52 protein-coding genes (1 of these 52 running past the window's edge) are annotated in these 52,541 nt (G+C 72.0%); 25 read left to right on the plus strand and 27 right to left on the minus strand.

Annotation, left to right across the window (positions count from 1 at the left end):
• The 3 genes in view from hsaD to hsaB are tightly spaced (at most 1 nt apart) and all read left to right on the plus strand, a layout consistent with a single transcriptional unit that may run on beyond the window.
• Positions 1-74, plus strand: the final stretch of a protein-coding gene (gene hsaD, locus L2C96_RS25975) for a 4,5:9,10-diseco-3-hydroxy-5,9,17-trioxoandrosta-1(10),2-diene-4-oate hydrolase (protein WP_237338119.1). 772 nt of this gene lie to the left of the window's left edge; 74 of the gene's 846 nt are visible here — the last part of the coding sequence; its start codon lies beyond the left edge, outside the window; it ends in the stop codon at positions 72-74.
• A 1-nt stretch (position 75) separates the two neighbouring features.
• Complete coding sequence (gene hsaC, locus L2C96_RS25980; protein ID WP_017983763.1) at positions 76-978, plus strand: iron-dependent extradiol dioxygenase HsaC; 903 nt, start codon at positions 76-78, stop codon at positions 976-978.
• On the plus strand, positions 975-1,505 hold the full coding sequence (gene hsaB / locus L2C96_RS25985; protein ID WP_020418775.1) for a 3-hydroxy-9,10-secoandrosta-1,3,5(10)-triene-9,17-dione monooxygenase reductase subunit: 531 nt from the start codon (positions 975-977) through the stop codon (positions 1,503-1,505). The genes hsaC and hsaB overlap by 4 nt, the downstream gene beginning before the upstream one ends.
• Here the strand turns inward: hsaB and L2C96_RS25990 are convergent.
• Positions 1,474-2,847, minus strand: a complete 1,374-nt coding sequence (locus L2C96_RS25990; protein ID WP_237338120.1) for an MFS transporter — start codon at positions 2,845-2,847, stop codon at positions 1,474-1,476. The two genes, hsaB and L2C96_RS25990, sit on opposite strands and share 32 nt — an antisense overlap.
• Before the next feature lie 396 nt (positions 2,848-3,243).
• Here L2C96_RS25990 and L2C96_RS25995 point away from each other — a divergent pair, with 396 nt between their 5' ends.
• Both L2C96_RS25995 and L2C96_RS26000 read left to right on the plus strand, forming a co-directional pair.
• Positions 3,244-4,443: a M20 metallopeptidase family protein gene (locus L2C96_RS25995; protein ID WP_237338121.1), complete on the plus strand. Its 1,200-nt coding sequence runs from the start codon at positions 3,244-3,246 to the stop codon at positions 4,441-4,443.
• The gene (locus tag L2C96_RS26000; RefSeq protein ID WP_237338122.1) at positions 4,440-5,660 is read left to right on the plus strand and encodes a metal-dependent hydrolase family protein; all 1,221 of its coding nucleotides are present in this window, start codon (positions 4,440-4,442) and stop codon (positions 5,658-5,660) included. The genes L2C96_RS25995 and L2C96_RS26000 overlap by 4 nt, the downstream gene beginning before the upstream one ends.
• A 203-nt stretch (positions 5,661-5,863) precedes the next feature.
• Here the strand turns inward: L2C96_RS26000 and L2C96_RS26005 are convergent, their stop codons facing one another.
• Positions 5,864-6,667: an alpha/beta fold hydrolase gene (locus tag L2C96_RS26005; protein ID WP_020418771.1), complete on the minus strand. Its 804-nt coding sequence runs from the start codon at positions 6,665-6,667 to the stop codon at positions 5,864-5,866.
• A gap of 73 nt (positions 6,668-6,740) precedes the next feature.
• Between L2C96_RS26005 and L2C96_RS26010 the strand changes: the two genes are divergently transcribed.
• Positions 6,741-7,391: a hypothetical protein gene (locus L2C96_RS26010; protein WP_237338123.1), complete on the plus strand. Its 651-nt coding sequence runs from the start codon at positions 6,741-6,743 to the stop codon at positions 7,389-7,391.
• 49 nt (positions 7,392-7,440) lie between these two features.
• Here L2C96_RS26010 and L2C96_RS26015 read toward each other — a convergent pair whose 3' ends face one another.
• Positions 7,441-8,292 (minus strand): SDR family oxidoreductase, encoded by an 852-nt coding sequence (locus tag L2C96_RS26015; protein ID WP_237338124.1) that lies wholly within the window; start codon positions 8,290-8,292, stop codon positions 7,441-7,443.
• A gap of 121 nt (positions 8,293-8,413) precedes the next feature.
• On the opposite strand from L2C96_RS26015, the gene L2C96_RS26020 reads away from it, so the two are divergent.
• On the plus strand, positions 8,414-8,812 hold the full coding sequence (locus tag L2C96_RS26020) for a winged helix-turn-helix transcriptional regulator (RefSeq protein WP_020418768.1): 399 nt from the start codon (positions 8,414-8,416) through the stop codon (positions 8,810-8,812).
• Positions 8,813-8,823: 11 nt separating this feature from the next.
• Here L2C96_RS26020 and L2C96_RS26025 read toward each other — a convergent pair whose 3' ends face one another.
• Positions 8,824-9,684, minus strand: a complete 861-nt coding sequence (locus L2C96_RS26025; RefSeq protein WP_237338125.1) for a LysR family transcriptional regulator — start codon at positions 9,682-9,684, stop codon at positions 8,824-8,826.
• A 90-nt stretch (positions 9,685-9,774) separates the two neighbouring features.
• Here L2C96_RS26025 and L2C96_RS26030 point away from each other — a divergent pair, with 90 nt between their 5' ends.
• Positions 9,775-10,632, plus strand: a complete 858-nt coding sequence (locus L2C96_RS26030; RefSeq protein WP_237338126.1) for a TIGR03620 family F420-dependent LLM class oxidoreductase — start codon at positions 9,775-9,777, stop codon at positions 10,630-10,632.
• On the opposite strand, the gene L2C96_RS26035 is transcribed toward L2C96_RS26030, so the two are convergent.
• A complete protein-coding gene (locus L2C96_RS26035; RefSeq protein ID WP_237338127.1) occupies positions 10,629-11,354 on the minus strand; it encodes a class I SAM-dependent methyltransferase in 726 nt (241 codons plus the stop codon). The two genes, L2C96_RS26030 and L2C96_RS26035, sit on opposite strands and share 4 nt — an antisense overlap.
• A gap of 72 nt (positions 11,355-11,426) precedes the next feature.
• On the opposite strand from L2C96_RS26035, the gene L2C96_RS26040 reads away from it, so the two are divergent.
• Positions 11,427-11,870 carry a pyridoxamine 5'-phosphate oxidase family protein gene (locus L2C96_RS26040; RefSeq protein ID WP_237338128.1) on the plus strand — a complete coding sequence of 148 codons (444 nt, stop codon included), beginning with the start codon at positions 11,427-11,429 and terminating at the stop codon, positions 11,868-11,870.
• Positions 11,871-12,214: 344 nt separating this feature from the next.
• Here the strand turns inward: L2C96_RS26040 and L2C96_RS26045 are convergent, their stop codons facing one another.
• The gene (locus L2C96_RS26045; protein WP_237338129.1) at positions 12,215-13,378 is read right to left on the minus strand and encodes a steroid 3-ketoacyl-CoA thiolase; all 1,164 of its coding nucleotides are present in this window, start codon (positions 13,376-13,378) and stop codon (positions 12,215-12,217) included.
• A 221-nt stretch (positions 13,379-13,599) separates the two neighbouring features.
• On the opposite strand from L2C96_RS26045, the gene L2C96_RS26050 reads away from it, so the two are divergent.
• Positions 13,600-14,826 carry a cytochrome P450 gene (locus tag L2C96_RS26050; protein WP_237338130.1) on the plus strand — a complete coding sequence of 409 codons (1,227 nt, stop codon included), beginning with the start codon at positions 13,600-13,602 and terminating at the stop codon, positions 14,824-14,826.
• A 43-nt stretch (positions 14,827-14,869) separates the two neighbouring features.
• Positions 14,870-16,390, plus strand: a complete 1,521-nt coding sequence (locus L2C96_RS26055; protein ID WP_237338131.1) for an amidase — start codon at positions 14,870-14,872, stop codon at positions 16,388-16,390.
• Here the strand turns inward: L2C96_RS26055 and L2C96_RS26060 are convergent.
• Positions 16,348-16,920 carry a dihydrofolate reductase family protein gene (locus L2C96_RS26060; protein WP_237338132.1) on the minus strand — a complete coding sequence of 191 codons (573 nt, stop codon included), beginning with the start codon at positions 16,918-16,920 and terminating at the stop codon, positions 16,348-16,350. The two genes, L2C96_RS26055 and L2C96_RS26060, sit on opposite strands and share 43 nt — an antisense overlap.
• Before the next feature lie 81 nt (positions 16,921-17,001).
• On the opposite strand from L2C96_RS26060, the gene L2C96_RS26065 reads away from it, so the two are divergent.
• Positions 17,002-17,946, plus strand: a complete 945-nt coding sequence (locus L2C96_RS26065; RefSeq protein ID WP_237338133.1) for a sigma-70 family RNA polymerase sigma factor — start codon at positions 17,002-17,004, stop codon at positions 17,944-17,946.
• Here the strand turns inward: L2C96_RS26065 and L2C96_RS26070 are convergent.
• The 3 genes from L2C96_RS26070 to L2C96_RS26080 are packed head-to-tail and all read right to left on the minus strand — an operon-like array spanning position 17,943 to position 21,124.
• Positions 17,943-19,100, minus strand: a complete 1,158-nt coding sequence (locus L2C96_RS26070; RefSeq protein ID WP_237338134.1) for a thiolase family protein — start codon at positions 19,098-19,100, stop codon at positions 17,943-17,945. The genes L2C96_RS26065 and L2C96_RS26070 overlap by 4 nt on opposite strands.
• Before the next feature lie 2 nt (positions 19,101-19,102).
• Positions 19,103-20,152 (minus strand): thiolase family protein, encoded by a 1,050-nt coding sequence (locus L2C96_RS26075; RefSeq protein ID WP_237338135.1) that lies wholly within the window; start codon positions 20,150-20,152, stop codon positions 19,103-19,105.
• 12 nt (positions 20,153-20,164) lie between these two features.
• The gene (locus tag L2C96_RS26080; RefSeq protein ID WP_237338154.1) at positions 20,165-21,124 is read right to left on the minus strand and encodes a Zn-ribbon domain-containing OB-fold protein; all 960 of its coding nucleotides are present in this window, start codon (positions 21,122-21,124) and stop codon (positions 20,165-20,167) included.
• An 87-nt stretch (positions 21,125-21,211) separates the two neighbouring features.
• Between L2C96_RS26080 and L2C96_RS26085 the strand changes: the two genes are divergently transcribed.
• Entirely contained in the window at positions 21,212-22,765 is a 1,554-nt protein-coding gene (locus tag L2C96_RS26085) for an acyl-CoA synthetase (RefSeq protein WP_237338136.1), read from the plus strand.
• Positions 22,766-23,204: 439 nt separating this feature from the next.
• Here L2C96_RS26085 and L2C96_RS26090 read toward each other — a convergent pair whose 3' ends face one another.
• The gene (locus L2C96_RS26090) at positions 23,205-23,399 is read right to left on the minus strand and encodes a hypothetical protein (RefSeq protein ID WP_157358578.1); all 195 of its coding nucleotides are present in this window, start codon (positions 23,397-23,399) and stop codon (positions 23,205-23,207) included.
• Between the two features lie 276 nt (positions 23,400-23,675).
• Positions 23,676-24,464, minus strand: a complete 789-nt coding sequence (locus tag L2C96_RS26095) for a crotonase/enoyl-CoA hydratase family protein (protein ID WP_020418752.1) — start codon at positions 24,462-24,464, stop codon at positions 23,676-23,678.
• Positions 24,465-24,522: 58 nt separating this feature from the next.
• On the opposite strand from L2C96_RS26095, the gene L2C96_RS26100 reads away from it, so the two are divergent.
• Both L2C96_RS26100 and L2C96_RS26105 read left to right on the plus strand, forming a co-directional pair.
• Complete coding sequence (locus L2C96_RS26100; RefSeq protein ID WP_237338137.1) at positions 24,523-26,139, plus strand: acyl-CoA synthetase; 1,617 nt, start codon at positions 24,523-24,525, stop codon at positions 26,137-26,139.
• Positions 26,140-26,150: 11 nt separating this feature from the next.
• A complete protein-coding gene (locus tag L2C96_RS26105) occupies positions 26,151-27,257 on the plus strand; it encodes an NAD(P)H-dependent flavin oxidoreductase (RefSeq protein WP_237338138.1) in 1,107 nt (368 codons plus the stop codon).
• Here L2C96_RS26105 and L2C96_RS26110 read toward each other — a convergent pair.
• The 3 genes from L2C96_RS26110 to L2C96_RS26120 form a co-directional block, all read right to left on the minus strand.
• Entirely contained in the window at positions 27,218-28,399 is a 1,182-nt protein-coding gene (locus L2C96_RS26110; protein ID WP_372491270.1) for an APC family permease, read from the minus strand. The two genes, L2C96_RS26105 and L2C96_RS26110, sit on opposite strands and share 40 nt — an antisense overlap.
• A gap of 363 nt (positions 28,400-28,762) precedes the next feature.
• Positions 28,763-29,998, minus strand: coding sequence for an RNA polymerase sigma factor (locus L2C96_RS26115; RefSeq protein ID WP_237338139.1), 1,236 nt, complete (start codon positions 29,996-29,998; stop codon positions 28,763-28,765).
• A 1-nt stretch (position 29,999) separates the two neighbouring features.
• Positions 30,000-30,419 carry a YciI family protein gene (locus L2C96_RS26120; protein WP_237338140.1) on the minus strand — a complete coding sequence of 140 codons (420 nt, stop codon included), beginning with the start codon at positions 30,417-30,419 and terminating at the stop codon, positions 30,000-30,002.
• Positions 30,420-30,551: 132 nt separating this feature from the next.
• Between L2C96_RS26120 and L2C96_RS26125 the strand changes: the two genes are divergently transcribed.
• On the plus strand, positions 30,552-31,061 hold the full coding sequence (locus tag L2C96_RS26125; protein WP_235716149.1) for a hypothetical protein: 510 nt from the start codon (positions 30,552-30,554) through the stop codon (positions 31,059-31,061).
• Between the two features lie 18 nt (positions 31,062-31,079).
• Positions 31,080-31,517 (plus strand): SRPBCC family protein, encoded by a 438-nt coding sequence (locus tag L2C96_RS26130; RefSeq protein ID WP_237338141.1) that lies wholly within the window; start codon positions 31,080-31,082, stop codon positions 31,515-31,517.
• A gap of 47 nt (positions 31,518-31,564) precedes the next feature.
• On the opposite strand, the gene L2C96_RS26135 is transcribed toward L2C96_RS26130, so the two are convergent.
• From L2C96_RS26135 to L2C96_RS26150, 4 genes are all read right to left on the minus strand, one after another.
• The gene (locus L2C96_RS26135; RefSeq protein ID WP_237338142.1) at positions 31,565-33,226 is read right to left on the minus strand and encodes a fumarate hydratase; all 1,662 of its coding nucleotides are present in this window, start codon (positions 33,224-33,226) and stop codon (positions 31,565-31,567) included.
• A gap of 349 nt (positions 33,227-33,575) precedes the next feature.
• Entirely contained in the window at positions 33,576-34,601 is a 1,026-nt protein-coding gene (locus L2C96_RS26140; protein ID WP_026153319.1) for a sigma-70 family RNA polymerase sigma factor, read from the minus strand.
• A 244-nt stretch (positions 34,602-34,845) separates the two neighbouring features.
• Entirely contained in the window at positions 34,846-35,271 is a 426-nt protein-coding gene (dtd, locus tag L2C96_RS26145) for a D-aminoacyl-tRNA deacylase (protein ID WP_020418743.1), read from the minus strand.
• Positions 35,268-36,749 (minus strand): DUF7782 domain-containing protein, encoded by a 1,482-nt coding sequence (locus L2C96_RS26150; RefSeq protein WP_372491268.1) that lies wholly within the window; start codon positions 36,747-36,749, stop codon positions 35,268-35,270. Before L2C96_RS26150 ends, dtd begins: the two co-directional genes overlap by 4 nt.
• Positions 36,750-36,798: 49 nt before the next feature.
• On the opposite strand from L2C96_RS26150, the gene L2C96_RS26155 reads away from it, so the two are divergent.
• Genes L2C96_RS26155 through L2C96_RS26170 form a run of 4 tightly spaced genes read left to right on the plus strand, consistent with a single transcriptional unit; the run spans position 36,799 to position 40,134 of the window.
• Positions 36,799-38,082: an amidohydrolase gene (locus tag L2C96_RS26155; RefSeq protein WP_237338144.1), complete on the plus strand. Its 1,284-nt coding sequence runs from the start codon at positions 36,799-36,801 to the stop codon at positions 38,080-38,082.
• Complete coding sequence (locus L2C96_RS26160; protein ID WP_237338145.1) at positions 38,079-38,633, plus strand: DinB family protein; 555 nt, start codon at positions 38,079-38,081, stop codon at positions 38,631-38,633. The genes L2C96_RS26155 and L2C96_RS26160 overlap by 4 nt, the downstream gene beginning before the upstream one ends.
• Before the next feature lie 11 nt (positions 38,634-38,644).
• Positions 38,645-39,745, plus strand: coding sequence for a M20 family metallopeptidase (locus L2C96_RS26165; RefSeq protein WP_237338146.1), 1,101 nt, complete (start codon positions 38,645-38,647; stop codon positions 39,743-39,745).
• A gap of 38 nt (positions 39,746-39,783) precedes the next feature.
• On the plus strand, positions 39,784-40,134 hold the full coding sequence (locus L2C96_RS26170) for a DUF3099 domain-containing protein (protein ID WP_020418738.1): 351 nt from the start codon (positions 39,784-39,786) through the stop codon (positions 40,132-40,134).
• Positions 40,135-40,791: 657 nt separating this feature from the next.
• On the opposite strand, the gene L2C96_RS26175 is transcribed toward L2C96_RS26170, so the two are convergent.
• Genes L2C96_RS26175 through L2C96_RS26190 form a run of 4 tightly spaced genes read right to left on the minus strand, consistent with a single transcriptional unit; the run spans position 40,792 to position 43,479 of the window.
• Entirely contained in the window at positions 40,792-41,658 is an 867-nt protein-coding gene (locus L2C96_RS26175; RefSeq protein WP_237338147.1) for a carbohydrate kinase family protein, read from the minus strand.
• Positions 41,655-42,560 (minus strand): pseudouridine-5'-phosphate glycosidase, encoded by a 906-nt coding sequence (locus tag L2C96_RS26180; protein ID WP_237338148.1) that lies wholly within the window; start codon positions 42,558-42,560, stop codon positions 41,655-41,657. The genes L2C96_RS26175 and L2C96_RS26180 overlap by 4 nt, the downstream gene beginning before the upstream one ends.
• A gap of 12 nt (positions 42,561-42,572) precedes the next feature.
• Positions 42,573-43,082 (minus strand): pyridoxamine 5'-phosphate oxidase family protein, encoded by a 510-nt coding sequence (locus tag L2C96_RS26185; protein ID WP_237338149.1) that lies wholly within the window; start codon positions 43,080-43,082, stop codon positions 42,573-42,575.
• Positions 43,083-43,098: 16 nt separating this feature from the next.
• Positions 43,099-43,479 (minus strand): tautomerase family protein, encoded by a 381-nt coding sequence (locus L2C96_RS26190; RefSeq protein ID WP_237338150.1) that lies wholly within the window; start codon positions 43,477-43,479, stop codon positions 43,099-43,101.
• 75 nt (positions 43,480-43,554) lie between these two features.
• On the opposite strand from L2C96_RS26190, the gene L2C96_RS26195 reads away from it, so the two are divergent.
• Complete coding sequence (locus L2C96_RS26195; RefSeq protein WP_017983722.1) at positions 43,555-43,809, plus strand: DUF3039 domain-containing protein; 255 nt, start codon at positions 43,555-43,557, stop codon at positions 43,807-43,809.
• Here L2C96_RS26195 and L2C96_RS26200 read toward each other — a convergent pair.
• Entirely contained in the window at positions 43,770-44,861 is a 1,092-nt protein-coding gene (locus L2C96_RS26200; RefSeq protein WP_020418733.1) for a YihY/virulence factor BrkB family protein, read from the minus strand. The genes L2C96_RS26195 and L2C96_RS26200 overlap by 40 nt on opposite strands.
• A gap of 212 nt (positions 44,862-45,073) precedes the next feature.
• Here L2C96_RS26200 and L2C96_RS26205 point away from each other — a divergent pair, with 212 nt between their 5' ends.
• Positions 45,074-46,837 (plus strand): DEAD/DEAH box helicase, encoded by a 1,764-nt coding sequence (locus tag L2C96_RS26205; RefSeq protein WP_017983720.1) that lies wholly within the window; start codon positions 45,074-45,076, stop codon positions 46,835-46,837.
• Between the two features lie 48 nt (positions 46,838-46,885).
• On the opposite strand, the gene L2C96_RS26210 is transcribed toward L2C96_RS26205, so the two are convergent.
• Together L2C96_RS26210 and L2C96_RS26215 are read right to left on the minus strand one after the other, a co-directional pair.
• A complete protein-coding gene (locus L2C96_RS26210; protein WP_237338151.1) occupies positions 46,886-48,217 on the minus strand; it encodes a PepSY-associated TM helix domain-containing protein in 1,332 nt (443 codons plus the stop codon).
• 140 nt (positions 48,218-48,357) lie between these two features.
• Entirely contained in the window at positions 48,358-48,540 is a 183-nt protein-coding gene (locus tag L2C96_RS26215; RefSeq protein ID WP_017983718.1) for a DUF7455 domain-containing protein, read from the minus strand.
• 413 nt (positions 48,541-48,953) lie between these two features.
• Here L2C96_RS26215 and L2C96_RS26220 point away from each other — a divergent pair, with 413 nt between their 5' ends.
• Positions 48,954-50,300 (plus strand): type I glutamate--ammonia ligase, encoded by a 1,347-nt coding sequence (locus L2C96_RS26220; RefSeq protein ID WP_237338152.1) that lies wholly within the window; start codon positions 48,954-48,956, stop codon positions 50,298-50,300.
• Positions 50,288-50,932, plus strand: a complete 645-nt coding sequence (locus tag L2C96_RS26225) for a DUF6885 family protein (RefSeq protein WP_235716148.1) — start codon at positions 50,288-50,290, stop codon at positions 50,930-50,932. Before L2C96_RS26220 ends, L2C96_RS26225 begins: the two co-directional genes overlap by 13 nt.
• Here L2C96_RS26225 and L2C96_RS26230 read toward each other — a convergent pair.
• A complete protein-coding gene (locus L2C96_RS26230) occupies positions 50,922-52,361 on the minus strand; it encodes an amino acid permease (protein WP_020418730.1) in 1,440 nt (479 codons plus the stop codon). The two genes, L2C96_RS26225 and L2C96_RS26230, sit on opposite strands and share 11 nt — an antisense overlap.
• Positions 52,362-52,541: the final 180 nt, after the last annotated feature.

Here is a 52,541-nt window from a genome sequence, read left to right on the forward strand (position 1 = left end):
GTGGACACTGGGCCCAGGTCGAGAAGTTCGACGAGTTCAACCGCCTGGCCCTCGACTTCCTGCGAGGTGAATGAGATGGGCATCCGCTCACTGGCGTACCTGCGCATCGAGGCGACCGACATGGCCGCCTGGCGCGAGTACGGGCTCAAGGTGCTCGGCATGGTCGAGGGCAAGGGCTCCCACCCGGACGCGCTCTACCTGCGGATGGACGACTTCCCGGCGCGGCTGGTGATCGTGCCGGGGGAGAGCGATCGGCTCGCGGTGGCCGGCTGGGAGGCCGCCAACGCCGCCGAGCTGGACGAGGTGCGGGCGCGGCTGGACGCAGGCGGCGTGCCCTACAAGGAAGGCAGCGCCGAGGTGCTGGCCGAGCGGCGCGTCACCGAGCTGATCAGCTTCGACGACCCGTCCGGCAACACCCTGGAGGTGTTCCACGGCGTCGCGCTGGAGCACCGGCGCGTGGTGAGCCCGTACGGGCACCGGTTCGTCACCGGCGAGCAGGGCCTCGGGCACGTGGTGCTGTCCACCCACGACGACGACGCGGCGCTGCGGTTCTACCGCGACGTGCTCGGCTTCCGGCTGCGCGACTCGATGCGCCTGCCGCCGCAGATGGTCGGCCGCCCGGCCGACGGGCCGCCGGCGTGGCTGCGGTTCTTCGGCTGCAACCCGCGCCACCACAGCCTGGCGTTCCTGCCGATGCCCACGCCGAGCGGGATCGTGCACCTGATGGTCGAGGTGGAGAACACCGACGACGTCGGGCTGGCGCTGGACCGCGCGAAGCGGCGCAACGTGCCGATGTCGGCCACACTGGGGCGGCACGTGAACGACCTGATGCTGTCGTTCTACATGAAGACGCCGGGCGGGTTCGACGTCGAGTTCGGGTGCGAGGGCCGCCAGGTCGACGACGAGTCGTGGATCGCGCGCGAGAGCACGGCGGTGAGCCTGTGGGGCCACGACTTCAGCGTCGGGATGCGGAAGTGATCTCGTCCGCGATCGAGCCGGCGCGCTTCCGCCAGGTGCTCGGGCACTTCGCCACCGGGGTCACCGTGGTGACCACGATGGACGACGGCGAGCCAGCCGGGTTCGCGTGCCAGTCGTTCGCGGCGCTGTCGCTGGACCCGCCGCTGGTGCTGTTCTGCCCCGCCCGCAAATCGCGGACGTGGCCGGCGATCGAGCGCAGCGGGCGGTTCGCGGTCAACGTCCTGGCGGAGGGGCAGCACCGGGTCAGCGCGGTGTTCGGGGCGCGCGGCGCGGACAAGTTCGCCGCCGTCGAGTGGGAGCCGGCGCCGTCCGGCTGCCCGGTGCTGGAGGACGCGCTGACTTGGGTGGACTGCGCGGTGGAGACCGTGTTCGAGGCGGGCGACCACTTCGTCGTGGTCGGGCGCGTGACGGCGCTGGGGGAGGCGTCGAACGGGCGGCCGCTGCTGTTCTACCGCGGCCAGTACACCGGCGCGGCGCCGGTCAAGGCGGACGTGCTCAGCTGGGCCGGCCCGGACGACTGGCTGTGACCGCCTCGCCGGCGATCTCGTCGACCGACCGGCCGGTGGTGCGCGGGCCGAACACCGCGGTGATCAGGATGAGCAGCACCATCGCCAGCGCGACCACCACGAACACCGCGGTCGCGCCCTTGGCTTCCAGCAGCGGCAGCAGCAGGTACGGCATCGCGGCGGTCGCCAGGCGGGACAGCGAGTAGGCCGAGCCGGCGGCGGACGCGCGCAGGCTCGTCGGGAAGATCTCCGCCTGGTAGGCGTGGTAGGCGTTGGAGAACACGTTGCTGACCGCGGTGTAGCAGAAGCCGAGGATCGCGATGGCTGCGCTGCCGGTGGAATAGCCGAAGGCGAGCCCGAAGACCGCCATGCCCGCCGCGGCCGCGACGATGAGCCACTTGCGCTGGAAGCGGTCCATCAGTGGGATCGACAGCGCGGAGCCGATCGGGTAGCCCAGGAACGACAGCGCGCTGAACGTCAGCGAGTGGGCGACGTCGAACCCCTTGGCGGTCAGGATGATCGGCACCAGCGAGCCGAAGCCGTAGTAGCCGAAGACCTGCAGGACCTGGAACGCGGACAGCATCGCGGTCCGCGTGCGCCACGGCTTGCGGAACAGCGCGCGGAACCGTTGCGGCTGGGCTTCTTCGTGGCTCGCCGGTGGCACGTCGAGCGTGGTGCGCGCGGATTTTTCCAGGCGCTGCACGACTTCCTCGGCCTCGGCGTACCGTCCCTGCGCGATCAACCACCGGGGCGATTCGGGCAGACCGGTGCGAAGCACCCACACGATCGCCGCGCCGAGCGCGCCGATCACGAAGAGCCAGCGCCAGCCGTCGACGCCGAACGGCGCCTCGCCGACCAGGCCGCGCGCGAGGAACCCGGCGGCGGGCACGCCGCAGAAGCCGATGGTGTAGGCCCAGGCGGTGGCCTTGCCGCGGGCGTGCGCCGGCAGCAGGTCGGCGAGGTAGGCGTCGGCGAGGGGCAGTTCCGCGCCGATGCCGATGCCCGCGACGAACCGGCAGACCACCAGCATCCACACGTCCGTGGAGAACGCGCCGAGCAGCGTGAACAGCGAGTAGACGCTGAGGGTGAGCAGGAAGGCGCGCCGCCTGCCGATGCGGTCGGCGAGCCTGCCGAGCGTCACGGCGCCGACGAAGGCGCCGAGGAAGGCCGACGCCAGCAGCGGCTTGGTTTCCGCGCCGGACACGCCGAACTCCTTGGACAGCACGGTGCTCACGGTGCTGGCGAGGAAGAGGTCGTAGAGGTCGAAGAAGGTCGCCACCCCGACGACGGCGATGAGCAGGCGGTGGAAGCGCGTGACGGGCAACCGGTCGAGCCGGACGGTCATCGACGACGGGGCGGTCATGGTCGGAAAGTTATCCCCCGTGTGCCGATGTTGACAATGGTTGCCGGATTCGTCCGGAGTGCCGGGATGACCGCGTGGCGGAGTACCTTCTCGCACCGTCTCCGTGTGGCCGGTGGTCCACACTGGCGAAATCACCACGCGCTTCGGCGTACCTGGCTACCGCGATGCGCTGTGCGGTTTCATCGGCCATCGGATGACCGGCACCGTCGAATCCCGGGAATCGGGTCTGGTGGTGCGTTTCGCCCCAGGCGCGCTCGCGATCGGCCCGGCGCCGGCCGACCTGACCGGTCCCGAGATCGCGATGCGGCAGGCGCGCGGGGATGGACGGTGTATCGCCCGGGCGAGGCCGTGTTCGCGTGGCTGGGGCAGACCCCGCGTTCCGGTTACGCTTCCGGAATGGATCTCAGGCAAGACGCGCACGCGATGTCCGACGACCTCGTGGCACTGCGGCGCGCGCTCCACCAGGTGCCCGAACTCGGCCTCGACCTGCCCCGCACCCAGGAGACGGTTCTCCAGGCCCTCGACGGGCTGCCCCTGGAGATCAGCACCGGCACCGGGCTCTCGTCGGTCACCGCCGTGCTGCGCGGGCAGGGCGGCGACGGCGATGTCGTGCTGCTGCGCGGCGACATGGACGCGCTGCCGGTCACCGAGAACACCGGCGCCGCCTTCAGTTCGCGGCACGAGGGGCGTATGCACGCGTGCGGGCACGACCTGCACACCGCCGGCCTCGTCGGCGCCGCGCGGCTGCTGTCGGCCCACCGGGACCGCCTGGCCGGGGACGTGGTGTTCATGTTCCAGCCCGGCGAGGAGGGCCACGACGGCGCCGGGCACATGATCGCCGAGGGCGTCCTGGACGCCGCGGGCCGCCCGGTCGCCGAGGCCTACGGGCTGCACGTGGTGTCGGCGATGATCCCGCGCGGCCGGTTCGTGTCCCGCCCCGGCCCGATCATGGCCGCCGCCGACGGGTTGTTCGTCCGCGTCCTCGGCGCAGGCGGGCACGGGTCCCGGCCGCACGTGGCGCTCGACCCGGTGCCTGCCGCGTGCGAGATGGTGACGGCGCTGCAGACGATGGTCACCCGCCGGTTCAGCGTGTTCGACCCGGTCGTGGTCACCGTCGGCACCTTCCACGCGGGCACCCAGCGCAACATCATCCCGCCGGAAGCCCGCTTCGAGGCCACCATCCGCAGCTTCTCGAAGGAGGCGCGGGAGCGGGTCGCGGAGCTGGCCGTCCCGCTGTGCCGGGACATCGCGGCCGCCCACGGCCTGGAAGCCGAGGTCACCTACTCGCCCGAGTACCCGGTCACCGTCAACGACCCGGCAGGCCACGAGTTCGTCGCCGAGACGGTGCGCGAGGTGTTCGGTGAGGAGCGGTTCACGGAGGCGCCGGATCCGGTCACCGGCTCGGAGGACTTCTCCCGCGTGCTCGACCGGGTCCCCGGCGCGTTCGTGTTCCTCGGGGCGACCTTCGCCGACGACCCGGACTCCGCGCCGTACAACCATTCCCCGGAGGCATCGTTCGACGACAGCGTGGTCGCCGACGGCGCGGCGCTGCTCGCGTCGCTGGCCGCGCGGCGGTTGAGCGGAGCGCACGCATGACCCGGATCCTGTTCGCAGGCGGCCGCGTCTTCGACGGCACCGGCACCGACCCGTTCGACGCGGACGTGGTGGTCGAGGACGGCCGCATCGCCGCGATCGGCACCGGCCTGGACGGCGACGAGGTCGTCGACTGCGCGGGCACCACGCTGCTGCCCGGGCTGTTCGACTGCCACGTGCACGTCACGGTGTCCGACATCAGCCTGATCAAGCTGTTCCAGAAACCGTTTTCCTACCAGTTCTACGAGGCGGCGCGGAACCTGCGCAGCACCCTCGAACTGGGCATCACCACCGTGCGCGACGCGGGCGGCGCCGACCTCGGCATCAAGAAGGCACAGGCGGACGGGCTGATCAGCGGCCCGCGGCTGGAGATCTCGATCGGCATCATCAGCCAGACCGGCGGGCACGGCGACGACTGGATGCCCTCGGGGCACTGCGTTCCGCTGACGCTGCCGCACCCCGGCCGCCCGCACACGGTCGTCGACGGGCCGGACGAGATGCGCAAGGCGGCGCGGGAGCTGCTGCGCGCGGGCGCCGACGTGCTCAAGGTGTGCACGACCGGCGGCGTGCTCTCGCCCGGCGACGACCCGCGGCACACCCAGTTCACCCCGGCCGAGCTGGACGTCCTGGTCGCCGAGGCCGCCATGCAGGGCAAGGCGGTGATGGCGCACGCGCAGGGCACCGAGGGCATCAAGAACGCGGTGCGGGCCGGGATCCGGTCCATCGAGCACGGCATCTACCTCGACGACGAGGCCATCGAACTGATGCTCGCGCACGGCACGTGGCTGGTGCCGACGCTGATCGCGCCGATCGCGGTCATCCGCGCGGCCAGGGCTGGCGCGGCGCTGACCGACGAGATGATCCGCAAGGCCGAGGACGTGGCGGAGGTGCACGCGTCGTCGATGCGCCGCGCGGTCGAAGCCGGGGTGAAGATCGCGATGGGCACCGACAGCGGCGTCGGCCCGCACGGCACGAACCTCGAAGAGCTGCCGTTGATGCAGGCGGCAGGCATGAGCCCCGGCGAGGTGCTCGCCGCGTCCACGTCGTCGGCCGCGGAGCTGCTCGGGTTCGGCGACTCGCTGGGCAGGCTGGAGCCGGGTTTCCGCGCGGACCTGGTGGTCGTGTCCGGCGACGCCTACGACCTGGCCGCGTTGCCGGGGCGGATCCGCGAGGTGTGGCAGGACGGCGTGCGCGTGGTCGCGCCCGGCTCGCAGAAGTGAGAAGACCCCCGGGCCGCGCCGAAACTGGGGGAGGAAGGCGCGGCCCGGGGGCCTCGCTCCAGCGCCCGAGGGGGAGGTAAGCGCCGGAGCACCGGCCGGTGTGAAACTGGGGAGGATGACACCGGCCGTGTGCAGTCAGGATAGCGCGCGTTTCGGCGCGCGGACCGCTTTCACAGGAACTCGACAGGTTTCGGGCGTGGTGGTCAGAGGACCAGGTCGGCGAGAACGGTGTTCAGAGCCTCGGCGAACGCTTTCGCGTTGCGCTGGGGGGCGAGGTGCGCCCCGGGCAGTTCGACGAACGGCAGGCCCAGTTCGAGGGCGAGCGCGCGGGCCGGGCGGTAGTGGTAGTAGCCGCGGCTGCCTTCGCCCGCGGTGAGCACGATCGGCACCGGGCCGCGGCGGAGAGCGTCGATGTCCGGCAGGTAGCGGTAGAAGCCGACGAGTTCGCGGTCGAACAGCAGGCGCCACTCGTGTTCGTGCGGCAGGCGCACGGTTTTCAGCGGGGGCAGCCCGGCGCCCGCGATGGAACCGAGGAACCCCTGGAACGCCGCGAAGACGTCGCCGTCCGCGCTGAGGGCGGCCTGCTCCTCGGCGAACTCCAGCCACTCGTCGGCGTCCGGCAGGAGGTTCACGGCAGGCGGCTCGTGGACGACCAGCCCGCTGACGACGTCCGGGTGCCGGACGGCGAGCTCCAGCCCGATCTGGCCGCCTGCGCTGCTGCCGAACACGAGAGCCTTGCTGTAGCCGAAGTGCTCGACGACGGCGCGCGCGTCGTCAGCGTGCCGCGCGACGGTCAGCGGCCCGTCCGTGGAGTCCGTGCTGCCGAAGTGCCCACGCCGGTCGTACCCGAGAACGGTGTAGTGGCTCGCGAGCTGCTCGGCGAGGGCCCGGTAGGAGGCGGCCGCCCCGGTTCCCCCGGGCACCAGGAGCAGCGCCGGGCCGGCCCCGCTCCGCTCGACGTGCAATTCCCCGTCCGGCACCGGGCAGGCGCCGCTCTCCGAGATCATGGGCGCAGTCAAGCACAACGGGCGCGATGGACGGACAACGGTCGGTGGTCGCCGTCCGTGGAGAGGAACCGAGATGACTTCCCTTCCCGGCTACCGGCGGGCTTTTCTCCGGATCATGGTCCGGGCCGCGTCGTCGACCGGCGAGGTCGGACAGCAGCTCGGCCGAGCGCTGGCCGTGTTCGGCGCCGTGGATGTTTCCAGCCTGGGCCGGTACTACAAGGACGAGACACTGCTGGAGTTCCGCGCGACGCTCGAGCCGGCCGGCCGGGTCGGCGACTGCATCGCGGCGCTCCGAGCGCTCGCGCCCGAGGGATGGCGTGACAGCCCGGTCGGGCCGGCCTGGGTGCGGCCGGGCCACGGCCGGGTTTCCCTCCTGCATCCGGAACTCGAGTGGGTGACCGTCAGCCCCGCCGAAGCGGCCGTGCCGCCCCGCTTCGTACCCGGCGATCTGGTGCGGATCCTCGACTGCCCCGCGGCACGGGATGACGGTCTGGTGGGAGAGGAGGCGGAGGTCCGTGGCAGCAGCACACCGGCGACCGACGCCGCCCCGTGGGGGTACGCGGTCCGCCCGAGCGGCTGGGACACACTCGTCTGCTTCGACGAGCCCGACCTGGAGCCCACCGGGCGCCGCGTTTCGGAGGCAGAACCCGTCGAACGCAGGGTGATCAGCGTCCAGCCGGACGGCACCGTGACCGGTTCACACGTCACGCCTCCCCAGGCCTAGATGCCTCCGACGGGCTCCGCCATCCCGGAGCCTCCACAGTGGACGCTGCTCAGGCTTCCTTCAGCGCGGCGGCAAGACCGTCACCCAGCGGGGTCGTCGGGCGTCCGATCAGCGCCGACAGCTCGCCGGTCACCTCCGCGAGCGTGCCCTCGGCGATGTTCTGGTCCAGCGCCACCACGAACCCGGCCGTCTCCGCGGGCAGCCCGGCCTCGATCAGCGCCGCGCGGTGCTCGTCGGCGGTCAGGTCGCGGTAGCGGATCTCCTTGCCCGTGATGGCGGAGATCTCGGCGGCGAGGTCGTCGAACGTCCACGCGACGTCGCCGCCGAGTTCGTACACCTTGCCCTCGTGCCCCTCGCCGGTGAGGACCGCCACGGCGCCCGCGGCGAAGTCGGCCCGGGTGGCGCTCGCGACGCGGCCCGCGCCGGCGCTGCCGATCAGCACGCCGGTCGCGATGGCCTGCTGGGCGTTCTGCACGTAGTTCTCGGTGTACCAGTTGTTGCGCAGGATCGTGAACGGCACGCCGGACGCGCGGATGATCTCCTCGGTCGCCTTGTGCTCGGGCGCCAGCACCAGCGGCGTGTCGTCCGCGTGCGGCGCGCTCGTGTAGGCCAGGTGCGTGACACCGGCGGCCTTCGCGGCGTCCACCACGGCCTGGTGCTGCGGAACCCGGTGGCCCACGGCGTTGCCCGAGATCAGCAGGACCTTGGTCGCGCCCGCGAACGCCGCCGCGAGCGTCTCCGGCCGGTCGTAGTCGGCCTCCCGAACTTCGACGCCCAGGTCCGCGGCCTTCTCCGGGCTGCGCACCGCGGCGACGATCCGGCCGGCGGGCAGCTGCTCCCGCAACCCGGCGACGACGTGGCGGCCCAGCTGGCCGGTGGCACCGGTGACGACGATGGTCATGTTTTCGCTCCTCCTCGGACGACTGCTCCCCGCTGAAGTTAGTACTAACTTCTGGAAAGTGCCAACCAAGGGTGAGTACCGTCACCAGGCATCGTGGGGGCCACCAGGTATCCTCGGTGTCATGAGTTGCGACGCCGAGCACGACCAGTTGGTCGCCGACGTCTTCGCGCGCGCGTGCACCTCGCGCGGGGTGCTGGAGCACGTGACGGGCCGCTGGGGCACGCTCGCGCTGGCCGCGCTCGCCGAGGGGCCGTTCCGGTTCAACGCGTTGCGCCGCAAGGTGGACGGCGTCAGCGAGAAGATGCTGGCCCAGACGCTGCAGGCGCTCGAACGCGACGGTTTCGTGCACCGCGAGGCCGAGCCGACGATCCCGCCGCGCGTCGAGTACAGCCTGACGCCGCTGGGCGCCGAGGTGGCCGGCCGCCTGCGGGAGCTGATCGAGCTGGTCGAGGGCCGGGTGCCGGAGGTCGAGGCCGCGCGCCGGGCCTACGACGAGGCGAAGTCGGCGGTCGCGCGCTAGACGTCCTGGGATCAGGCGGCCGTGGCGTCGCCGAAGGCCGTCACGTGGGCCGCCGCGCAGGAGCACGGGAGGTCGTCCGGCACGACGACGCTGCCCGTGATCGTCGTTCGCGGCTCGAGCGGGATCGCGCGCACCCGGGTGGAGCGGATCTCGGTCACCTGGTCGGCGGGCAACACGGTCCAGCTGCGTGGATCGGAGCCGACCTCGACGATCGTGTCCTGCACCGTCCCCGCGCGGTGCGCCGGTGGTCCCTGGAGTCCGACGTCCGGCAGCGCGCCGAGCACCGACAGATCGTGGTCTTCGGAGGTCTTCAGGGGACCGGCGGCCAGTTCCGCGACGCCGACGGCCGCGCGCCCGGCGGCGGGGTGCCGGGTGGACACGACCGCGAACAGGGACTCGGTCCAGCTCGGCAACACCCGCAGCCCGGGCGCCGAACGCACTTCCCTCGCCAGGGCCAGGTCGATCTCCCCCTGCCGCAGAGCGTTCAAGCGTGCGGTCAGGGGCAGGTCGACGAGCACGACGTCGAATCCCGGGGCCTTCTCCCGCAACGCGTCGATCCCGCGTTCCAGCCGCGCGGTGAACTGCCCCGCGCCGGTCCCGATGCGCATGACACCCGCCCGCTCGCGCGCCGCGACCCGAACCCGATCGGCGGCCGCGAGCGCCTCCCGCGCGACGGCGAGCACCCGGTGTCCCGCCTCGGTCAGCCGGACCAGGCGCGGTGAGCGGTCGAAGAGGCGGACCCCCAGCTCGCGCTCCAGTGCCGCGATCTGCCTGCTGACCGCCGGCTGGGCGATGTGCAGCCGCTCGGCGGCCCGGCCGAAGTGCAGCTCGTCGGCGACTGTGACGAAGTACCGCAACGCCCGTAGTTCCACCCGGTCTCCTCTGCGACGATGCTTCGAGGTTATCGCTGTGCGGCAGCCTTGGTTCTGGTTCCCGGCGAGCCCTGGTGGTGGAGTCGGGACATGGACATCGATCTCGGTCTGCTCGGCGCGCACCTGCGCGAGCACGAAGTGAACCCGGACCGCGCCATCGAGGTGGAGCGCGCCGGCTACGGCACGCTCTGGCTGGACGCCTCGCCTCCGGCGGACCTCACCCTCGCGGAGGAGCTGCTCGACGCGACCACCCGGCTGACCGTCGGCACGAGCGTGGTGAACGTCTGGACCGCCGACGCGGACACCGTGGCGGCCTCCTACCACCGGATCGAAGCCAGGCACCCAGGGCGCTTCCTGCTCGGCGTCGGAATCGGCCACCGCGAAGTGCACGCCGAATACGCCTCCCCGTACGACACACTGGTGTCCTACCTGGACCGGCTCGCCAGTGCGGGCGTGCCGTCCGGCCGCATCGTGGTGGCCGCGCTCGGGCCGCGGATGCTGCGCATGGCAGGGGAGCGCACCGCCGGAGCCATTCCCGGCATGGTCACCCCGGAGCACACCCGGCGAGCCCGCTCGATCCTCGGCCCCGGGAAGGTGCTGTTGCCCGGGCATTTCGCCCTCGTCGAGCCGGACGTGAACCGGGCCCGCGCGGTCGCCCGGTCCGCGCCGCCCGGAACCGCGCTGGGGGTGCACAACTACGCGAGCAACCTCCGGCGTCTCGGCTTCACCGAGGACGATCTATCCGGCGCGGGCAGCGACCAGCTCATCGACGCACTCGTCGCACACGGCGACCCGGCCACGACGGCGACCCGGCTGCTGGCCCATCGAGCGGCCGGCGCGGACCACGTCGGCGTCTACCCCCTCGGCGACGACCCGATCGCCACGCTCGTCGAAATCGCGGAGGCGGTGCAGGTCAGTGCTGAACCGGGGCTGCGGTGCCCGAGCTAGTCCCGCTGGGCGAGGAACACGAACTCCATGCCGGGCCGGTCCGGGGCGTCCCGCACGTCGGCCACGCGGAACCCGTGTGCGGCGAGGCTTTCCTCGACCTCGTCGCGCTCGCGGAACCGCAGCGTCGAGTCCGATGTGACCACTTCGCCGTCGGCCAGGAACCGGTACGTGAAGCGGAACGACACCAGCGGCAGGCTGACGTCCGTGACCTCCATGCGGCGCTCCACGCGGCCGGTGCCGGGCACGTCGAGCACCAGCGGGGCGGTCGCCGCGGCCCAGTCCTCCCAGGCGCGCCGCTCCGGGCGGCGCGTCTCGAACACGAAGTGGCCGCCGGGGCGCAGCGCGGTCCGGATGCCCGCGAGGGTCCGGCCCCAGTCTTCGTCGGTGAGGAACACCTGCGCGACGTTCCCCGTCATGGCAGCGAGATCACCGGCCGCCGGGGGCAGATCCGTGGCGTCGCCGTGGATCCAGGTGATGTTCCCGTCCGGGTCCTTCGAACGGGCGACCGCCAGCGACGCCTCCGCCGGGTCGACGCCGACGACGGTGCGTCCCTTCGCAGCGAGGAGCACGGCCAGGCTGCCCGTGCCGCAACCGACGTCCAGCACGCGTTCGGCCTTGAGCTCGTCGGCGATCGACAGGTACAGGTCGAGGTCGTCGCGCTCGCCGTCGAAGGTGTCGTAGACCTGGGCGAGGCGCGGGTGGGCGAAGATGGCGTCGGGCACGGCACGCACCTTAGCCGGGCGGCGGTCCCCGCGCGTCCCGTTTTTGTCGGTGCCCCCTGTCACACTGCGGACGTGGCGAACTGGCGGGAATTCGAAGAGCAGGCGCCGGCGCTGGCGGCGGCGGTGCGTGAGCGGTTGACGGCTGCGGAGACGCACGTGCTGGCGACTCTGCGACGGGACGGGTCGCCCCGGGTGAGCGGCTCCGAGGTCGACCTCCGGGAGCCCGAGTTGTACATCGGGTCGATGTGGGGTGCGCGCAAGGCACGCGACCTGCAGCGCGACGGCCGGTTCGCGCTGCACGCCTTCCCGTCCGCCGAGGGCGACGCGAAGCTGTCCGGGGTCGCGATCGAGATCACCGAGAAGGCCGTCCTGGACGCCATCCAGGGCGACATGCAACCAAGCCACCTCTTCCGGCTGGACCTCCAGCAGGCGGTGCTGACGACGGTCGAGGGCGACAAGCTGGTGGCGACCACCTGGTGGCCGGGCCGGGAGGTGGTGCGTTTCGAGCGCACGTGAGACAGGTACGAGGACACCGCGCACGCGGCCGACGTGAGGGTTGGCGTGGTGCCCGTCGGCGGGCCGTGGGGGGCCGTGCCGGTGGTGCGCTGCGTTTCGAGCGCACGTGAGACAGGTATGAGGACACCCCGCACGCGGCCGACGTGAGGGTTGGCGTGGTGCCCGTCGGCGGGCCGTGGGCGGCCGTGCCGGTGGTGCACTGTTGGCCTTTCCCGCGCCGGGGACGTGCGACTGCCGCGGGATGCGGGTCAGGGCGAGCGTTGCCTCTGGAGCCCGTGCCCGCGCTACAGCGGCCCCGGGTTGGTCGTCATGGCGACCACTCCGTCGGTTCGGCTCGAGGCGCCCTACAGCCGTTCCAGGATGGTCGCCGTCGACAGCGCTCCGCCCGCGCACATCGTCACCAGCGCGGTCGCGCCGTCGCGGCGTTCCAGCTCGTGCAGGGCCGTCGTCAACAGGCGCGCGCCGGTGCTGCCCACCGGGTGCCCCAGCGCGATGGCGCCGCCGTTGACGTTCACCCGCTCGGGATCCGGCTCGTGCACCTGCTGCCAGGACAGCACCACCGAGGCGAACGCTTCGTTGACCTCGAACACATCGAGATCACCGACCGCCATCCGGGCGCGCGACAGCACCCGCGTCGTCGCCTGCACCGGGCCGTCCAGGTGGTAGTACGGCTCGGCGCCGACCAGTGCCTGCGCGCGGATCCGCGCCCGGGGACGCAGGCCCAGCGCCGCCGCCCGCGCGGAGTCCATGATCAGCACGGCCGCCGCGCCGTCGGAGATCTGGGACGACGTGCCGGCGGTGTGCACGCCACCGTCGAGCACCGGCTTCAACCGGGCCAGCCCCTCCAGCGTGGTGTCGCGCAGACCCTGGTCGCGGGTGACCAGCCGGGTCTCCCCGGTGGGCCTGCCCTCCGCGTCGAGCACCGGCGCCTTCACCGGCGTCACCTCGCGGTCGAACCGGCCCTGCGCCCACGCCGTCGCCGCCTTGGTCTGCGACGCCACCCCGAACCGGTCGACGTCCTCCCGGGTGATGCCGCGCCGCTCGGCGATCCGCTCGGCCGCGCCGTACTGGTTGGGCATGTCGATCGCCCACGAGGCGGGCTTCGGCGCGCCCGCGTCCACGCCGCGGTTCGCGCCCAGCGGGATGCGGCTCATCGCCTCCACCCCGCACGCGATGCCGGCCTCGATCGCGTCTGCCGCGATCAACCCGGCCACCAGGTGCGCGGCCTGCTGGGCCGAGCCGCACTGCGCGTCGATCGTCGTCGCGCCGGTCGTCTCCGGCAGGCCGGCGTGCAGCCACGCCGTGCGCGTCACGTTGCCCGACTGCTCACCCGCCTGCGTGACGCAACCGCCGATAACCTGTTCCACGATCGCGGCGTCCAGCCCGGCCCGCTCGACCAGCGCCCGCTGCGCCACGCCCAGCAGCTCGGCCGCGTGCAACCCGGCCAGCCAGCCACGCCGCTTCCCGATCGGGGTCCGCACGGCCTCGACGATGACGGGTTCACCCACGGCAGCTCTCCTCCACTCGACTCTCGTTCAAAGTAGAACTTGTTTCAATATTGAGCAAGTGTGACCCAGGTCAACCGCCATTTGGTGACCAATCGGACCACCAGGGCTTTCAAGATCGAGTAAACGGGTTTCACTCAACCTCTCGACTTAGTTAACACCGTATGCTCTAATCGGGTTTAGAACGTGTTCCACGACGACGTGAGGCACCTCGGGAGGTAGCCGTGGCCACGCCCCTGATCCCCGCCGGCTTCGATTTCACCGACCCCGACCTGATCGCGGCAAGGCTTCCGCTGGAGGAGTTCGCCGAGCTCCGCAAGACCGCGCCGGTCTGGTGGAACGCGCAGCCGCACAACCGCGCGGGCTTCCGCGACGACGGGTTCTGGGTCGTCACCCGGCACGAGGACGTCAAGACCGTGTCGAGGGACAGCGAGCTGTACTCCTCGCAGGAGAAGCTCGCGATCATCCGGTTCGACGAGAACATGACCGACGAGGGTCTCGACGCGAACCGCCTCGTCCTGCTCAACATGGACGCGCCCCAGCACACCAAGCTGCGCCGCATCGTGTCGAAGGGCTTCACGCCCCGGGCCATCGCGCGCCTGGAGGACACCCTCCGCGACCGCGCCGCGCGCATCGTGCACGAGGCGAAGAAGAAGGGCTCCGGCGACTTCGTCGAGGACGTCGCGTGCGAGCTGCCGCTGCAGGCCATCGCCGAGCTCATCGGCATCCCGCAGGAGGACCGCCGCAAGATCTTCGACTGGTCCAACCAGATGATCGGCTACGACGACCCGGAGTACGACGTCGAGCCGATCGCTGCCTCCGCCGAACTCGTCGGCTACGCATGGAACATGGCCGAGGAACGCCGGAAGTGCCCGATGGACGACATCGTCACCAAGCTCGTCCAGGCCGATGTGGACGGTGAGTCGCTCAGCTCGGAGGAGTTCGGGTTCTTCGTCATCCTGCTGTCCGTGGCGGGCAACGAGACCACCCGAAACGCCATCACCCACGGCATGAAGGCCATGCTCGACCACCCCGACCAGTGGGAGCTCTACCGCGAGCAGCGGCCGAAGACGGCGCCGGACGAGATCGTCCGCTGGGCCACCCCGGTGATCGCCTTCCAGCGCACCGCGACCGCCGACACCGAGCTGGGCGGCCAGCACATCCGCAAGGGCGACCGGGTCGGCATGTTCTACAGCTCGGCCAACTTCGACCCCGAGGTGTTCGACGAGCCCGAGAAGTTCGACGTGCTGCGGGATCCGAACCCGCACGTCGGCTTCGGCGGCACCGGCTCGCACTACTGCATCGGGGCGAATCTCGCGCGCCTGGAGATCGACCTGATCTTCAACGCCATCGCCGACGAAATGCCTGGTATCCGCGAAATCGCGGCGCCGGAGCGGCTGCGGTCGGGCTGGCTCAACGGCATCAAGCACTACCGGGTCGCCTACGAATAGGGGTTACGCTGCACCTCTGGTCCTCGTCGCCAGGAGGTGCCCGGTGCCCGTCGTCCCGCCCACCCCGGAAGAACTCGCCGAGCTCGCCGCCCGTCACGGCTTCCGCCTCGGCGAAGCCGACCGCAAGTCCTTCGCCGGTCTCGTGGAGGCCAACCTCGCCGCCCACGAGGCCGTCGAGCGCCTGTACACCCGCTCGGCGCCCAGCGCCCCGCACCGCGATTACGAGTGGCCGGAGGACAACCCGCTGGGCGCGTGGTACGTGCGCACCCGGATCCCGCCGACCGGCGACGGTCCGCTGAGCGGCCGCGAGGTCGTGATCAAGGACAACATCGCGGTCGCCGGGGTGCCGATGATGAACGGATCCCGCGCGGTGGAGGGGTTCGTGCCGCGCCGGGACGCGACCGTCGTGAGCCGGGTGCTCGCGGCGGGCGGCACGATCGTCGGCAAGGCGGTGTGCGAGGACCTGTGCTACTCCGGGTCCAGCTTCACCTCCGCCTCCGGTCCGGTGCGCAACCCGTGGGACCCCACCCGGCACGCCGGCGGCTCGTCGTCCGGCAACGCGGCCCTGCTCGCCGCCGGTGAAGCCGATTTCGCGATCGGCGGCGACCAGGGCGGTTCGGTGCGGATGCCGGCGGCGTTCTGCGGCGTGGTCGGGCACAAGCCGACGCACGGGCTCGTGCCCTACACCGGCGCGTTCCCCATCGAAACCACGATCGACCACCTCGGCCCGATGACCCGCACGGTCCGGGACGCCGCGCTGCTGCTGAGCGTCCTCGCCGGTGACGACGGCTTCGACCCGCGCCAGTTCCGCACGCCGGAGCCGCCGGACTACCTGGCCGCGGTCGAGCAGGACATCCGCGGCGTGCGGGTCGGCGTGCTCACCGAGGGCTTCGGCCTGCCGATGTCCGAACCGGGCGTCGACGACGCGGTCCGCGCCGCGGCCGACCGGCTCGCGGCGGCGGGCGCCGTGGTGTCCGAGGTCAGCGTGCCGTGGCACCGCGACGGGCTGGACGTGTGGACCGTGATCGGTACGGACGGCACGGCGCGCCAGATGATCGACGGCAACGGCTACGGCATGAACGTGCCCGGCCGGTACGACCCGGAGCTGATGGTGCACTTCGCGCAGGGGCGGCGCGTGCACGCCGACGACATGTCGGACACGCTCAAGACCATGATCCTCACCGGCGCGTACGCCGCGGAACGCTACGACATGCGCCACTACGCGATGGCGCGCGAGCTGGCGTGGGAGCTGCGCGCCGGCTACGACGCGGCGCTGACCGAGGTGGACGTGCTGGTGCTGCCGACGGTCCCGTACGTGGCGAAGCCCCTGCCCGGCCCGGACGCGACGCGCGAGGAGCGGATGGTCAACGCGCTGGGCATGGTCGGCAACACGGCACCCTTCGACGCGAGCGGCCACCCGGCGATCTCGGTGCCCGCCGCGCCGGTGGACGGCTTGCCGACGGGCTTGATGATCGCGGGCCGCCGCTTCGACGACGCGATGTGCCTCCGGGTGGCGGCTGCTTATGAGCGGGAGGTGGGCGGTTTCCCGGTCGCCGCCCGGTAGGTCAGGAGCGCCGCGGCGCCCTGCTGCCGGACCGCGTGGAGCCGCAGATCCGCGGGCGCGGTGAACAGCCGCCGCCCGGTGCCGAGCGCCGTCGGGAACACCAGGAGCCGGTACTCGTCGACGAGGTTCTCGGCGGCGAGGGCGTGCACGACGCCGATGCTGCCGGTGACGATGAGGTCCCGGTCCGTCCCGCGCACCGCCGAGGCCAGGTCCCCGTCGAGCACGGACGAGTTCTGCCACGCGTCCGCGCTGGTCAGCGAGCGGGACACGACGAGCTTCGGGATGGCGTTCATCTTCGCCGAGAACTCGTCGGTCCGGCCCGGCCAGAGCTTCGCGAACAGCTCCCACGTGACGCGGCCCAGCAGCAGCATGCCGGTGTCGAGCAGCGCGCCGAGCCCGAACTTGTCGCCGGCCACCGCCTCGGGGCCGTGCCGGAACGCCCAGCCGCCGCCCGGTGTGCCGCCGGATCCGTCCGGGTCCTCGACGACGCCGTCCAGCGTGACGAACTCGATGACGATCAACGTGCCCATGTGCACTCCTCGGTTGTCCTCTGCCGGCCCGGTGTGGCCCGGCGGAGGTACATACCGGCGGGTGCCGCCATACTCATCGCGATGGCCACGGTGGATTTCGCAGCGCTGACCGAACCGCACCGGGCGGAGCTGCTGGCGTACTGCTACCGGATGCTCGGGTCGGTCCACGAGGCCGAGGACCTGGTGCAGGAGACCATGTTGCGGGCGTGGCAGGCCCGCGAGCGCTACGACGAGCGGCGGGCGTCGATCCGCACCTGGCTGTACCGCATCGCGACCAACGCCTGCCTGACCGCGCTGGCGGGCAAGGCGCGCCGGCCGCTCCCGTCCGGGCTGGGCGCGCCCAGCACCGACCCGGGGGAGCCGCTGCGGCCGGCCTTCGACGTGCCCTGGTTGCAGCCCTTCCCCGACGCCCGGCTCGGCGATCCGGCGGACCAGGTCGTGCGGCGGGACAGCATGCGGCTGGCGCTGGTCGCGGCCATGCAGACGCTGCCGCCGCGGCAGCGGGCCGTCTGGGTGCTGCGCGAGGTCCTGGCTTTCAGCGCCGCCGAGGTGGCCGGACTGCTGGACACGTCGGTCGCTTCGGTGAACAGCGCCCTGCAGCGGGCGCGGGCGGGGTTGTCCGTCGCGGCCCTCGAAGACGTCGCCCCGTCCGGCGACCCCGCTGCGCGCCGCACCGTGGAGGCCTACGTCCGAGCGTTCGAGGCGGCCGACGTGGACGCGCTGGTCGAGTTGCTCACCCACGATGCCGTGCTGGAGATGCCGCCGGTGCCCCCGTGGTACCGCGGCCGCGACGACTACGCCGCGTTCATCCGGCGGGTGTTCGCGATGCGCGGCGTGGGCTGGCGGATGGTCCCGACCGGGGCGAACGGCCAGCCGGCCGCGGCCGCCTACGCCCCGGATCCCGCGGGCGGGCACCGCCTGCACACCCTGCAGGTGTTCACCGTCGCCGGCGAGCGGATCACCCGCACGGTCGTCTTTCAGGACCCGGCGGTGTTCGCGGCCTTCGATCTGCCCACCGCCGTCTAGGGCTTCTCCGAGCCCACCACCCACATCGCGAAGTACTGGGAGCCGCCGCCGTACGCGTGGCCCAGCGCTCGGCGTGCGCCGTCGACCTGGTAGTCGCCCGCCCGGCCCATCACCTGCTTCGCCGCCTCGGAGAACCGCAGCATCCCGGACGCCCCGATCGGGTTCGACGACAGCACCCCGCCCGACGGGTTCACCGGCAGCCGCCCGGTCAGCGCGGTCTCCCCGGCCTCGGTCAGCTTCCACCCCTCGCCTTCGGGCATGAAACCGAGGTTCTCCAGCCACATCGGCTCGAACCAGGAGAACGGCACGTAGATCTCGGCTGCGTCTATTTCGGACAGTGGATCGGTGATCCCCGCCTCGCGCCACAGCGCCGCGGCCGCCTCCCGGCCCGCCTGCGGGTTCACCTGGTCCCGGCCGGCGAACGTGGTCGGCTCGGTGCGCATCGCAGTCGCGTGCACCCACGCCGCGCCCTGCACCGCGTCGCCAGCGGCCTCGTCGCCGATCACCATCGCGCACGCGCCGTCCGAGGACGGGCAGGTCTCGTCGTAGCGGATCGGGTCCCACAGCACCTGCGAGGCCCGCACCTTCTCCACCGTGATGTCCGGCTGCTTGAGGTGCGCGTACGGGTTCAGCGCCCCGTTCTGCCGGTCCTTCGCCGCGACGATCGCCCCGACGTGCTCGGGTGCGCCGGACCGCCGGATGTAGGACCGCACGTGCGGCGCGAAGTACCCGCCCGCGCCCGCGCCGACCGGCATCGTGAACGGCGGCGCGATCGACAACGCCCACATCGCGTTCGACTCGGACTGCTTCTCGAACGCCACCGTCAGCACCCGCCGGTGGATGCCGGACTGCACCAGGCTCGTCGCCACCAGCGCCGTCGACCCGCCCACCGAACCGGCCGTGTGCACGCGCAGCAACGGTTTCCCGGTCGCGCCAAGCGCGTCGGCCAGGAACAGCTCGGGCATCATCACGCCCTCGAACAGGTCGGGCGCCTTGCCGATGACCACCGCGTCGATGTCCGGCCACTCCACTTGCGCGTCGGCCATCGCGCGGTCGATCGCCTCCCGCAGCAGGCCGGGCATGGACACGTCGGTCCGCTTGGCCCGGTGGTGGGTCTGCCCGGTGCCGAGCACCGCGGCGAGCTGCTTCGCCATTCTCACGCCTCCAGGACCGCGACGAGGTTCTGCTGCAGGGCCGGGCCGCTGGTCGCGTGCGCGAGCACCTTCGAGGCCTGGCCGGTGAGGATCCGGGTGGCGGCCTCGCCGATGCGCGCCAGCCCGGCCGCGAACATCGGGTTGCCGGTGAGCACACCGCCCGAGGGGTTGACGCGGACGTCGTCGCCGAGCCCGAGCGCGGTCCGCAGGATCAGTTCCTGGTGGGTGAACGGCGCGTGCAGTTCGGCGACCTCTACGTCACCGGTGCCGACCGCCTGCCCGGCCGCTTCGGTGGACGGCGACCGGGTCAGGTCACGCGCGCCGAGCACGGGCGTGTCCACCCGGTGCTCGATGCCGGTGATGACCGCGGGCCGCTCGGCGAACTCGTGCGCCCGCTCGGCGGCGGCGAGGACGATCACCGCGGCGCCGTCGGTCACCGGCGCGATGTCGTGCGCCCGCAACGGATCGGCGACGTAGGGCGCGTCCAGCAGGTCGGCGATCTCGCTGGCGCCGGAGAACTGGGCGTGCGGGTTGCGGGTGGCGTCGGCGCGGCTGCGCGCGGCCACCGCGGCCAGGTCCTTCTCGCTCCACAGGCCGGCGTCCAGCCCGAGCCGCGCCTGCAGGCCCGCGATGCTCACCGAGTCCGGCCACAGCGGCGCGACCGTGTACGGGTCGAGCTGCAGCGCCAGCACCCGGCGCAGCTGCCCGGCGGAGGACTTGCCGAAGCCGTAGACCAGCGCGGTGTCGACCTCGCCGGTACGGATCTTCAGCCACGCCTCGTACAGCGCCCAGGCCGCGTCCATCTCCACGTGCGACTCGTGGATCGGCGGGAACGCGCCGATCGCGTCGATCGCGGAGATGAACGAGAACGCCCGGCCCGCCAGGTAGTCCGACGAGCCGGAGCACCAGAACCCGATGTCCGACTTGGACAGTCCGGTCTGCTCGTAGACCTGGGCGAAGATGGGCACGAGCATCTCCACGCCGTTCGTGGTGCCCGGTGTGGAGCGCACGTTCGGGGCCTGGGCGAACCCGACCACCGCGACGTCTCGCATGGCAGTTCCCCTCTACAGGTGGTGGGCGAAGGACTCGTAGGGCGCGTCCGGCTCGCCGGTCGGCTCGAAGTGGCTGATGTTCTCCAGGCTCGTCCACCACTCGTCACGTGGTTTCCAGTTCGCCTTCACCCGCATGCCCATCCGGACATCGGCGGCGTCGCAGCCGAGGACGAGGTGCAGGAACGCGATGTCGGCGCCGTCGAGCAGGATGTAGGCCGCGACGTAGGGCGGCTTGATGCGCTGGCCGAGGAACGGCACGTTGACGATGCAGAACGTGGTGACGATCCCGGTGTCCGGCAGTTCCACTTCGTCCACTGTGGGCACGCCGTCGGTCGGACAGGCGCCGCGTGGCGGGATGTAGACCTTCTCGCACTTCGGGCAGCGCTGGCCGATGAGCTTGCCCTCGGCGAGGCCGCGCAGGTAACGGCTCTCCTCCGGCGACGCCGAGTGCTGGTAGTGCAGCTCGATCGGGGTGACCATCACACCGTCCTGTTGGGACTTCGGCGGTGGCGCGGGGGAGGGCCCGTCGTCGGCGCCGACGGGCAGGAAGTAGGCGATGTCGCGGATGTGGCCGGCGGGTTCGTCGGCCCAGCGCACGCGCACCCGCATCCCGGTGCGCATCTCGGCTGGGCTGTTCACGTGCACGGCGTGCAGCATCGCGGTGTCGGCGCCGTCCAGGCGGACCAGCGCCCACGCGAACGGCGTGGTCAGCGGCTGGCCGTCCAGCGGTTCGGGGATCCAGGACCAGGTCAGCACGGTGCCCTCGTCGGACACCGGCACGAACTCGGTGAGCGCCGCGGCGGTGACCGGGTCGTACTCCACCGGCGGCACGTGCACGCGGCCGTCCGAGCCGCGCACGCCCTCGATGCGGCGCTCGCGCAGTCCGGCGGCGAACCGGCCGAGCACGGGCCCGAGGGAGCGGGTGTAGTCGAAGGCGAGATCCAGCGGCGCGGACAGCGGTGTACTCACGATTCGAAGTGAAACACGTTCTCGATCTGGCGGCAAGACGCTCTGCCGGAAGGTTGCGCGGTAAGTGGAACAAGTTCTAGATTCGGGTGCATGACCACTGCACTGGAGACGATCGGCCTGTGGAACATCGCGGCCGGGCAGCCGGACCGGACGGCGATCGTGAACCCCGACGGCAGCGAGGTCGGTTACGGCGCGCTCGCCGACAAGGCCAACGCCTACGCGCGCGGCCTGCGCGAGCTGGGCCTGGAGACCGGCGACGTCGTGGTGGTGCTGCAGCCCAACAGCGACGAGCTGCTGGCCGCGTACTTCGCCGCGCTGCAGACCGGGCTGTACGTGGTGATGGTCAACTGGCACTTGGTCGGGCCCGAGGTGGCCTACATCCTGTCCGATTCGGGGGCGAAGGCGTTCCTCGCGCACGAGCGGTTCGCTGAGGTGGCGATCGCCGCGGCGGACGAGGCCGGGGTGCCCGCTTCCGGCCGGTTCGCGGTGGGGCGCATCGAGGGGTTCCGCGCCGTGGCCGAGCTGGGCGCCGGGGGGAGCGGGCGCCCGGAGGGGCGGACGGCGGGGTCGCCGATGCTCTACACCTCCGGCACGACGGGACGGCCGAAGGGTGTGCGGCGGCCGCTGAGCGGGGCTGATCCGGACAGCGTGCCCGCCGCGTCCACGTGGTTCTTCGGGATCTTCGGGCTGAAGCCGTTCGACGGCCACGTCCACCTGTGCGGTTCGCCGCTCTACCACACGGCGGTGCTGAACTTCGCGTCGATCTCGATCCAGCTGGGGCACACGGTCGTGCTGATGGACCGGTGGGACCCGGAGGAGATGCTGCGGCTGATCGAGCGGTACCGCGTCACGCACAGCCACATGGTGCCCACGCAGTTCCGGCGCCTGCTCGCGCTGCCGGAGGAGGTGCGGTCGCGCTACGATCTGTCGTCGCTGCGGAACATGATCCACGGCGCGGCGCCGTGTCCGCCCGAGGTGAAGCGGCGGATGCTGGAGTGGTGGGGCCCGGTGGTGACCGACTACTACGCCGCGACCGAGGGCGGCGGCACGATGATCACCGGCGAGGAGTGGCTGCGCAAACCCGGCTCGGTGGGGCTGCCGTGGCCGGGTTCGGTGATCAAGATCCTGGACGACGACGGCAACGAGCTGCCCGCGGGCCAGCCCGGCACGGTGTACATGCGGATGGGCTCGTCGACGTTCGAGTACCACAAGGACGCCGAGAAGACGCGCAAGGCGCGGGTCGGGAACCTGTTCACCCTCGGCGACGTGGGTTACCTGGACGAGGACGGCTACCTGTTCCTGCACGACCGCAAGAACGACATGATCATCTCGGGTGGGGTGAACATCTACCCGGCCGAGATCGAGAACGAACTGGTGATGCACCCGAAGGTCGCGGACGTGGCGGTGTTCGGCATCCCGCACGAGGACTGGGGCGAGGAGATCAAGGCGGTCGTCCAGCCGGCGCCGGGAGTTCAGCCGGGGCCCGAGCTGGCGGAGGAGCTGCTGGACTGGGTGCGCGGCCGGCTGGCGAAGTTCAAGTGGCCCCGCAGTGTGGACTTCGCCGAGGAGCTGCCGCGGGATCCCAACGGGAAGCTGTACAAGCGCAAGCTGCGGGATCCTTATTGGACGGACCGGAAGATCTGACCCTCCTGCGGCCCGCGCGGGCGGGCGGGCCGCAGCGGGCGGGCGGCCGGCCGGGCACGGCTCGGCTCGGTGTTCCGGAAATGGGCGCGCCCCGTGGGCTGCCCGCACCCTGCGGGTAGCCGCGCGCTGCGGGCAGCCGCGCGCCGCGTGCTGTCAGCGCCCTGGGGGCGGCTCCGCGCGCCCTGCGGACTGCCAGTGTCCCGAGGCTGCCCGCGGGGCGCGGTTCGGGCCCGCGTGGCTCCCCGCCGACCTACCCCCAGCGTTGGGGTTGATCGGGCGCCCAGGCTGGGCGCGATGCGGGCCCGCTCAGGCTGCGCGATCCGGCACCCGCTGAGGCTGGGCGCGATGCGGGCCGCTCAGGCTGCGCGCGATCCGGCACCCGCTCAGGCTGGGCGCGATGCGGGCGCCCACTCACGCTGGGCGTGATGCGGGCGCCCGCTCAGGCTGGGCGTGGCCGCAGGTCCCGCTGGCTGCGTTCGTCCGTCACCACCTCGCCGGAGCGTGCGAAGCGCACCGACGCCCACCACGAACCGTCGGCGCGCGGGTGCTTCTCCCAGGTCAGCGTTCCCGGCACCCACTGCCCGGAGTCCCGCACGAGACAGGGCTTCCCGGGCGGATTCGCCTTTCCGCGCACCCGTAGCCACCGTTCGGTGCAGCAGTGCCGGCAGGGCTGGAGCTTCTCCGGGCCCAGGTCCGCCAGCGGACCGGCACCACGTCACCGGTCTCGCCGCCCCTGCGGCGCACGTGCTCCTGCCCCTTGCGCATCCACTCGCACCGGTCGTCGTTGTGGTACGCCGACCCGCCCGTGGTGCGGCAGCACCCCCGCCAGCGGCGGCTTGCGGTACGCGCACTGCCCCGCCGGCGGGATCGCCGTCCATCGCGGCCAAGTTAGCGGCCACCACCGACAGTTTCAGCGGCCCTCGAACCGGGGCGTGCGCTTCTCCGTGAACGCGCGCGGCCCCTCCTTCGCGTCGGCGGACTGGAAGACCTTCAGCCCGTACTGCGCCTCGATCTTGAAGGCCTCCTCCTCGGGCATCCCCTCGGTGTCGCGGATCGTGCGCAGGATCGCCTGCACCGCGAGCGGCCCGTTGGCGGCGATCATGTCCGCCAGCTCCAGCGCCCGCTCCAGCGCGGTCCCGTCCGGCACCACGCTGCCGATCAGCCCGATCTCCTTCGCCTCCGCGGCGGTCAGGTGCCGCCCGGTCAGCAGGATCTCCGCCGCCAGCGTGTACGGGATCTGCCGCGGCAGCCGCACCGCCGAGCCGCCCATCGGGAACAGTCCCCACCGCGCCTCGGACACGCCGAACCGCGCGCTCTCCCCGGCCACGCGGATGTCCGTGGCCTGCAGGATCTCCGTGCCGCCCGCGATCGCCGGGCCCTCCACGGCCGCGATCAGCGGTTTCGTCAACCGCCGCCCCTTCAACAGGCCCTCGATGCGGCCGGGGTCGAACGTGCCCTTCTCGTAGGAGTCCGCGGGGGAGTTGCGGTTCATCGACTTCAGATCCGCCCCGGCGCAGAACGCGCCACCCGCGCCGGTGAGCACACAGCACCGGATCTCCGGATCGTTGTCCACCCGGTCCCAGGCCTCGACCAGGATCGCCATCATCTCGCCGCTGATCGCGTTGCGGACCTCCGGCCGGTTCATCGTCACCACGAGCGTGTGCGCGCGTTGTTCAACCAGAGCGTGCGGCTGCGTCATGAGTACCTCTCCATCCGGCGCCATTGCCCAAAACGATAACATGTTCTACTTTGGCTGGGTGGCATACAACATCGCGGATCTGCTCGAGCACGCCGTCGACGCCGTGCCGGATCGCCCCGCGGTCATCTGCGGACAGCGGCACGTCACCTACGCACAGCTGGAGGACAGGGCCAACCGGCTGGCGCACCACCTCGCCGCGCAGGGGGTCGGTCCCGGCTCCCACATCGGCGTCTATTCCCGCAACTCCGTGGAGACGATCGAGGCGATGTTCGCCGCGTACAAGTTGCGCGCCATCGCGGTCAACGTCAACTACCGCTACGTCGAAGCCGAGCTCGAATACCTCTTCGACAACGCCGACCTGGTCGCGCTCGTGCACGAGCGCAAGTACGCGGACAAGGTCGCCGCGGTCCTCCCGAAGGCCCCGAAACTGAAACACGTACTAGTGGTCGAGGACGGTAGCGGCGCGGACTTCTCCGGCTACGGGGGCGCCGAGTACGAGCCGGCCCTCGCCGCGCAGTCGCCGGACCGCGACTTCGGCGAGCGCAGCCCGGACGACATCTACATCGTCTACACCGGCGGCACCACCGGGTACCCGAAGGGCGTCATGTGGCGCCACGAAGACGTGTGGCGGGCGCTCGGCGGCGGCATCGACTTCGTCACCGGCGAGTATGTTCCGGACGAGTGGACGATGGCCGAGCGGGGCAAGCAGGGCGCGATGGTCCGGCTGCCCGCCGCGCCGCTCATCCACGGCGCCGCCCAGTGGGCCGCCTTCGGCGCGATGTTCGGCGGCGGCACCGTCGTGTTCGTGCCGCAGTTCGACCCGCACGAGATCTGGCGCGAGATCGAGAAGCACAAGGTGCACGTCCTGACGATCGTCGGCGACGCGATGGCCCGCCCGCTGCTCGACGCCTACCGCGAGGGCGGTTACGACGCCTCGTCGCTCGTCGCCGTGTCCAGCCACGCCGCGCTGTTCTCCCAGCCGGTCAAGCAGGAGTACCTCGACGCCTTCCCGAACCTGGTGCTCACCGACGCGATCGGCTCGTCGGAGAGCGGCTTCACCGGCATCGGCATGGTCGCCAAGGGCGCCGACCACTCGGCGGGTCCGCGGGTGAACTTCGGCAAGGACGCCATCCTCATCGACGACGACAACCGCCTGGTCCCGCGCGCGGCCGGCGCGACCGGGCGGATCGCCCGCCGCGGGCACGTGCCGCTGGGCTACTACAAGGACCCGGCCAAGTCCGAGACGATCTTCGTCGAGGTCGAGGGCAACCGTTACGTCGTGCCCGGCGACTGGGCCCGCTACGAGGAGGACGGCACCGTCACCCTCCTCGGCCGCGGTTCGCAGTGCGTCAACACCGGCGGGGAGAAGGTGTTCCCGGAAGAGGTCGAAAGCGCGCTGAAGTCCCACCCGGACGTGTTCGACGCGATCGTCGTCGGTGTGCCGGACGAGCGGCTTGGCCAGCGGGTCGGGGCGATCCTCCAGGCCCGGCCCGGCGTCACGCCCGACCTCGGCGCGATCGAGGCGCACGTCCGGACGCAGGTCGCCGGCTACAAGGTGCCGCGCAGCGTGTGGCTGGTCGAGAAGATCGGGCGGCTCCCGACCGGCAAACCGGACTACCAGTGGGCCGCCCGGCACGCGGCGGAACACCAGCCGACCGAGATCCAGAAGGCCTGAGGAGACACTTGATGCGCACCGCGCTGTGCGAGACGTTCGGCATCCGGTACCCGATCATCGGGTTCACCCCGTCGGAGCACGTGGCCGCCGCGATCAGCAAGGCGGGCGGCCTCGGCGTGCTCGGCTGCGTGCGGTTCAACGACGCCGGTGAACTCGACCGGGTGCTGGACTGGATGGACGCCAACACCGACGGCAAGCCCTACGGGGTCGACATCGTCATGCCCGCGAAGGTGCCCGCCGAGGGCGCGGCGGTGGACCTCGAAAAGCTCATCCCCGAGGAGCACCGCGCGTTCGTCGAGCGGACGCTGCGCGAGCTGGGCGTGCCGGAGCTGCCGGAGGACACCGAGGAACGCGCCGGCGTTCTCGGCTGGCTGCACTCGGTGGCCCGCTCGCACGTCGAGGTCGCGCTGAAGCACCCGATCAAGCTGATCGCCAACGCGCTCGGCTCACCCCCGGTCGACGTCATCAACCAGGCGCACGAGCACGGCGTGCCGGTGGCGGCGCTCGCCGGCAAGGCCGAGCACGCGGTGCGGCACGTCGACAACGGCGTGGACTTCGTCGTGGCGCAGGGGTACGAGGCGGGCGGGCACACCGGCGAGATCGCGTCGATGGTGCTGCTGCCGGAGATCGTCGACGCGGTGGGCGACCGCGCGCCGGTGCTCGCGGCGGGCGGGATCGGGTCGGGCAGGCAGGTCGCGGCGGCGCTGGCGCTCGGCGCGTCCGGCGCGTGGACCGGCTCGATCTGGCTCGCGACGGAGGAGTACCTGCAGACGATGCCCGAGTCAACGGCGATGCAGAGCGCGCTGGTCGGGGCGACGTCGTCGGACACCGTGCGGACGCGCATCTACACCGGCAAACCGGCGCGGTTGCTGAAGACGCGCTGGACGGAGGCCTGGTCGTCCGCGGACGCGCCCGATCCGCTGCCGATGCCGCTGCAGAACCTGCTGGTGAGCAAGGCGCACAACCGCATCCACGCGGCGAACGACCCGACGGTCGTGTCGATGCCGGCAGGCCAGATCATCGGCCGGATCGACCGGGTGCTCCCGGTGGCCGAGATCGTGGCCGACCTGGTCAGCGGTTACGAGGAGGCGCTGTCCCGCCTGGACAAGACGAGGTAGGCGAGCGCGCCGAGGGCCAGCACCACGACACCGCTGATCACCGACGACAGCGGCAGGCTGAACGCGAGCACCACGCAGCCGGCGAGCCCCACCACGGGCACCACGCGGCGGGTGCCGAGCGTCCACGCGCTCGCGTTCGCGATGGCGTAGTAGGTCAGCACCGCGAACGACGAGAACCCGATCGCATCGCGCAGGTCGGTCACCAGCACCAGGGCGGCGACCACGATGCCGACCGCCACCTCCGCGCGGTGCGGCACGGCGAACCGCGGGTGCACGGCGGCCAGCGGAGCGGGCAGGTGGCCGTCGCGGGCCATCGCGAACGTCGTCCGGGACACGCCCAGCACGAGTGCGAGCAGCGAGCCCAGCGCGGCCAGCGCGGCGCCGGCCCGGACCACCGGGGTGAGCGCCGACCACGACGTGCCCGCGACCGCGGCGGCGATCGGGTCCGAAGTGGACGCCAGACCGTCCGGACCCAGTTGCAGCAGCAGGAAAACGGCGACGACCGCGTACACGACGAGCGTGATCCCCAGTGCGATCGGGATCGCTCGGGGGATGGTGCGCTCCGGGTCGCGGACCTCCTCGCCGAGGGTGGCGATTCGCGCGTACCCGGCGAAGGCGAAGAACAGCAGCCCGGCCGACTGCAGGACGCCCCCAGCCCCCGAGCCGGGGAACGGCGTCAGGTGCGCGGCCGCCGGGTTCCCCGCGACGACGATGGCGGCCACCGACCCGGCGAGGACCACGAGCGTGATCGTGACGATGACCTTGGTGAGCGTCACCGACCGCTGGACGCCGCGGTAGTTGAGGGCGGTCAACGCGAGCACTGCGGCCGCCGCGACGAACGACTGCGCGAGGCGGCTCGCGCCGGGCGCGGTGTAGGAGGCGACGGTCAGCGCCATCGCCGCGCAGCTCGCGGTCTTGCCGACGACGAACCCCCACCCGGCGAGGTAACCCCAGAACTCGCCGAGCCGTTCCCGGCCGTAGACGTAGGTGCCGCCGGATTCGGGGTACCGGGCGGCGAGGCGGGCGGAGGAGGTGGCGTTGCAGTAGGCGACCACGGCGGCCAGCGCGAGGCCGATCAGCAGCCCGGCGCCCGCGGCACGGGCGGCAGGAGCGAAGGCCGCGAAGACCCCCGCCCCGATCATCGACCCCAGGCCGATCACGACCGCGTCCCCGGTACCGAGCCGCCGCACGAGTCCTGTCACGGGGAGACCGTATCCGGTGCCCCGACGGAGGGGATGATCCGTTACGGGATGTTCGGCGCCCGTTTGTCCGCGGACCGGCGGCTCGCCGAGGGCATGCAGGTGGGTGGCTGGGGCTGGGGCGTGCTGGTGGGCGCATCAGCTGGGGATTCTCGGCGGTCCTCGCTGCCCGGGCCGGCCGAGGTGTCCAGTGGTGCGCGCTCATCCTCGGGCGGCCGGCGTGCACGTTCCCGGCTCACGCCGACTCAGGCCGCCGCCGAGGCAAGCGCGTGTCCACGATCCGCGGGCCTTCCGAAACCAACCCCCTCAGCCGAGAGCGTCCAGCTTCCGCTCCAGCACCGCGCGCTCCCGCTCGTTCCCGCACAGCTCGACGGCCCGCCTCAGCTCCGTCCGCGCCTCCGCCACGCGGCCGAGCCGCACGAGCAACTCGCCCCGCACGGTCGGCAGCAGGTGCGACTTGTCGAGCGCCCCGGCGGCCGCCAGGGAGTCCACGATCGGCAGCGCCGCCGCCGGGCCCTGCGCCATCGACACCGCCACCGCGCGGTTCAGGTCGACCACGGGCGACGGCGCGAGCCCGCCGAGCGCCTCGTACAGCAGCACCACCCGGTCCCAGTTCGTCTCCGCCACCGACGGCGCGACGGCGTGGCACTCGGCGATCGCGGCCTGCAGGCCGTACGCGCCCAGCCCCCGCCCGGCCGCCTCCGCCCGCGCCAGCGCCGCCCGTCCCCGCCGGATCGCCGACCGGTCCCACCGCCGCCGGTCCTGGTCCTCCAGCAGCACCGGCTCCCCGTCCGGCCCGGTGCGCGCCGGGAACCGCGCGGCGGTCAGCTCCAGCAACGCCAGCAGCCCGTGCACCTCCGGCTCGTCCGGCATCAGGCGCGACAGGACGCGGGCGAGGCGCTGGGCCTCGCCCGCGAGGTCGAACCTGATCAGGTCGCCGCCGGAGCTGGCCGACGACCCCTCGGTGAAGATCACGTAGATCACGTTCAGCACCGACCCGAGCCGCGCGGCCCGCTCCTCCGGCGAGGGCACCTCGAACGGCACCCCCGCCGCGCCGAGCGTCTTCTTCGCCCGCGTGATCCGCGCCTGCACGGTCGCGGTCGGCACGAGGAACGCCCGCGCGATCTCGTCGCTGGTCAGACCGCCGACCACCCGCAGCGTCAGCGCCACCCGCGCCTCCCGCGACAGCACCGGGTGGCACGAGATGAACATCAGCGCGAGCACGTCGTCGTCGATCTGGTCCGGGTCCCACTCGATCTCCCCGCCGTCCTCGCGCATCTCGTTGGCGAGGACGGCGTACCGGTCGTCGAGCGCGGAGCGACGGCGGAACGCGTCCACGGCCCGGCGCCTGCCCACCGTGAGCAGCCACCCCGCCGGGTTGCGGGGCACCCCCTCACGCGGCCAGGTCACCAGCGCCTCCGCCAGCGCCTCCTGGGCGAGGTCCTCGGCCAGCGCGAAATCGCCGGTGTAGCGCGCGAGCGCACCGACGATCCGCGCCGACTCGATGCGCCAGACGGCGGCGATCGCTTCCCGTTCGGTCATCTCAGAGCTGGCCGGTCGCCTCGCGCCACGCCCGCTCCTTCTGGATCCACTCGTTGTCCTGCGGGAACTCGTCGATCGTGGTGACCCGCCGGATCTCGGTCTTGAAGCCCTTGCCCTTGATCGGGGACCGCTTGGCCCACTCGACCGCCTCCTCCTTGGAGGCCACGTTGAGGATGTAGAAGCCGCCGAACAGCTCCTTCGTCTCGCCGTACGGGCCGTCGGTGACCACGGGCGGCTCCGAGGAGTAGTCCACCACCACGCCGTCGTTCGCGTCGTCCAGCCCTTCGGCGGCGACCAGCACACCGGCCCGGATCAGCTCCTGGTTGTACTGCCCGGTCATCTCGATCATCTGGTCGAAGTCGAAGTCGGCCAGGTTCGCGAACGCCTCGTCGGTGGCCCGCCAGATCAGCATGAACTTCATGGTGTTTCTCCCTCGGTGTCCGGGTCCTTCTGGACCCTCTCACCCCATGGGTCGAACGGGGGGCGTTTCGATCGACACGGCCCCGGAATTTTTTTGTGCAACCCGCCGGCGGGCCCGTTCCGTCCTGGAGGCATGAGGTGGAAAGCAACGATGTGCGGGCTGGGCCTCGTCCTGCTGGCGGCCACGGCCTGCGGCGAGCAGACCCCTACCGTCGGAAGCGGTTCCGGTGACGCGACCAGCAGCGAAGCCGCTCCCACCGCCCCGACCATCCCGGCCACCGACCTGCCCCCGGTGATGCCGGGCGGGCCGCGTCAGATGCAGCCACCGGCGGACACCGCCCAGGTGCCTGCCACCCGCGTCGACTCCTCGGCGCTGCCCTCGGACTTCCCGCGCGAGGTGTTCGTCAGCGCCGACGGCAAGCAGTTGTTCATCCGCGCCGAGGAAGGCGGGTGCGGGCGCGCCGCGGCCGAGGTGACCGCCCAGGACGCCCGGCAGGTCGTGGTCAACCTGGTCGAGAACAAGAGCAACCTGGCCGGCCAGATGTGCACCATGGACATCCGCTACCCGGTGGTGTCGGCGACCCTGTCCGAACCCCTGAACGAGCGGACTGTCGTGCTGACGAGCGCCAAACGAGGTTACTGACCGGTAGTATCGCGGGTCATGAGGAAACGCCAGGTCTCCGCCACGCGGATCGTCGCGGCTCCGCCGGAGAAGATCTTCGAGCTGCTCGCGGACCCGTCGAAGCACCCGCTGATCGACGGCTCCGGCACGGTCCTCGCGGCCCAGAACGGCGGGCCGGAGCGCCTGACGCTCGGCTCCCGCTTCGGCATGGACATGAAGATGGGCGCGAACTACAAGATCCTCAACACGGTCGTCGAGTTCGACGAGAACCGGCTGATCGCCTGGCGGCACTTCAACGGGCACCGCTGGCGGTGGCAGCTCAAGCCGCTCGAGGACGGCTCGACCGAGGTCACCGAGACCTTCGACTGGTCAACCGCGCGGATCCCGCTCCTGATCGACCTGAGCTTCTTCCCGCGCAAGAACAAGCAGGCCATCGACAAGACCCTCGACCGGCTGGTCAAGCTGTTCCAGGCGTGAAAAAACGGGCGCCACCCGCGTGGGTGGCGCCCGTTCGAGTCAGTCGCTCAGGAGCGGAAGCTGATCTGCAGCACCGGCTCCGACGTCTCGGCGAAGAAGTCGTTGCCCTTGTCGTCGATGACGATGAACGCCGGGAAGTCCTCGACCTCGATCTTCCACACGGCTTCCATGCCCAGCTCCGGGTACTCCAGAACCTCGACCTTCTTGATGCAGTCCTGCGCCAGCCGCGCCGCGGGGCCGCCGATCGAGCCGAGGTAGAACCCGCCGTGCTCCTTGCAGGAGGCCGTCACCTGCTTGGACCGGTTGCCCTTGGCGAGCATGACCATCGAGCCGCCCGCGGCCTGGAACTGGGCGACGTAGGAGTCCATCCGGCCCGCGGTGGTCGGCCCGAAGGATCCGGAGGCGTAGCCGTCCGGGGTCTTCGCCGGGCCCGCGTAGTAGACCGGGTGGTCCCGCAGGTACTGCGGCATCTCCTCGCCGGCCTCCAGCCGCTCCGCGATCTTCGCGTGCGCGATGTCGCGGGCCACCACCAGCGGGCCGGTCAGCGACAGCCGGGTCTTCACCGGCAGCGACGACAGCTGCGCGCGGATCTCGTCCATCGGGCGGTTCAGGTCGACCTGCACCACCTCGTCGGACAGGTCGTCGGTGGTGACGTCCGGCAGGAAGCGGGCCGGGTCGCGCTCGAGCTGCTCGATGAACACGCCGTCCGCGGTGATCTTCGCCTTCGCCTGGCGGTCGGCCGAGCAGGACACCGCGATGCCGACCGGGCAGGACGCGCCGTGCCGCGGCAGCCGGATGACGCGCACGTCGTGGCAGAAGTACTTGCCGCCGAACTGGGCGCCGATGCCGAACTGGCGGGTCATCTCCAGGACCTGCTGCTCCAGGTCGGTGTCCCGGAACCCGTGGCCGAGCGGGGAACCCTCGCGCGGCAGGTTGTCCAGGTAGCGGGCCGAGGCGAGCTTGGCGACCTTGAGGTTGTACTCGGCCGACATGCCGCCGACCACGATCGCCAGGTGGTAGGGCGGGCAGGCCGCGGTGCCGAGGCTGCGCAGCTTCTCGTCCAGGAACTTCGCCAGCCGCTTCGGGTTCAGGACGGCCTTGGTCTCCTGGTAGAGGAACGTCTTGTTGGCCGAGCCGCCGCCCTTGGCCATGAACAGGAACTCGTAGCTGGGGTCGCCGGTTCCGTCTTTGTGGTAGAGCTCGATCTGCGCGGGCAGGTTGGTCCCGGTGTTCTTCTCGTCCCAGAACGTCACCGGCGCCATCTGCGAGTAGCGCAGGTTGAGCTCCTGGTAGGCGTCGAAGATGCCGCGGGCCAGCGCCTGCTCGTCGTTGCCGCCGGTGAGCACGCCCTGGCTGCGCTTGCCGATGACGATCGCGGTGCCGGTGTCCTGGCACATCGGCAGCACCCCGCCGGCCGAGATGGCCGCGTTGCGCAGCAGGTCCATCGCCACGAAGCGGTCGTTGCCGCTGGCCTCGGGGTCGTCGACGATCGCGCGCAGCTGCGCCAGGTGCGACGAGCGCAGCAGGTGCTGGATGTCGGTGATCGCGGTCCGGGCGAGCTTGGTCAGCGCTTCGGGGTCGACTTCCAGGAACTTCCGTCCGGCGGCCTCGACTACCCGGACGCCCTCGGCCGTCACGAGCCGGTACTCGGTCTCGTGGTCCGGACCCAGCGGCAGCACGTCGGTGTACTGGAAGGTGGTGGTGGTCACTCGGGCTCCCTCGCAGGCAATTCGGGCCCTTGACGTTACCGCTTGCGCGTGCTTGCCCACGTAGAGGTGTGGCGCGCACCTCGCCGGAGATCGCGTGGCGCGAACCACCCCGGAAAAGTCGGAAGGCCGGGCCCACCCCGACGGACCCGACCTTCCGGGGAAAGCGGCCGGGAGCACAGGGCGCCCGCCGCGAAGTCCACCGTCCGTAGGACGTGAAGAACTCACCAAACGTTGCTTCCACGGTGACGTGACCTACGTCATACGTCAACACTGCCGATCGGGTTGTCGTGGAACGCGAACAGGGCCACCCCGCGTACGCGGAGTGGCCCTGCCGGTTGCCCTGGACGGGTCAGCTGGCGTAGGCGCGCAGGCGCTCGGCCCGCTCGCCCTGGCGCAGCTTCGACATGACCTCGCGCTCGATCTGGCGGACCCGCTCGCGGGACAGCCCGAAGTGCTTGCCGATCTGGTCGAGGGTGCGCGGCTGGCCGTCGTCGAGGCCGTAGCGCATCCGGATGACCTGCTGCTCCCGCTCGTCGAGGGTGGCCAGGACCCGGCGCAGGTCGTCCTGCAGCAGGCCCGAGATGACCGCGCTCTCGGCGTCGGTGGCCTCGGAGTCCTCGATGAAGTCGCCCAGCGGGGCGTCCTCGTCGGTGCCGACCGGCATGTCGAGGCTCACCGGGTCGCGGGCGTGGTCGAGCAGGTCGGCGACCTTCTCGACGGCGATGCCGGACTCGGCGGCCAGCTCCTCGTTGGTGGCCTCACGGCCGAGTTGCTGGTGCAGGTCGCGCTTGATGCGGGCCAGCTTGTTGACCTGCTCGACGAGGTGCACGGGCAGCCGGATGGTGCGGCCCTGGTCGGCCATGCCGCGGGTGATGGCCTGGCGGATCCACCACGTCGCGTAGGTCGAGAACTTGAACCCCTTGGAGTAGTCGAACTTCTCCACCGCGCGGATCAGACCCAGGTTCCCCTCCTGGATCAGGTCGAGCAGCGGCATCCCCCGCCCCGTGTAGCGCTTGGCCAGCGACACGACCAGCCGGAGGTTGGCCTCCAGCAGGTGGTTCTTGGCCTTGTGGCCGTCACGCACGAGCGCCTCGAGCTCCTTGCGGCGCTGCGGGCTCAGCTTCGGCGCGGTGTCGAGCATGTGCTGCGCGAACACCCCCGCCTCGATGCGCTTGGCGAGCTCGACCTCGTCGGCGGCGGACAGCAGCGCGGTCTTGCCGATCCCGTTGAGGTAGACCCGCACGAGGTCCGCGGCCGGGCCCTGTGCGTCGAGATCCGCGTCGAGGTTCGGCGAAGGGCGTACGCTGGACTCGACGGGCTCGGTTTCGGGCTCGGGGACCTCACGAGTCGGGCGCTCGAGAGTCTGTACTGACATGTTCTGCCTCCCCGGTCACGGGCGGACACGTTCGGTGCGTCACACCGGCTGTTGCGCCGCGTGGGTGGATCCTGTGGAGTGCTCCACCCCCGCGGTGTCCAGCTCGTCGGCTGGACAATGGTTCCAACGCCGGCCGTTGCCAAAACGTTCCCGCCTTCTCGACTTCAAGACGAGGCGGTACCGGACTGGGTTGCTCCACCAAAGCTGAGGTTTTGCTGAGAGACCGCTCGGGTGGAGCATTGGTTCAGACCTCTACGAGCACCGTGAAGGGTCCGTCGTTCACGCTGCGCACCGCCATCATGGCGCCGAACTTCCCTGTGGCGACACGGGCTCCGCGCCCGCGCAGCTCCGCCACGACGCGGTCGAACAGCTTCAGCGCGTCGTCCGGGCGGGCCGCCTGCGTCCACGATGGACGGCGCCCCTTGCGGGTGTCGCCGTACAGCGTGAATTGGCTCACCACCAGCAAAGGGGCGCCGGAAGTGGCGCAGGACTCCTCGTCGCGGAGGATGCGGAGCTCGTGCAGCTTCCGCGCCATGGTGACCGCTTTGTCCTCGCTGTCCGAAACGTGGACGCCGAGCAGGACCAGCAGCCCCGGCTCCTCGATCGCGCCGACGACCTCGCCCTCGACTGTGACGCTCGCCTCGGTCACCCGCGCCGCGACGGCCCTCACACCGCCTCCAGGAAGCCGTGGCGGACCAGTTCCCGCACCAGCGGCAGCGCGGCCTCGGTGAGCGGGTCCTCGTCCAGCCCGTGGCCGGCGGCGAGCAGCGACAGCAGGTCCGACAGCGGCAGCGCGCCCCGGCAGCCGGCCAGCAGCGCGGCGACCGTCTCGTCGACCTCGTGCTGCCAGCCCGGCCCGTCGGAGCGGTGCAGCCGCAGCACCGTGGTGTCCCAGCCCTCGTCGCCGGGCGCGGACACCCGCTCCAGCAGCACCGTCGGCGGCACCCGGAAGCGCGCGTCCAGCAGGTCGTGCCCGTGCTCCCGCAGCCAGGCCACGCGGTCCAGCCACCGGCCGGCCTCCGGGCCCAGCGGGTCGTCGTAGGCCTGCCGCAGGTCCTCGCAGACCACCGTCGGGTGGGCCGCGTCCGTGCGGCGCAGGGTGACGAACCCGAACCCGACGCCCTGGACCTTGTTCTCCGCGAACCAGTCCAGCCAGTCGGCGGCCTTGGCCCGGCCGCGGTCGGAGCGCGGATCGATGCCCGCGTCACGCAACCAGGTGCCCACGTACAGCCCGGGGTCGGCTACGTCGCGTTGCACGAACCACGCGTCCGTGCCGCCGGGGAGCCATCGGCTCACCCGGTCGGCCCAGTCCTCGCCGTCGACGTGCAACCAGGAGGCGAGCAGCTGCCCGGTGCCGCCCTCGGTCAGGAACCCGGGCAGCTGGCGGATCACCAGTGCGCTCGCGTCGTCGCCGCCGAGGCCGGAGTCGCGGTAGGTGTAGTCGACGCGCGGCGGGCCCACCACGAACGGGGGATTGCACACGATCTGGTCGAACCGGCGGCGCGCGACCGGCGCGAACCACTCGCCCCGCACCAGTTCGACGTCCAGCTCGTTCAGCCGGAACGTCGCGTCCGCGAGCGCCAGCGCCCGCTCCGACACGTCGGTGGCGGTGACGCGCTGGGCGTGCCGGGTCGCGTGCAGCGCCTGCACGCCGTTGCCGGTGCCCAGGTCCAGCAGGCTGCCCACCGGGCGGCGGGTCGTGGCGCGGATCAGGCTCAGCGACGCGTGCCCGACGCCGAGCACGTGGTCCGGCGGGACCTCCGCGCCGAGCACGTCGGAGTCCAGGTCCGACACGACCCACCACGAGCCCTGCTCGTCCCCGTGCGGCCGCACGTCCAGGCCCGCGCGCAGCTGCTCCCGTCCGCGCACGAGACCGGCCGCGAGCGCGTCGTCCAGCGCCAGCGGCGCCAGCGCGGCCCGCACGGCCGTTTCGGGCTCGGCGGAACCCAGCAGGAAGAGGCGGATGAGCGTGCCGAGCTCGCCGGCGTCCGCGCTGGCGCGGAAGGCGAGTTCGGGCTCGCCGCGGCCCAGCGCCGCGTGGGCCGCCCCGCCCAGCGCGTCGACCACGCCGTCGGCGTCGTAGCCGGTGCGCTGGAACGCCTCGCGCAGCCGGGCCAGGAAATCGTCGGAGAACCGCGGAATGCTCACGGTGGGTGATCCTCCCACGCGGGCGCCGCGGCTGTGCTGAGATGGCCGCATGACCACCACGGACCGGGCGACGGTGCTCGCGGGCCTCGGCGAACTCCTGCCGGGACTCGAGGAGCTCTACCTCGACCTGCACCGCAACCCCGAGCTGTCGTTCGCCGAGCACCGCACCGCCGGCAAGCTCGCGGACCGGTTGCGTGAGGCCGGTTACGAGGTGCACACCGGCATCGGCGGGACCGGGGTGGCGGGCGTGCTGCGCAACGGGGACGGCCCGGTCGTGATGCTGCGCGCGGACATCGACGCGCTGCCGGTCGCGGAGAAGACCGGCCTGCCCTACGCCAGCGAGGTGCGCGCGCCGAACCAGGACGGCGACGCGGTCCCGGTGATGCACGCGTGCGGCCACGACATGCACGCCACCTGGCTGGACGGCGCGGCGCGGCTGCTCGCCGACGGCCGGGACGGCTGGCGGGGCACGGTCGTCGTGGTCTACCAGCCGGGGGAGGAGGTCGGCGAGGGCGCGGAGACGATGGTGCGCGACGGCCTGTTCAACCTCGTCGGTACGCCCGCGGTGGTGCTGGGCCAGCACGTCGTGCCCGGGCCGGCGGGCTGGGTGCTGACGCGGCCGGGTGTGCTGATGGCGGCCACCGACTCGCTGCGGATCGTGCTGCACGGCCGCGGCGGGCACGGCTCCCGCCCGGAGACGACGGTCGACCCGGCGGTGCTGGCCGCGTCGGTGGTGATGCGGTTGCAGACAATCGTGTCCCGCGAGATCGCGGCGACCGAGCAGGCCGTGGTGACCGTCGGCTCGATGCACGTCGGCACCGCGGCCAACGTCATCGCCGAGGAAGCGGTGCTCGAGGTCAACGTCCGCACCTTCGACGAGCAGGTCCGGCAGCGGGTGCTGGCCGCGATCGAGCGCATCGTGCAGGGCGAGGCGGCCGCGGCGGGCGCGCCACGGCCGCCGGAGATCACCCCGATCGCGACCTTCCCGGTGACCAGCAACGACGAGGGCGCGAACCGCACGCTCACGGAGGCGTTCACCGCGCACTTCGGCGCCGACCGGACGATGGAGGCCCCGCTGGTCACCGGCAGCGAGGACTTCGGCGAGTTCGGCAGGGCGGCCGGGGCGCCGTCGGTGTTCTGGCTGGTCGGCGGCCTGGACCCGGACTTCGTGCTCACCGCGATGGCGGAGGGCCGGTTCGAGCGCGACGTCCCGTCGAACCACTCGCCGCGGTTCGCGCCGGTGCTGCACCCGACGCTGCGGACCGGGGTGGAGACGCTGGTCGTGGCGGCGCTCACATTTTTGTCGGTGGGTGGTGGCAAGCTCGGGGCATGACCGGAAGCGCCCCGATCCCCGCCGCCAACTTCGCCCAGCCGTGGGCGGACGACACCCGCCCGCCCCTGCCCAAGACCGGTGACGAGCGCGCGATCCTCACCGCCTACCTCGACTGGCACCGGCAGACCTTCGAGCTCAAGTGCACGGGGGTCGCGCCGGACCGCCTGTCCGAGCGGTTGATCCCGCCCTCGGGGCTCACCCTGCACGGCCTGCTGCGGCACCTCGCCGGCGTCGAGCGGTGGTGGTTCCGCATACAGTTCCGCGGCGAGGACGTGCCGGTCCTGTACTACTCCGACGACGACCCGGAGCAGGACTTCGAGCGGCTGGACGGCGATCCGGCGGAGGCGCTGGCGGTGTGGCGCGCCGAGTGCGAGGCCTCCCGGCGGATCGTCGCCGAAGCGCCGTCGCTCGACGAGACGGGCGTGCACCAGGCCTCCGGTGAGCCGATCTCGTTGCGGCGGATCATGGTGCACATGCTCGCCGAGTACGCCCGGCACAACGGGCACGCCGACCTGCTGCGCGAACGGATCGACGGCCGGACCGGGCACTGAAGGAGGGGAATGTGACGGACGCACTCGCGCTGACCCGGGCGCTGACCGCGGTCGACACGGTGGGTCACGGGGAAACCGCGGCGCTGGAGGTCGTGGCGCCGCTGCTGCGGGACGCGGGGTTCCGCCTCGAGGTGTTCGAGCACGAACCCGGCCGCGGCACGCTGGTGGCCGAGTGGGAGACCGGGCACGACGTGCCCCCGCTGTGCCTGTCCGGGCACGTCGACACGGTGCCGCTGGGCGGCGCTCCGTGGCAGCACGACCCGTTCGCCGGGGAGACCGACGGCGACCGCGTGTACGGGCGCGGCGTGAGCGACATGAAGGCCGGGGTGGCGGCGATCGTGACGGCGGCGGTCACGGTCGCGCGGTCCCGGCCGCGCCGCGCCGGGCTGCGGCTCGTGCTGACGGCGGCCGAGGAGACGGGGTCGCAGGGCGCGCGGTTCGTGGCGGACCGGCTGGGGCCGAGCGGTCCGCTGGTCATCACCGAGCCGACCGCGAACGCGGCGTTCCACGGGCACAAGGGCGCGCTGTGGCTGGAGGCGCTCGCCACCGGCGTGACCGCGCACGGGTCGATGCCGCACCTGGGGGACAACGCGGTGGTCAAGCTGGCCGCGGCGGTGTCGCGGCTGGCGGAGTACCGGTTCGGGGTGGAGCCGCACCCGGTGATGGGGCTGCCGACGCTGAACGTGGGCACCTTCACCGGCGGGCTGAACACGAACTCGGTGCCCGACCGCGCGGTGGCGACGGTGGACGTGCGGACGGTGGCGGGGCAGGACCACGCGGCGCTGTTGGAGTCGCTGGCCGCGGTGGCCGGGGTCGAGGTGCGCCCGCTGATCGACCTGCCGCCGGTGTGGACCGATCCGGGCGACGAGTGGGCGGCCTCGGCGGCCGCGATCGTCCGGGAGGTCACCGGCGCGGGCGGTGAGGTGGCGACGGCGACGTACTTCACCGACGCGTCCGTGCTGACCCCCGCGCTGGGCGGGGTGCCGACGCTGATCTGCGGGCCGGGCGAGCCGGAGCAGGCGCACGTCACCGACGAGTGGTGCTCGATCACCCGGCTGGCCGAGTCGGTGGAGATCCTCACGCGCGTGTGCGCCGGGTGGTGCGGGATTTAACGCCACCCGAGTATCGCCGGGGAGGGCGAAGTGGCAGCATGGAGGCACAGGAGGTGGTCGCGGTGAACAGGTCCCCCCGGGGCACCGGCGACGAGGACGCCCCCGTTCTCATCACCGAGGCCGCACCGTCCTACGAAGACGAGCACGCGGCCCGCAAGCGCAAGTACATGCTGATGATGGGCATGCGGTTCCCGTGCCTGGTGCTGGCCGGGATCTTCTACCACACGTGGTGGCTGGCGCTGCTGTTCATCGTCATCTCGATCCCGCTGCCCTGGGTCGCGGTGCTGATCGCCAACGACCGCCCCCCGCGCAAGCCGGAGAAGGTCAACCGCTACCAGCGCAACGCGAAGGCCATCGAACACCGCGAACACCGCATCATCGACGGCTGACCCCGCCGCTCGGCGTACCCGTCGCGGGTAGCTGGGCCGCCGCCGCGGGTGGTGGGGCGTGCCGCCGGGGTTGAGTGAGCCGCCGCGGGTGGCCGGGCTGCCGCCGCGGGTGGTGGGGCGTGCCGTCGGGATTGAGTGAGCCGCCGCGGGTGGCCGGGCTGCCGCCGCGGGTGGTGGGGCGTGCCGCCGGGATTGAGTGAGCCGCCGCGGGTGGTGGGCGTGCCGCCGGGATTGACTGAGCCGCCGCGGGTGGCTGGGCTGCCGCCGCGGGTGGTGGGCGTGCCGCCGGGATTGACTGAGCCGCCGCGGGTGGGGGGCCTGCCGCCGGGATTGACTGAGCCGCCGCGGGCGGCAGGGCGGCGCCCCGAGAGTGGCCGAGCTTGAGCTGCCGCTTCGATCGGCAACACTGTGCCGGTGCCGCGGGTGGGCAACTCGCCACCGTCTGGGCGCCCCTGCGCCGTCTGCCTGCCGCGCGACGGCTTCACCGAAGTCGGCGCTCCACGCAGGGCCGCGGCCGGCGCCCGCCGCGCATTCACCGCACCGGATCACCGCACCTGCGCGAAGCCTCCACGGGCGCGGCATCGACCTCTGCCGCGCCCGTGGACGCGCAACCCGCCCCGTCGCACTGCCGCGGCAGGACCAGTGACTCAGCCGGGATCAGGGCTGAGCGCCGACCTTGGTGACCGCCCGCGCGCCCAGCCGCACGCCCGCCCGCAGGGCGTCCACAGTGGACTCCCCGCGGAGCCAGGCCGCCAGCACGCCCGCGTCGAACGCGTCGCCCGCGCCGGTGGAGTCCACGCATTCCGCCTCCTCCGCGGGCACGCTCACCTCACCGTCGGCGGACACCCACGTCGCGCCCTCCAGACCCGCCGTCACCACCACCGCGCCGACGTCGTCCAGGAGCGCCTTCGCCGCCGACGGCGCCGCCGAGCCGGTCAGCGCCAGCAGTTCCTCCGTGTTGGGCAGCAACAGGTCCGTGCCACGCACGTCCGCCAGGAACGCCCCCGGATCGGTGATCAACGCGGCCGCCTGCGGGTCCACCGACGTGGTCAGCCCGGCCTCCTTCGCCGCCGCCAGCGCGGCCAGCCCCGCGGGCCGCGACGACGGGTCGAGCAGCACGTACCCGGACAGGTGCACGTGGTCCGCGCCGGCCAGCACCGCCGGGTCGATGTCCGCGGGCGCGAACCGGGCCATCGCGCCCCGGTCCGGCAGCATGCTCCGCTGACCCGAACCGTCCACCAGCACCACGACCACGCAGGTCGGCGCGTCACCGTCGACCGCGAACGCGCACGACACGCCCGCCGCCTCCAGTTCGGCCCGCACGGTGCGCCCGCCGGCGTCGTCGCCGATGCGTGCGATCAGCGTCGTCTCCACGCCCGCCTCGGCCAGCCACACCGCCGTGTTCGCGCCCGCGCCGCCGCCGGCCAGCCGCACCCGCGACCGCGAGTCGCCGCCGTGGACGATCGGTCCCTCGTGCCGGGCCACCACGTCCAGCCCGGCGTCCCCGACCACGACGACCTTCACGCGAGCTCCACCGCGACCTCGGCCGCGACCCGCGCGTTGGACACCACCAGTTCCTCGTTCGCGTCCAGGCTCACCCCGCCGCTGGCGGTGTGGAAGTGCTCCAGCAGCACCGGCGTGACCTCCTTGCCGTGCACGCCGCGCGAGGACAGCAGCGCGAGCCCCTCGGCCAGCAACCGGTCGTGCAGTTCGGCGTCCATCTCCGCCTCGGCCGGGATCGGGTTGGCCAGCAGCACCCCCGACGACGCGTACCGCCGGTGCGCGGCGACCACGGCCGCGGCCGCGACCGGGTCGTCGACCCGCCACGGCACCTCGAAACCCGAGGTCCGCCGGTAGAACGCGGGGAACTCGCCGGTCCGGTACCCCAGCACCGGCACGGAGTTCGTCTCCAGCACCTCCAGGGTCGCGGCGATGTCCAGCACCGACTTCACCCCCGAGCACACCACCAGCACCGGCACCCGCGCCAGCACGCCGAGGTCCGCGGAGACGTCCCAGGACTCGGCCGCCCCGAGGTGCACGCCGCCGAGCCCGCCGGTGGCGAACACGCCGATCCCGGCCGCGTGCGCGAGCGCCGACGTGCTCGCCACCGTCGTCGCGCCCGAGCGGCCGAGCCCGATCGCGGGCCCCAGGTCACGCAGGGACAGCTTGTCCAGCCCGGCGTCGGGCGCGCACACGCGCTCCAGCTGCGCGCGCGACAATCCGGCGTACGCGACGCCGTCGAGCACCGCGATGGTGGCCGGCACCGCGCCGGCCTTCCGGACGGTCTCCTCCAGCCGGTTCGCGACCGCGAGGTTGCGGCCGGGCGGCAGGCCGTGGGACAGGATCGTGCTTTCGAGCGCGACGACCGCGCGGCCGCTGTGAACGGCGTCGGCGACCTCGTCGGCCAGCGATATCGGGGGTGTCACGAGGGACCATCTTCACCGACGGTCCGCCGTGAAGTCCCAGCGGGTGGGCGAGCCGCCGAAGTCGCGCTCGTCCAGCCCGAACACCCACCGCGGGCGCACCCGCACGGTCGCGTTGACGTCGGGGTCCAGGAAGTCCGTGCCGTAATCGGTGCGGTACTTGGCGTTCACCGCTTCCACGAACGCCCGCACGGACACCGTGTCCCGCACGACCTTGGCGACACCCTCCAGCACCACCGGGTTGAGCGCGTCGTCCGTCGAGATCGTGACGGCCGGGTTGGCGAGCAGGTTGCGCACCTTCCGGGCGCCGCGCGACGAGGAGAACCACAGCGCCTCGTCGTGCCACACCGCCCACACCGGCATCAGGTGCGGGCGGCCGTCCGGCCACACGGTCGCGACCCAGTAGTCGTGCGAGTCCCGCAGCCGGCTCTCGGCCCAGGACCAGGGCAGCAGTCCCGTTCCCTGGTCGGCGGGCAGGGTGCCGTAGCCGGGCATGTGCGGGCGGGTGGCGCGGGGAACGGTCATCGGCGGAGCCCTCCCTTCACCCCAGATACTGCGCCACGCCCTCCCCGAAGGACCAGTCCACCGGGTGGTTCTCGGTCACGCTGACGAACACGTTCCGCGGCTCGATCCCGGCCCGTTCGGACGCCAGCTCCGCGATCCGCGCGTAGAGCGCCTTCTTCTGCGCGTAGGTGCGGCCCACCCGCATCGTGAGGCTGACGAAGACCACACCGTCGTCCCGGCGAATGCCGAGGTAGCCGGGGTCGTAGCGGAGGTGGCCGTCGGTGCGGGTGACGATCTGGAAGAAGTCGTCCCGCGGCACGTCGATCGTCTCGGTCATGGCCTGGTGGACCGCGTCCCCGAGCGCGGTCAGGGTGGCGTCGTCGTGCACGGGCAGGGCGTCGATGCGTACGAGTGGCATACCCTCACTGTACATACCAGTAGGTACAGAAGGCCAGAGTGTCGGCCACGACGGGTGCTGCGGCAAAATGAGCACATGAGCACCCAGACGCTGCCTGAGGTCGACACACGCCCGGAGACCACCGACGAGACCGACAGCGATCAGCCGAAGGTCTTCCACTACGTGCGCAAGGACAAGATCGCCGAGAGCGCGGTCATGGGCACGTACGTGGTGGCGTTGTGCGGCGAGGTCTTCCCGGTCACCCGCTCGCCCAAGCCCGGCTCGCCGGTGTGCCCGGCCTGCAAGGAGATCTACGAGGGCTTGCGCCCCGGCCCCGACGGCGAGGACTGATCCGCCAGGTCGTCCTCCCCGGTCGCGGGAGCCTCCTCCTGCTTGCGCGGCTTCCGCAACGGCTGCGTCGTGCGCTCCCACAGTGAGGGCGAGTCCTCGCGCAGGCGTTCCCTGGCGCGCTCCATCTCCAGCCGCCGCCACTTGCGGCGCTGGCGGCGCGTCATCTTCGCGGGCCAGAGCTCCTGGATCGCGGCGTTGAAGTAGGCGCCGCCGACGATGGCCATCCCGATGAAGAACGTGAACAGCAGGAACGCGATCGGCGTGGCCAGCGCGCCGTAGGTGTAGCCGGTGCTGGTGATCCAGGACAGGTAGACCCGCAGGCCGACACTCGCGAGCAGGAAGATCACCATCGCCAGCACCGCGCCGGGCAGCCCGCGGTGCCACGGCAGCCGGCGCGGCAGGGCCAGCTTGTACAGGGTCGCCACGGCCAGGACCAGCAGCACCCCGATCACCGGGTAGTACAGCCAGCTGATCCAGGTGGTGATCGTCGGCGCCCAGCCGTCCGGCAGGAAGTCGATCAGGACGTCCGGTCCGATGGCGATGATCGGCAGGCCGACCACCAGCAGCACCAGGCTCGCCAGGTACAGCAGCAGCGCGTAGATCCGCTGCCAGACCTCGTTGCGCACGCCGTACTGGTCGTGCGCCACGGTGATCGCGTCGACGAACGACGACATCGCCGACGAGCCGGCCCACAGCGAGATCAGGAAGCCGACCGAGACGATCTCGCCCTTGCCGATGGTCAGGATGTCGTCGACCGTGGGCTCGATGATCTGGCTCACCACGTTGCCGCTGAAGATCTTGTCCGCGAACGTGATGATCCGGTCGTGCACCGCGGTGACGAAGCCCTGTCCGAACCAGTCGCCCATGAAGCCGAGGCTGCCCAGCAGCCCGAGCAGCAGCGGTGGCAGCGACAGCGTCTGCCAGAACGCCGCCTCCGCAGACTCGGAGAAGATGTTGCCGTCCCACGCCTTGTTCAGCGTGCGCCCGAGCAGGCGCGCCGGACCCTTGCGGCGGGCGGCGCCATCGGGCGTCTCGTCGGACGGTGAACTCATGTCAGCCCCAAGCATGGCGGAATCGGCGCGATTTGGCTTGTCAAGACCTGTGGCGTGTTCAACTCCGCCGTGCCGTTCGCGGCCCTTGTCGGAGGGGACGGGTAATCTCCGATGAGCCGCCCTCACCCCCGTCCGGCATCGCGGCCGGGCAGTTCCGTGGGGGCATTCGCATGTCGCGTTCCATCGTCGGCGAGAGGAGGGGGAGGAATCCCTTGTCGGACACGGCCCAGGGTAATCGGACCGGTCAGGGCTTCGCCGCACCCGAGCCCCAGCACGACTCCACCGCCCGCCCGCTGCGGGCCTGGCAGCGCCGCGCGCTGACGAAGTACCTGAGCACGCAGCCGCAGGACTTCCTCGCCGTCGCGACGCCGGGCGCGGGCAAGACGGTCTTCGGCCTGCGCATCGCCGCCGAGCTGCTGTCCGACCGCACGGTCGAGGCGGTCACCATCGTGACCCCGACCGAGCACCTCAAGCACCAGTGGGCGGCGTCCGCGGCGATGGCGGGCATCCCGATCGACTCGAACTACCGCAACGGCCAGGGCGCCGTCGCGGCCGACTACCGCGGCGTCGCGCTGACGTACGCGCAGGTGGCCGCGCACCCGACGCTGCACCGCGTGCGCACCGAGGGTCGCAAGACGCTGGTCATCCTGGACGAGATCCACCACGGCGGCGACGCGAAGAGCTGGGGCGACGCGATCCGCGAGGCGTTCACCCCGGCCGTGCGGCGCCTGTCGCTGACGGGTACCCCGTTCCGCAGCGACGACTCGCCGATCCCGTTCGTCACCTACGAGCCCGACGGCGACGGCTCGCTGCGCAGCAAGGCCGACCACGCCTACGGCTACGCCGACGCGCTCGCCGACGGCGTCGTCCGGCCCGTCGTGTTCCTCGCCTACAGCGGTGAGGCGTCCTGGCGCACCAGCGCGGGGGAGGAGTTCACCGCGCGGCTGGGCGAGCCGCTGACGGCCGAGCAGACGGCCCGCGCGTGGCGCACCGCGCTGGACCCCGGCGGCGAGTGGATCCCCGCCGTCCTGCAGGCCGCCGACACCCGGCTGCAGCAGCTGCGCAGCGGTGGCATCCCGGACGCGGGCGGCCTGGTCATCGCCACCGACCAGGAGTCGGCGCGCGCCTACGCGAAGATCCTGGCGCGGATCACCGGCGAGGCGCCGACGGTGGTGCTCTCCGACGATCCGAAGGCGACCGCGCGGATCAGCGAGTTCTCCGAGTCGACCGACCGGTGGCTGGTCGCGGTGCGGATGGTGTCCGAAGGCGTCGACGTCCCGCGGCTGGCGGTCGGGGTGTACGCCACGAGCGCGTCGACGCCGCTGTTCTTCGCCCAGGCCATCGGCCGGTTCGTGCGGGCCAGGCGCAAGGGCGAGACGGCGAGCGTGTTCCTGCCCAGCGTGCCGGTGCTGCTGGAGCTGGCCAGCGAGCTCGAGGCCCAGCGCGACCACGTGCTCGGCAAGCCGCACCGGGAGAAGGACGGCTGGGACGACGAGTTGCTCGCGCAGGCCAACCGCACCGAGGACGAGCCCGGCGAGGAGGAGAAGGCGTTCACCTCGCTGGGCGCATCGGCCGAGCTGGACCAGGTGATCTACGACGGCAACTCCTTCGGCACCGCGGTGTTCTCCGGCAGCGAGGAGGAGCAGGAGTACCTCGGGCTGCCCGGGCTGCTGGAGCCGGACCAGGTGCGGGCGCTGCTGCGCAAGCGGCAGGAGGAGCAGCTCGCCGACGCCAGCCGCCGCAAGCCGGAGAAGGAGCAGGTCCCAGCGCCCGCGCCGCGGCCGCAGTCGGTCAACGAGCGGATCGCGGCGCTGCGCAAGGAGCTGAACACGCTGGTGGGCATGTACCACCACCGCACGCGCAAACCGCACGGCGCGATCCACAACGAGCTGCGCCGAGCGTGCGGCGGCCCGCCGACGGCGATGGCGACGATGGAACAGCTGGAGGAGCGGATCGCGACGCTGCGTTCCTGGTGAGGCCGGCCTCGCTTGGAGCGGGACCGGCACAGCGTGTGGGTGGCGCGGCTAGGTGCGCGCCACCTCGGAGCGGCGGTGCGCCCGCCACCCGAGGAAGGCGTCGAGCAGCAGGAACGCCAGCAGCGACAGCCCGAAGACCGGCATGAACCAGCCGACCACGATCCCGGCGGCGGCCAGCGGCACCAGCACCTTCATCGGCAGCCGCCGGAGCGAGCCGCGCGCGAAGGGGCGGCCGACGGGCCGTCCGGCCGGGCGGCGCTGCCACCACATGCGGTACCCCAAGACGATCATCGCGATCAGACCGGCCATCACCACGGCCAGCACGATCTGGTTCGCCAGCCCGAACAGCAGGCCCATGTGCGCGTCGATGCCCCACCGCGCCAGCTTCGCGGCCAGCGGCCAGTCCTCGAAGCGCAGCACGTTCAGCACCTCGCCGGTGGCCGGGTCGATCGCGGCCGCGTCCTGCTTCTCCGGCCAGCTGCGCTGGATCTGCTTGACCACGTAGGCCTTGCCCACCGCGGGCGGGGTGATTTCGACCGGATCGTCCAAGCCCACCGTGCGCGCCGCGGCCAGGGCCCCGTCGAAGTCCACCGCGGGGGCGGCCGTCGCGCCCGGCAGCTTCGACGGCACTGACGGCGTCTGCCAGCTCAGCGCGGCCCGCACCTCGGAGATGTTCTGCCCGGCGAACTGCGACCACGTCAGACCCGTCGCGGACAGGAAGAACAGCACCAGCGCCACCCACGTGCCGGTGGTGGCGTGCCAGGACAGCGTGCGTGCCCGGCCGGTCGTCGCCTTGCGCTTGCGACGCCGCCCGCCCCACCACAGCACCAGCCCGCCGGCCACCACGACCGCCAGCCAGCTCGCCGCCAGCTCGCTGTAGATCCGGCCCGCGTCACCCAGGTGGAGGTTGCGGTGCAGGTTGTCCAGCCAGCCCCGGATCGGCATCGCGCCACCGGAGCCGTAGGTGTCCAGCACGCCGCGGATCTCGCCGTCGTAGGGGTTCACGAAGGCGGTGCGGTAGTAGCTCTCCGGCAGGCCGTCGACCTTGAAGACGACCTGGGTGGTGTCGGTCGCCGTCGGCCCGGGGCGCACGCTGTACAACGTTCCTTCGGGAACGGCGTTCTCGGCGGTGGCGACCTGCGCGGACAGCGGCTGCGTCGTGGTCCCGGCCGGCACGTGCAGCTCGTGGTCGTAGACGACCTGCTCCAGCTGCGGCGCGAACACGTACAGCAGCCCGGTGATCGCGGCCACCAGCAGGAACGGGCCGACGAGGATCCCGGCGTAGAAGTGCAGGCGCAGCAGGACCGGTCGCAGCGTCCCGCGGGGCGCGGACGGGGCGGCGGGCGGTGCGGTTGGCTCCAGGAGGTCGTCCGTCGTCATGCTGCTCCTCGGCGGGGAGGGACCGGCTTTCCCTCCAGGTCGCCGGAATCAACGCGACGGTTCCCGGTGTGACGTCGGGCACATGACAAAGCGGGCGCCCGGGTGAACCCCGGGCGCCCGCCTGCTGTCTGTGGTCTGGCTCAGCCGCGCTGGATCTCCGCAGCGATCTCCTTGAGCTTCGACTCGTACTCGCGGGCGTGGTGGCCGCAGAAGAGCAGCTCGCCACCGCTGGAGAGGATGGCTCGTACCTGTGCTGCGGCACCGCACCGGTCACAACGGTCGGCTGCGGTCAACTCGGGGCGGGTGAGCGTCGGTGATGTCATTGGAGTCTCCCTCCGTCCCGGCATCGGCTGCCCGATGCCATCGATCCAGCGGCGACCACTTCGGCCCTGCGGTTGCCCGTCGGCTCCGCGGTGTTCGCTGGCCTCCACTCTTGCAGACGCTGAGCGCCTGGCAAGTGTTCCCGGCTGCTTGGGATGTGTGTCACGCAGAATTACCCCGGATGCCGTAGATCAATCCCGCCATTCAGGACGGAGAAACCTGCCAGAAACCCGTTTACCGTGGTCAGGACCAGTGCAGGCGGGTGGAAATCGGCTCGTGCGAACCCGTGTCAAGCGGCCGCGCGGAGCAGCTTGTTCGTTCTCAGCGGAATTCGGTGGACCGGTCCGAGGCAAGATCGTGATCAGTCCGTGTGCGAAACCATCCCCCGCGCGGGGCACGTGAGACACTCCCTGTCATGACGAAGCAGGCGTCGGCGGCCGCGAAGGACCTGGCGGCGGCCGGGGTCGGCGGGGCGCAGATCGCCTGGGCCGACAACAACGGCATCCCGCGCTCGCGGATCGTGCCGATCGGCGGTCTCGCCGCGGCCGCGACGCGCGGGGTCGGGATCACGTCGTTGTTCGCTGTTTTCGACACCCACGACGTCATCACGTTCGGCCACCCCGGACTGGGCACGCCCTCGGGTGACGTGCGTCTCGTGCCGGTGATCGACCGGCTGCGGCGGCTCGCCGGGCAGCCCGCGCTCGCTTGGGCGCCCGGGCGGCAGGTCGCCGCCGACGGATCGCCGTGGCCCTACTGCCAGCGGACGGCGCTGGAAACCGTCGTGTCCGCGACGGCCAACCTGGGTTACGAGATCCGCGCCGGCTTCGAGATGGAGTTCGCCGTGGCTCCCGCCGGCGCGCCGGACATCGCCTCCGCCCCCGGCCACCGCGGTCCCGCCTACAGTCCGCATGCCCTGATCCCGCTGGACGACTTCGTCGCGACAGTGCTGCACGACTTCGACGCCAACGGCCTGCGGCTGAACCAGTTCCACGCCGAGTACGGACTGGCGCAGCTGGAGCTCTCGCTCGCGGCGACCGATCCGGTGTCCGCGGCCGACGACCAGCTGCTGGCCCGCCAGACCCTGCACGCCGCCGCGCACAAGCACGGGCTGCGGCTGAGCTTCGCGCCGATCGTCAGCCCGGAGGCGGCGGGCAACGGCTGGCACCTGCACACCTCGGTGTGGCGCAAGGGGCGCAACCTGCTCGCCGGCGTGCCGGACGGCGAGGGCGCGGGTTACCTCGCCGGGCTGCTGCGGGACCTGCCCGCCATCACGGCGGTGACCGCACCGAGCGTGCCGTCCACGTTGCGGTTGCGCCCGGGCTACTTCGCGAGCGCATACGCGTTCTGGGGCGTGGAGAACCGCGAAGCGCCGTTGCGGTTCGTGCCGGGGTCCGACCTGCTCGGCGACGATCACGCCAACGTGGAGCTGAAGCCGTGTGACGCCTCGGCGAACCCGTACCTGGCGCTCGCCGCGGTGATCACCGCGGGCATCGCGGGACTGGAGGAGAGGCTCGCCCTGCCCGATCCGGTCGGCGAGGATCCCGGCGCCTGGACCGAGGACCGCCGGGCGGCCGCGGGAATCCGCCGCCTTCCGGTCACATCGGACGAACAGGACGGCGCGCTGGCGTCCAGTGGCCGGATGCGCGCGGCGCTGGGGGAGGAGCTGCTCGGCGCGTTCCGCGCGGTGCGTGCCTCGGACCGGCGCTGGGCCGCGGACCGGACGGTCGAGGAGATCGTCGCCGCCCACCTGTGGCGGTACTAGTGGGGCTGCTCGACGAGGTGCGCTGGTTCCCCGGCGCCACGCGCCTCATCGACCTCGCGCGGGCCGAGATGCCGCAGCAGAAGGGCGAGTCGGCCGCGTTCGTCACGCTGGTTTCCCTGCGGGCGCACGGGATCGCGGTGGCGAGCCAGGACGACACCGCGTCCGCGGGATCGTCGCCGGGCTCCGCCGCGGCGGCCATCGCGGAGCTGTCCGGGGGCGAGCTGACCGCGGTCGCCGCCGAGGGCGGGTGGACCGCCGCCGGGTTGCGCGCGATCCTGGCCGGGGTGCCCGAGCTGGACGCCACGCTGGTGGCCTTTGTGGACACCGCGGACCTCGGCGCGCCGGACACCCCCGACACCGCGTTGCGCGACTACCTCGACGGCGGGTTGCCGCCGTTCTGGAGTTCCCGTTGGCGCACCAGGAATCCGGTGTTCCTCGCGGGCGTGCTCAGCGGCCCGGGCGGCACGCTGGTGGCCATTGTGGACGGTTACCCCACCGCTGGCCGCGACGGGGTGCACCTGCAGCTGCTCGACCGGGTGGTCGCCGCCCTGCGGGGGCTGCTGCTCGTGGTGCCCGCCGCCGACATGGCCGCGGCGCGGGCGCTGATCGCGCGGGCGGGCTTCACTCCTTAGCCGCGAGGCGGGAATGCCTGCGGCCGTAGGCGAAGTAGATGACGAGGCCGATCGCGAGCCAGACGGCGAACCGGATCCAGGTCAGCACGTCCAGATTCAGCATCAGGTACAGGCAGGCCAGCGCGGCGATGATCGGCAGAGCCGGGGACAGCGGCACCATGAAGGGCCGCTTGAGGTCCGGGCGCTTGTGGCGCAGCACCGGCACCGCGATCGCGACGATCACCATGGCCGACAGCGCGCCGATGCTGACCATGTCGGACAGCTCGGTGATCGGCACGAACGCCGCGAGCAGGGCGATCAGCACCGCGCCGCCGATGGTCATCCGGTGCGGCGTGCCCCAGCGCGGGTGGGTGGTGCCGATCGGCTTGGGCAGCAGACCGTCGCGCCCCATCGCGAAGCCGATGCGGCCGATGGTGACCAGTTCGACCATCATCACCGAGGTCAGTCCGGTGACCGCGCCGAGCGAGATGAGGGCGCTCACCCAGTGCTGGCCGACCGAGTCGAACGCGGCGGCGAGCGGCGCGCCGGCGTCGATGTCGGTGAACGGCACCATGCCGGTCAGCACCAGCGACACGGCGATGTAGAGCAGGGCGCACACGCCGAGGGCGCCGAGGATGCCGATGCGCAGGTCCTTGCGCGGGTTGCGGGTCTCCTCGCCGAGGTTGGCCAGGGCCTCGAACCCGGTGTAGGCGAAGAACACGATCGCCGCGGCGGACAGCACCCCGCCGATGCCGTACACGGACTGTTCGAGCCCCAGCCCGGCCTGCACGACCGGCTGGTGCAGCACGCTCGCCCCGCTCTCGCCCGGCTGTGCGGGCGGGATGAACGGGGTCAGGTTGGCGCCCTTGATGAAGAACACGCCCACGGCGATGATCAGGACGCACACCGCGACCTTGACGAGCACCAGCACGTTCGTCACCCGGGCCGACTCGCGGATCCCGAGCACGGCGACGACGGTGAGGACCGCGATGATGGCGACGGCGCCGACGTTGACGGTCGCCTCCTCGCCGAACCACTCCTGCGGCAGCCCGAGCAGGTTCGCGAGGTACCCGGACCACCCGCGCGACACCACGGCCGCGCCGAGGGCGAACTCGAGGAGCAGGTCCCAGCCGATGATCCAGGCGAACACCTCCCCGAGCGTGGCGAAGGCGTAGGTGTAGGCGCTGCCCGCCGTCGGCACGCTGGAGGCCAGTTCGGCGTAACAGAGCGCCGCCAGGCCGGCCACGACGGCCCCGATCACGAACGACAACGTCACAGCCGGCCCGGCGTGCGTCTTGGCCTCCACGCCGGCGAGCGTGAAGATGCCGGTGCCGATGATGATGCCGACCCCGAAGCCCACCAGATCCCTGGCCCGCAGGCGGCGCTTCAACTCGCCGGACTCCTGCCGGGCGAGGACTTCGTTGACGTCAAGCGTTCGGGTGATGCCCATGGTGGAACGTTAGAAGATCACCTGGATCCCCGCAGCGCGGTGGCCCTTTGCTGTGACGAAGGCGGAAGCCTTCGGCCTTGAACCCAGGAGAAGCTGGGTGGTCATCCCGTCGCCTGACACCGGCGCGATCACCTTGAGCCAGGGCCGCAACCTCCGTGCTCACCGCAAGCCGAACATGCC

The sequence above is a fragment of the Amycolatopsis tucumanensis genome (assembly GCF_021654135.1).
Lineage (GTDB): Bacteria > Actinomycetota > Actinomycetes > Mycobacteriales > Pseudonocardiaceae > Amycolatopsis_E > Amycolatopsis_E tucumanensis.

Bases quoted from the DNA above. Each gene is read 5' to 3' on its own strand.
- L2C96_RS26220 (WP_237338152.1), top strand. From the start codon at position 48,954: ATGACGAAGCAGGCGTCGGCGGCCGCGAAGGACCTGGCGGCGGCCGGG.
- L2C96_RS26060 (WP_237338132.1), bottom strand. From the start codon at position 16,920: ATGGGCACGTTGATCGTCATCGAGTTCGTCACGCTGGACGGCGTCGTC.
- L2C96_RS26020 (WP_020418768.1), top strand. From the start codon at position 8,414: ATGAGTTGCGACGCCGAGCACGACCAGTTGGTCGCCGACGTCTTCGCG.
- L2C96_RS26005 (WP_020418771.1), bottom strand. From the start codon at position 6,667: ATGATCTCGGAGAGCGGCGCCTGCCCGGTGCCGGACGGGGAATTGCAC.
- L2C96_RS26125 (WP_235716149.1), top strand. From the start codon at position 30,552: ATGAGGTGGAAAGCAACGATGTGCGGGCTGGGCCTCGTCCTGCTGGCG.
- L2C96_RS26170 (WP_020418738.1), top strand. From the start codon at position 39,784: ATGGAGGCACAGGAGGTGGTCGCGGTGAACAGGTCCCCCCGGGGCACC.
- L2C96_RS26105 (WP_237338138.1), top strand. From the start codon at position 26,151: ATGCGCACCGCGCTGTGCGAGACGTTCGGCATCCGGTACCCGATCATC.
- L2C96_RS26215 (WP_017983718.1), bottom strand. From the start codon at position 48,540: ATGACATCACCGACGCTCACCCGCCCCGAGTTGACCGCAGCCGACCGT.
- L2C96_RS26200 (WP_020418733.1), bottom strand. From the start codon at position 44,861: ATGAGTTCACCGTCCGACGAGACGCCCGATGGCGCCGCCCGCCGCAAG.
- L2C96_RS26065 (WP_237338133.1), top strand. From the start codon at position 17,002: ATGGCCACGGTGGATTTCGCAGCGCTGACCGAACCGCACCGGGCGGAG.
- L2C96_RS26195 (WP_017983722.1), top strand. From the start codon at position 43,555: ATGAGCACCCAGACGCTGCCTGAGGTCGACACACGCCCGGAGACCACC.
- L2C96_RS26210 (WP_237338151.1), bottom strand. From the start codon at position 48,217: ATGACGACGGACGACCTCCTGGAGCCAACCGCACCGCCCGCCGCCCCG.
- L2C96_RS26085 (WP_237338136.1), top strand. From the start codon at position 21,212: ATGACCACTGCACTGGAGACGATCGGCCTGTGGAACATCGCGGCCGGG.
- L2C96_RS26155 (WP_237338144.1), top strand. From the start codon at position 36,799: ATGACCACCACGGACCGGGCGACGGTGCTCGCGGGCCTCGGCGAACTC.
- L2C96_RS26115 (WP_237338139.1), bottom strand. From the start codon at position 29,998: ATGACCGAACGGGAAGCGATCGCCGCCGTCTGGCGCATCGAGTCGGCG.
- hsaC (WP_017983763.1), top strand. From the start codon at position 76: ATGGGCATCCGCTCACTGGCGTACCTGCGCATCGAGGCGACCGACATG.
- L2C96_RS25990 (WP_237338120.1), bottom strand. From the start codon at position 2,847: ATGACCGCCCCGTCGTCGATGACCGTCCGGCTCGACCGGTTGCCCGTC.
- L2C96_RS26120 (WP_237338140.1), bottom strand. From the start codon at position 30,419: ATGAAGTTCATGCTGATCTGGCGGGCCACCGACGAGGCGTTCGCGAAC.
- L2C96_RS26095 (WP_020418752.1), bottom strand. From the start codon at position 24,464: ATGACGCAGCCGCACGCTCTGGTTGAACAACGCGCGCACACGCTCGTG.
- L2C96_RS26160 (WP_237338145.1), top strand. From the start codon at position 38,079: ATGACCGGAAGCGCCCCGATCCCCGCCGCCAACTTCGCCCAGCCGTGG.
- L2C96_RS26190 (WP_237338150.1), bottom strand. From the start codon at position 43,479: ATGCCACTCGTACGCATCGACGCCCTGCCCGTGCACGACGACGCCACC.
- L2C96_RS26030 (WP_237338126.1), top strand. From the start codon at position 9,775: ATGGACATCGATCTCGGTCTGCTCGGCGCGCACCTGCGCGAGCACGAA.
- L2C96_RS26070 (WP_237338134.1), bottom strand. From the start codon at position 19,100: ATGGCGAAGCAGCTCGCCGCGGTGCTCGGCACCGGGCAGACCCACCAC.
- L2C96_RS26000 (WP_237338122.1), top strand. From the start codon at position 4,440: ATGACCCGGATCCTGTTCGCAGGCGGCCGCGTCTTCGACGGCACCGGC.
- L2C96_RS26140 (WP_026153319.1), bottom strand. From the start codon at position 34,601: ATGTCAGTACAGACTCTCGAGCGCCCGACTCGTGAGGTCCCCGAGCCC.
- L2C96_RS25995 (WP_237338121.1), top strand. From the start codon at position 3,244: ATGGATCTCAGGCAAGACGCGCACGCGATGTCCGACGACCTCGTGGCA.
- L2C96_RS26010 (WP_237338123.1), top strand. From the start codon at position 6,741: ATGACTTCCCTTCCCGGCTACCGGCGGGCTTTTCTCCGGATCATGGTC.
- L2C96_RS26110 (WP_372491270.1), bottom strand. From the start codon at position 28,399: ATGATCGGGGCGGGGGTCTTCGCGGCCTTCGCTCCTGCCGCCCGTGCC.
- L2C96_RS26015 (WP_237338124.1), bottom strand. From the start codon at position 8,292: ATGACCATCGTCGTCACCGGTGCCACCGGCCAGCTGGGCCGCCACGTC.
- L2C96_RS26075 (WP_237338135.1), bottom strand. From the start codon at position 20,152: ATGCGAGACGTCGCGGTGGTCGGGTTCGCCCAGGCCCCGAACGTGCGC.
- L2C96_RS26230 (WP_020418730.1), bottom strand. From the start codon at position 52,361: ATGGGCATCACCCGAACGCTTGACGTCAACGAAGTCCTCGCCCGGCAG.
- L2C96_RS26130 (WP_237338141.1), top strand. From the start codon at position 31,080: ATGAGGAAACGCCAGGTCTCCGCCACGCGGATCGTCGCGGCTCCGCCG.
- L2C96_RS26185 (WP_237338149.1), bottom strand. From the start codon at position 43,082: ATGACCGTTCCCCGCGCCACCCGCCCGCACATGCCCGGCTACGGCACC.